Below are 57,671 nucleotides of genomic sequence, written 5' to 3'. Positions count from 1 at the left end.
GATCCGACTAGGTGCGGACGGAGTGGCGGGATCATCTTCAGATCCGGCGAACGCTTCGACGAAGGCGTTGATCATCGCTGCGCACGACGGCTCGGCCCAGTACTCGACGAATTTCTTTTGCGCGATCGGCGACGATCCCGCAGCCTCGATGGCATCTCCCTCCTTGTCCATACGTTCTGCCGCGCTGCGCAGCGACTCGGGCTTCGGCGCGAAGATCTGTTGCACGGCCGACTGCGCGGAAGTGTCGGAGCCTCGTTGTCCGAGCATCAGGCCGACGCCGGCGGAGATTGCCAATAGGAGAACCGTTGCGACACCTGCGAGGATCCAGATGAGTCGTCGTGAGGATCGCGCTGGCATCGACGACGTCGGGAAGTCATCGTGAATCGCCCCGGGTTTCGTGGAGGCTCGGTTAGTTGGATCCGACCTCGGTGAGGACCGGATTCTGACGGTAGTGCTTCGTGGGTTGTGATGCCCAGTGGTTGGCCTCGAATTCAGCTGGCGGGACGAGCCCGATCTCGCCGTGAAGCCGTCGGTGGTTGAACCAGTCGACGTATTCAGCGACCGCGATCTCGATGTCACCGACGTTCTTCCAGCCGCCCTTGGGCCGCATGACGGGGTTGCGGATGCACTCAGCCTTGAACAGCGAGTTGAGCGCCTCGGCCATGGCGTTGTCGTAGCTGTCGCCCTTCGACCCGACGGATGCGACGGCGTTGGCCTCGGCGAGCCGCTCGGTGTAGCGAATCGCTCGATACTGGACTCCTCTGTCGCTGTGGTGGATAAGGCCAGTGAGGTCCTGGTCGGCGCGCTGCCGGGCCCACAGCCCCATGTCGAGGGCGTCCAAAGCGAGGTCAGTGCGAAGCGAGGTCGACACCTGCCAGCCGACGATCATCCGGCTGAACACATCTAGGACGAACCCGACGTAGGCCCACCCGGCGTGTGTTCTGACGTAGGTCAGATCGGCCACCCACAGCTGGTTCGGTGCAGTGGCGACGAACTTCCTGTCGACGAGGTCTTCCGGACGTTCGGTCTCGGCGTCGGCGCCGATGGTGGTCTTGCGGGTCTTCTCCCGACCGATGCCACGTAGGCTCATCCTTCATCAGTCGCTCGACGGTGCACCTGGCGACCTTGAGGCCCTCGCGGTTGAGCTCGGCGTGAATCTTGCGGGCGCCATAGACGCCGAGGTTGGCCTTGTGAGCATGCCGGATATCGATGACCAGCTCAGCGTCTCGTACCGCACGTGCCGAGGGTGGCCGCTTCTTAGCGGCGTAGTAGGTGCTCGGGGCGATCTGCACGCCGGCGTCCTTCACCACAGCGCAGATCGGCTCGACCCCGAACCGGTCGCGGTGCTGATCGATATAGTCGACCAGCACCGCGGTGGGTACCTCTACTTGATCTTGCGGTCGAGCTCCGCTGCCGCGAAAAACGCCGCAGATGTCTTCAATATCTCGTTCGCCCGACGCAGTTCGCGGACCTCGCGCTCGAGCTCGGCCAGCCGCTGCGCGTCGTCGGTCGTGGTACCCGGCCGAACACCGCCGTCGATCTCGGCCTGACGGACCCAATTCCGAAGCGCTTCGGGATGAACCCCGAGCTGATCGGCGACCCGCTTGATCGCCCCACGAGCGGACTCGGGGTCCTTCCTGGCGTCCATCGCCATCCGCGTCGCCCGCTGCTGGAGCTCAACGCTGTACTTCCCCGGTCCTGCCATGACTCTCATCATCCTTCCCAGGATTGAGAGCCTCCATCAGACCCGGGGCGATTCAGTACGTCCTTCTCAGTTGTGCCAGGTCGCGGAGTCGGGGCCGGGCCAGATATCGGTGAGCCTGTCGACCAGCCACTGTCCGCGGTCGTCGATCGCTGCGGTGTCCCAGCTTTCCTGCTCGGCCAGCCAGGCGTTGAGCAGCAGCCGGCTGTGCCGGTTCAGGGCAGCACGCTTGGTGGCCCAGGGAGCGTTCGACATGGCCGAGTTCAGTGATCCGGCGACGATCGTGAGGTTCCCGAGCCGGTGGACGCGGGCGTCTCGGGCCGTGGTGATCGCCTCGTGGTCCGCGCTGCTCGTATCCGCGTCGACCGGCCAATGCTGGTCCCACTGCTGGGGCATCAGGTGTTCGAGGGAGAGGTCCGAAACCTGTGCCACGACATCGGTCTTGCGCGAGTCCAGGCTCGATTCGACTGCGGAGAACGCCATGATCAGACGCTTGCGGCTGATGTAGTCGTAGACGTCGCGGGTTCGCAGAAAGGTGGAGAACTCGCCGTCACCGGGCCAGCGGGTCGCGTATCCCTCGCCTGCTGCGAGGACGGCGAGGAGTGCGGTGTCGGCGTGGGCCGGGTCCGCCTTGATGGCCGCGATCATCCGGGGCACGATGCGGTTGTAGTTCTGGGTGGTCAACCGCATGAGTGCCCGCCGCGCGAGGAAGGACTCCAGGATGCGGAGCGCACGTCGACGAACATTCAGGGTGATCTCGGGGGTGCGAAACAGGAGCAGGACCACGGGTAACGCAGTTCCTGCTCCCAGCGGTTCGAGTCGCGCGATGAAGTCGCCTTCGACGGTTCCTGTTTGGAAGTCGTCGAAGGACCGCATGACGGCGGCGTCTTTGCAGAGCTCACGGAGCAGTGCCTCGGCGTCGATGCCGGGTTGCAAGATGCTCTGCCGGAACGTTGCGAAGAGTTCGGTGGCGGGGATGACGCGTTCGAGCTTCATCGCGAGCCAGTGCATCAGGAAGTGTTCTCCGACAGGGCGGTTCAAACGCCCCTGCCGGCGAACGGCACGCCAGTAGTCGTCCTCCAGGGCGGGCTTCCACAGGTTGTCGTACAGGTCGTCGGTGTCGCGGTGTTGACGCGACGCCTCCCGGAAGACGGCGTTCTTCACCAGGTCGAGGGCGAGGAGCGGCGTGCCGCGAGCATTGAGTGTCTCGAAGATGACCTGGGCGTTGTCGTTGGGCTCCAACGTGATCGAGACGACCTTGAGGAGGTCGCTTAAGGTGATCCGAAGACGTTCTGCGCGGTCGAACAGCGCGCCGTCCTCGGACGGAGTGTCGTCGTCAGCGCCGGCCAGGTACTCGGCAACCCGGTTGACGAAGTAGTCGTACGCCTCGTCGATCCGATTGTTCGGATCGTCCTCGCGGTCGTCGGTGGGGCCCGCTGGCGCCATGACCGCGGCGAACGAGTCGCGATTGGCGTTGGTCGGCCAGACCTTGAAGCGTTCGATCCCCTTGGACTTGCGCTCGTTGTTGGAGATCAGGTCGCGCAGGAGGGCGGCGTCGTCGTCGGCACCGGCATTGCTCATCGCATTGGCCGTGGCAGCGATGAGCAGCTGCATGGTGGTCAGTCGCTGCTGTCCGTCGATCACCGTGTACTGCGGGATCTTTCCCGGTGCCGTCGGTTCCTGGTCGAGGACGATCGCACCGAGGAAGTGGGTGGGGAAAGACGCGTCGCCGGACTCCTGGTGCGCGAGGAGCGCGCTCACGTCATCCCACAGCGGTGCCAGCTGCTCGTCTTCAGTCCACACGTACGGGCGCTGGTAGAGCGGGACGATGTAGCGGACGTCGCGCTCGAACAACTGTTGAACGGTGTGGGTTTCGGGCTTCACTGGCTCAGGCCTCCGTATCGTGTGGTGCTTCAGGTGAGTTTGCAGGACGCGACACCACGAACTCTCGGTTCGGACACGTTGGTCGCGGGCTTCCGGAGCGATTGACGGAGCCGGTGCCGGCGGTGACGAGCTCCAGCTGTGGACGCTGGTGGAACGTGCTGGAGAGGCGTTCGAACGCGGCGGCCTGGTGGCCGTAGGGGGTGAATCCCGTTGGCCACCAGTCCAGGTGCATCCTCCAGTTCCCACCCGCCGGGGCGAACGGCAGGCGAAGGCGCACGTAGCGGTCTTTGAACATGCCGATGTCGGGGTGTCCAACGAAGTCCGACAGGACGCCCTGGGCGTCGGGGTCGGTGAGGGCGAACGTGGTCGCGAGGTAGTCGGTCAGGCCTTCTCGGATGTGGTTGGCCTGGATTGTTGGAAGTAGGACCCCCACAGCTGTTGCCGCCCTTCTCTACGATGTCCCGCAAGTCGAGCATGCCCTATAGGAAGTGTCCGTCCGGCATTGGGATCAGCCACAGTTCCGGGACAGGTGCCAACTCAGACATTATTATTGACGACGAACGCTGCTCCACTTGTTGGCCCTCTGAACGAGCGCGTTCCGCATGACGGTCTCGTCAACGGCTAGATAGCGCTGGGTAGTTGCCAGCGAAGCGTGTCCGAGGATTACCTGTACGAGCCGCACGTCGTGAGTCTCGTTGTGGAGCTCAGTTGCGCACAGGTGGCGGAGCTGATGCATGGTTGTTCCGTCTCCGAGTGCGCGTGAGACAAGAGTCCCGACCCAGTGCGCTGAAAGGTGGCTGCCTGACGGGCCCGGAAAGAGGAACCCTTTATCCGCGCTCCGGAGTGCGGACGCCAGATCATCGGGCACAGGCAGGACCCGTTGCCTCATGCCTTTGCCGTGGACGATGAGCGACCACCCGTTCGCGCCGTCAGTTACGACAAGGACTCCGAATCACATTGGCTGTCGGTTCTGTATGCCTTGCTCGAGGGGGCATCGGAAGCTCTTGAGATCAGTAGGGATGACATCGACGGCACTCTCTCGTGGAGCAAAGACGGCAAACGCAGCATCGTTTTGTTCGATACGGTGCCCGGGGGAGCGGGCGCGTCGAAGAAGATCGCCGAGAACCTGCAGCGGGTCGTCAGGTTCGCGGTGGATCGCGTGAGTCGGTGCGACTGTGGTGAGGAGACATCGTGTTACGGCTGTCTGCGGTCGTACCGCAACGACCGGCATCACGATCGTCTTTCGCGCGCCGGAGCTCTGGCGATATTCAACGAGCTGAGGATTGAAGGCGTCCGAGACGCGGTTGACGGACCGTGGGGACAGACTCTCACGCACACGTCGAGTTCCGTGATTGAGCTGTTTGCTGAGCTTGCCACGCTTGGCGTCGCCAAGCCTCAGATCGGAATCGACATCGGTGAGTACTACTGGCCTGCCGAGGCCTTGTGGACGGAGTCGCGGGTCGTCCTCGTCGAGGGTGAAGATGATGATCGTGACGCGGCGTTGGCCGCCGACGGATACAAGGTGTATCGCGTGGCGGATACCGTCGCCGACCAATTAGCCGAAGCGGTTGGAAACACGGTCTGATCGCACGGCATCGGCCGGGCACGATGAGTGACAACGGGCGAGCCACGTGATGCCTTTGCTGTACTTGGACTTCGTGGCCAGACATTCGTGGCCTTCTTCCGGAAGATGGTATCGCTTCCGGAAGAAGGCCACGAGGGGACGAGTACTACCCCTTCAACCGATCCAGCGCCGCACTCAACCGCTCGACCGTCCCGTCCACGTCTGTCAGCTTGTCGACGCCGAACAGTCCGATGCGAAGCGACGAGTAGTTCTCGCCCTCGCCGCACTGCAGCGGGACGCCGGCGGCGATCTGCAGACCGACCTCCTTGAACGCGGCGCCGGTCTTGCGGGTGGCGTCGTCGGTGAAGGCGACGACGACGGTCGCGGCGTCGAAGCCTTCGGCGGCGACAGACGGCATGCCGTTCGCGGCGAGCAGCTTGCGAACCCGGCTGCCCAGGTCGAGCTGACGGCTGCGCAGTTCCTCAGCGCCGAGGTCGACGGTCTCGCGCATGAGCTCGACGTTGTGCGCGAGCGAATCGGTCGGCATCGTCGCGTGGTACGGGGCCTGGCCGTCGACGTACGAGTCACTGATCGAGAGCCACTTGCGCAAGTCCATCGCGAAGCTGGTGGACGTCGAATTGAGGACGGCGTCGCGGCCGCGTTCGCGCAGCATGACGTAGCCGGCACACGGGGTGCCGCTCCAGCCCTTCTGCGGCGCGGTGAGGAGGACGTCGACGTCGATGGTGGCCATGTCGACCCACAGCGCACCGGAGGCGACGCAGTCGAGGACGAACAGTCCGCCCACCTCGTGAACCGCCGCGGCGAGAGTCGTCAGGTAGTCGTCGGGCAGCAGAATGCCGGACGCGGTCTCCACGTGGGGAGCGAAGACCACCTCGGGGCGCTGTTCGCGCACCGCGGCCACCACTTCGTCGATCGGCGCCGGAGCCCACGCGGCTTGGTGGGCGTCGCTGACCGGACGCGCCTGGCACACCGTGACCTGATCGGTGATGCCACCGGTCTCAAGGATCTGCGACCACCGGTACGAGAACAGGCCGTTGCGCACGACGAGCACGCGGCGCCCGGTCGCGAGCTGACGCGCCACCGCCTCCATGCCATAGGTGCCGCCGCCGGGAACGACAGCGACGCTGCCAGCGTGGTAGGTGGTGCGCAGGATGCCGAGGAGATCCTGCATGACGCCGATGAACCGCTTGGACATGTGGTTCAGGGAACGGTCGGTGAACACGACCGAGTACTCGAGCAGGCCGTCTGGATCGATGTCGTCATGAGGAAGAGTCACCTGACCAGGTTCTCATGACGTGGTCGGTTCGGTGTGCCGGGCCTGCGGATACAGTGACGCGGCCGACACCGACAGTCGTGCGGCCCGCAGAGAAGTGGGCGAGTACGCTATCCGCAGGCTCTGACACCTCTCGGCAATCCGAGGGCGGCTGCGGCGGAACCGAACCGGAGGTTCCGTCCGGGAAGTCGGTGCCACGATCCTCCAGTTCGAGTGAGATGCCTTACTTGCCTTACTTAAGGGCTTAACTATAGGACTGGGGTCTGACATTCGTCCGTTCGATCGACAGGTCTGGGGAGCTGTCGTCCTGGTGTACCGCGGGTGGTGACACCCGTGCCCCGATCACTTCGCCGATCGCTCGGCCCAGTCGCTCGACCGACTCCGGGTTGACCGCGAAGTGTCTGTCGAGCAGGACGTCGTTGCGGATCGCCACCGTGATCGCCTGGACACGCTGGTCGTTTCCGTACTGTGTCTGGGGCACGTACCGCCGCGGCTGCGGTATGTCGGGTCCGGCGGAGACCAACTCACCGAACGCGATGACCGCCGCATCGAGAAGCGCCGCCGGAGTGTGTGAAAAGTCGATGCCGCGACAGGCCTCGGGGTGTGGCTGCTGCTGGTCGTCGACCGGAGTCGACTCGTTCGGGTACGAACAGATGTCGACGATCACCGCGCAGCCGGTCGCGGTCAACCGCTCTTCGATCAGATCGGTCACCAGCCAGGCGTAGGGCTGGATGTGGTCGATCGGGTCCGCATCACCGGGCGGACGTGGTGCTTCTGGTAGCGGCGAGAGGTCGTTCACGATCAGGTGCGGACGAACCGCCGCGTGCGTCCGCGCGCACTTGGCCACCGATTCGGTTGCGGCGTCCAGGGACTCGAGTGGGATCGACGGTGCGATGGAGTGCGGCCGTGCGAGCTGAGCACGGCGGGCGACATGAAGCAGGACCGGCGAGTCGGGGTTTCCGTTGAGAATCGTTGCGCGAGGGGGCATGTTGGTCCTTCACACGTAGTGGCGCCGACGAACGGCACGTCCCCGCCCATGCGGCAACGTGACAGACAAGCACGGGCCTACGACAATCCGGATCCTCGATCTACACATGGCGGTCCGCTCAGGGTTGGCGGAAGTTCTCGCGATCATTCATGTCAGACCCTCCGGATAACATCGAATGCAAGTTCGATTCGAACGGAGGGGGATCAATGAACATCAAGGTCAGAGGTGATTCGGGATCCGCGTCGGCGGTCTCGTCGGTGGTGGTCGACGAGAGTGCGATCGTGATTCGGATCGGTCGTCCGGGAGGTACGGGAGAGTCGGCGGACTGCACCTCGCGGGCCGATCGTTCTGCTCTGCTCGGGTTCGCGGCGCGAGCGGACTGCTATCAGGGGCTGGTGTTGTGGCACCGCTACGAAGCGGTGTACGCACTGCTGCTAGCGAAGCAGGCCGAGTCCGATGGCCCGGCCGGCGGTGTCGAGTCGGGTGCCGACGTGTACACACGGCTCTACGATCCGCTGTGCCAGGTCGCGGCGTCGTATGCGACGGCGGCAGGCGTGCGGCAGTGCACGGCTGAGCATTTCGTGGAGGCCGCGGTGGCGTGCATGGAGCGGATTCCGGCGGTGGGCCGGTTGATGCGTGACGGGCTGATCTGCCCGGCGTGGTTTCGTCGGGTGGTCGAGCAGACGGCGCTGGTCGACGATGCGGATCTGCTGGCGTTCATCGACGCCGAGATCGCGCACACGCTGTCCGTGGTGGGCAAGCTGTCGGCTGGCCGGGTGGAGGCTCTGGTGAGTTCGATTGTGGCTGAACATGATCCGGATGCGGTGACGCTGACCCGCGAGCAGGTGAAGCTCGCCAAGCAGGTGCGGGTGAACCCGCTCGGCGAGGGCGTGTCCGAGGTGATCGTGACGGCCTCGACCGAGGACGCGATGGTCGTGAAAGACGTGCTGGACGCGGTGATCGCCGGAGTGTGCTCGCACGATCCGCGGACTCGCGGTGAGCGTCGGTCGGCGGCAGCCGTCGCGCGTCTGGCGGGGACCGACTTCGTGTGCGAGTGCGGTCGGGACGATTGCACCGCCGAATTGTCGACGGAGGCGATTGCGTCGCGGTGCGCACGGGTGGTGCTGCACGTTGTGGTTCGCAAGGAGACTCTCGGAGGGGAGTCCGACACCCCGGCCCATCTGGACGGCTACGGCCCGATCTCGGCCGAGCACGTGCGGGAGCTGGCGGCTCGACCGGACGCGGTTCGGCGAGAGGTGGATCTCGGCGAGCTCGTCGATCACCAGGCGCAGCGAGGCAACGCCTATCGTCCGACGGCGGCGGTGGACGCGGCGGTGCGGGGTCTGTTCGGTACCTGCTCGTGGCCGGGATGCGAGAGGGCGGCGTGGAAGTCGGATCTGGATCACGTGTGCGAGTTCAACCACACCGATCCGAGTGCCGGCGGCCCGACGTGCGTGTGCAACCTGAATCCGAAGTGCCGCTTCCATCATGGTCTGAAGACCTTCGTCGGCGGATGGGTCGACGATCAGGTCGTGGACGCGAACGGTGTGATCTGGACAGAGGTCACCACGCCGGAGGGGTTCACGGTACGTCAGCGGGCGTTGAACATGCGGCTCCTGCCGGAGCTCGGCCACCTCACTTGCAGACACCCGGCGCCGACACGCCCAGGATCCGGACACGCCGGTGTTGCACCGGAACGACCGCGTACGCGAGTGGAGGCCAAGCATCAGTACCGGATGCGGCGGCGGGCGGCGAATCGTCGAGCTCGTGAGGTCGTGGAGGCTGTGGTGCCGACGGGGGCTTCGGTGACGGAGTGCGGGACGGTGTGGGGGACGGAGTGGGGTGAGCCCCAGTTCTGAGGGTGCGAGAACGCCGGCGGCGCCACCGAGCGGGCGGATGAACCGGTGTGTCATCGCGTTCGAGCTGATTGAGAATGCCGATCGTGGCGCCGGTCAGATCTGGGTGAGGGCACCGAGATGGCGGTCGACCGCCTCGATCGCGCCGGCCGCCGACAGCCCCCGCGGATCGCTCAACAGATTCAGCAGGAGTCCGTCGATCAGAGCGACGGTGGTCCAGGCGGCTTGATCGGCGTCGAAGACCGTCACGTCCTGGCCGCGTCGCTGCGCGAGCCGGAAGGCGTCGGCGCAGAGCCGATGCTGTTCGGTGATGAGGTCGTGGCGGATGGCAGCGAGGGTCGGCTCCACCACCGCTCGCGTGCTGAACGCGAGGTACACCGCCGCTTCGCGGCGGCGCACGTCGTCGAGGGGGAGGAACTCGAGGAGGGCGCGTCGCAACACGGCACCGACCGGCCCGTCGTACTCGATCGCGTCGACCCGGGCGGCGATCCGCCGGTTCACTTCGTCGAAGGCCATCGTCAGCATCTGTTCTTTGGAGTGGCAGTAGTACTGCACGGTGCCGATCGACACCGCGGCGGCGGAGGCGACTTCCCGCACGGTGACGCCCTCGGCGCCGCGTTCGGCGGCCAGCCGCAGCAGGGTGTCGAGGATGCGGTCGCGGACGGAGGCGTCGGACATGAGAACAGTGTAGCCGAGTATCTATACACTCGTATGATACGAGCGTATGATTCTAGTATGGCTGGCACGCGAGACCTGGTCCTCGACCGCCGCTCCGCATCACGGCGGAGGCGACGGCCCGGTCGCGCCGTCTGGCTCGCGGCTGCCGGATGGTTGGTGATCAACGCGGTGCTGATCGCGGTGGCCGGACGGCATCTGCCGCTGCACGCGAGCGAACTCGCCGAACCGCCCACCGCCCAGAAGGTGATCGGCACCGACCTGATGTATCTCGAGGTCTTCGCGCTGATGGTCGTCGTGCATCTGCTCACGCGCCATCGGAGGGTGCCCGACATCGCGACGCGGGCACCCGAGCGGACCAGGGCGCGCGCCGAGGTGGCCGCGACGCTCGGCTACGGCGTCGCGGGCATGGTCGGCGGCTTCCTGCTCGGGCGCGCCTTCGGCTGGCACGCCTTCAGCTTCCACCTCGACGGCATGGTGATCCGCACCGACCAGCCCGTGACGATTCCGGAGACGCTGAGCTGGGCGTTGTACAACCTCATCGTGTTCGCCGTGGTGCCGCTGATCGTCTTCCGGCGGCGGTACACCTCCGAGCAACTGAGTCTGACGTCGTCCGACCGCCGTGCCGACCTCCTGCTGATCGTCGTGGTCCTGCTCATCGAGTCGGCCGTGCAGTTGGCGGTGGCGGGATCGTCGTCGATCCTCGGACTGCCCGCGCATCAGGCACTGCTGGGCGCCCCGCTGACCCTCGTGCTGGGGTTGGCGGGCACAGCTCTGCCGACGATGGTCTTCATCTACTGCATCCTGACGCCGCGGTACCTGAAGCTGACCGGGTCGGTGCCCGCGACGGTGGTGCTCGGCGGTCTGACGTATGCGACCCTGCACTTCTTCGACGGATGGACCAACTTCGCCTCGCCGTCGGACGCACTCGTCTCAGTGCTGTACCTGTTCCTCTTCTACACCGGTCCGGGGATGTTCAAGACCTTCATCACCATCCGCAGCGCCAACGCGTGGACGCATCTGTGGGCCTACCACGCCATTGCACCGCACACCCTGCTCGATACGCCGATGTTCGTGAAGATCTTCGGGATCAGATGAGTTCGCGCTCGCGGCGATCGTTGCCGGTGGTACGGCAAGATGAACCCATGGACACTCGGCCGCCCCGGACAGCACCCGACGCCGGCCCGACCGGTCATCTCACGCTCGCCGGCGGGCCGGACGCCGTCGCGACGCTCGATGTGAAGCGCTCGAAGTTCCTCGCCGTGGTGCGCCGCGTGGACTCCGAAGCCGCGGCCCGCGAACTGATCGCCGAGCAGAGGCGCGCTCACCGCGACGCGCGGCACCACTGCTCGGCATTCGTGCTGGGAGCCAGAGGCGAGACGACCCGCACCAACGACGACGGCGAGCCGTCGGGCACCGCCGGCGGCCCGATGCTCGACGTGCTGGTGGGAGCCGGACTCAGCGATGTCTGCGCGGTGGTGGTGCGCTGGTTCGGCGGAACCCTCCTCGGCGCCGGCGGGCTCGTCCGCGCGTACGGCGACGCGGTGTCGCTGGCATTGCAGACGGCACCGCTGGTGCGCCGGGAGCCGCGCTCGCTGTGGCGGATCCGGCTGGCACACGCGGACGCGGGACGTGTCGAGGGGCTGCTCCGCTCGAAGGGCGCGCAGGTGATCGACACCGAGTACGGCGCCGACGTGACCCTGGTGGTCGCGGCCGAGGCCGACGACGTCGAGGCGGTGGTCGCGGCGGCGACCTCGGGTGCGGGGACGGCCGAGCCGGCGGGCCGGACATGGGTGGACGTGCCAGTTCCAGACGCCCAAACCCGCTGACGACCGAGCCGGAACTGATAGACAGGGGAGAGGCACCCCAATCGATAGGAGCGAGTCATGGGCGACAATGTCTACCGCGTGATCGAGGTCGTGGGTTCGTCGACCACCGGCACCGACGACGCCATCCGCAATGCGATCAGCCGGGCGGGTGAGACCGTCAAGAACCTCGACTGGTTCGAGGTGGTGTCGACCCGCGGCCACATCGAGGACGGCGCCATCGCGCACTTCCAGGTCACCGTCAAGATCGGGTTCGCACTGGAACCGCGCGATACCTGAGCAGGCTCCCGACTCAGGCCTCGTGCACCAACTCCCGCACCGCACGCTTCTCGCGGTACTGCTCGATGGTGAGGCACTGGAGCTGTGAGTAGCTGCCGCCGCGGTTCTCCACGTATCCGACCGCGGAGACGAAGGGTTCGATCGTGTAGATCTTCGTCAGCGGCGTGACGATCAGCAACTGCAGGCCGAGGCGCGCGAACAGCGACAGCGCGTAACGGGCCGAATCGTCCGAGCCCCGGCCGAAGGCCTCGTCGATCACCACGAAACGGAAATCGCGCGAGCGGGTGGCTCCCCACTTGAGGTCGAACTGATAGGCGAGCGATGCGGCCAGGATCGTGTACGCGAGCTTCTCCTTCTGGCCGCCGGACTTGCCGTCGGAGTCGGTGTAGTTCTCGTACTCCCCGTCGCCGTCGAGGTATCGCTCCGACGCCGCGAAGGTGACCCAGTTGCGCACGTCCGTGACCTGCTCGGTCCACTTGCGATCGAGGTCGGTGAAACCCTCGCGGCCGCGGAAGCGCTCCACCAGAGCCTTGACGAGGAGGAACTTCTCCTCGGCGTACTGATCGTCGCCGCCGGAATCGAAGGAACCGTCACTGCACTTGCGCAGATCGGCGCGGAACTCCCGAATGTCTTGCGCGGCCGTCGGATTCACGTCGAGCCGGATGTAGCGTCCCGGGTTGTACTCGATCCCGGCCAGCGACTCGTTGATCGTGTCGATCTTCGAGTGGATCTGGTGGACTTCTTTGTTGAGCTTGGCGGCGAAGATCGCGATGTCGCGGATCGCATTGGTGTTCAGATAGTTCTTGAACTCCGATTCGAAGCGGGGGAGATCGTCCTCCGCCAGCCGACGATGCAACTCGCGGTACTCGTCGGCCGATGCGATGTCCGCGTCGAACTCCGTGGTGAGAACCGGATGGTTGCGGTTGAACTCCGACATCCGGTTCACCACACGCGTCTCGTACGTTCCCGCACGGCTCGTGTGCTGCTCGGATTCGTCCGTGAGCTTCTCGGTCAGCGACGCCTCCAACTCTGCGCATTCGGCGACGGTGAGCACTTGGTCGGCACCGCCGTCGACCTTGGCTCGGTAGGCCTGGACCGCCTCGGCGATCGCTTCGAAGTAGGCTTCGGCCTCGGCGAACTCCGGTTCGGCGAGCACCGCCTGCGCCGCATTGCGCGCCTTCTCTCCTTGATCGCGCGCCATCTCCAGGCGGGAGACCTTGTCGCGCAATCCGTCTCGAGTCGCGTCGGCGGCCGACAGCTGTTCGCGCGTGGCGGCGACGGCGTCGGTGACTTCCGCGAGTTCGGTCGAGGAATGCTCGAGCTCGGTCTTGCGCTCGGTGATTTCGGCGATCCGGGCCGCCGAACTCATCCAGTCGATGACATCGAAGCTCGGGTAGGCGTCCAAACCGGTGAGCGCATTGCGGCGGTCCATCAGGGCTCGCCGCCGATCCTCGAGATCGGCGATCTCCTGATCGACCCGGTTGAGGTCGTCCTGCACCCGCTGGCCGGCGGTGAAGAGCGCGGTGATCTTCTGCTCGTTGCTCCAGCCGAGGACGAAGTTCCGACGGTCGTCGACCCGCTGGGAATCGTCCTTCTCGTGCCGCCCGCCGCCGGAGCGGACCTGCCCGTTGACCGTCACCGCGTAGTCCGCGGCGCGGAACTCCTCGAGCGTCTCGGCGCACACATGCCGGGCCCGCTCGAACAGCCGGCGTTCCAGCCAGGTCTCGAAGCGTCCCTCCTTGATGTCGATCTTGTGTGCGAGCGCGGTCGGCGGCGGCGTCGGCGCACCCTTCGACGAGACGTGATCGGACACCTTGAAGTAGACGACGCGCCCGCCCAGATGATTCGCGTCGATCCATGCCGAGACCTCGTCGTACAGGTCGGCGGCGACCAGCAGGGACAGGCCGAAGCCGCGCAGCACCCGTTCGGCGGCGCCCTCCCAGCGGCTCTCGTCCGCGCGGACGCCGATGAGTTCGCCGACGAACGGCAGCTCGTCGTGCGGAAGGCCGACGCCCTGGCAGATCAGCTCGCGGATCCGCAGATTGCGTTCGGGGATATTGCTGGTCCGCCCGCGCAGGCTGGCGATCTCGCCGGCGACGCGCCGCCCCTCGCCGTCCAACTGCCTGCGGCTGTACCGGACCTCGTTGAGCGCGTTGTCGACCTCCGCGGCCTCGGCGTCCAGCGCCTCGACGGCGTCCGCGACCTCGGTGCGGCGCTGTTCGAACTGTCCGCGGTCGGAGACCGGCGCCAGCCCGGCGTCCTCGATCATCCGGGTGTACCGCTCGTGTGCCGCGGCGCGTTCCTCGCGTTGGCGCGCAGCGTCGACGATCTGCTGTTCGAGCGCCGCGATGTCGGTGCCGCCGAGACCCGCCTGGCGCAGCTCCAGCTCCCGCAGGCCGATCCGCAGGTCGGCCAGATCACGGTCGACCGCTTCGAGCGCCGCGCGGGTGGCCGCGAGGTCACGGTTGTGGTTCTCCAGTTCACCGGCGAGAAGGTCGTGGCGCTGCTGGGCGAAGTAGTGGCGCAGGGCGCCGCGCCGGGCCTTGAGCTCGGCGGCCATCTCGACGTGACGGCGGTAGCGGTCGTCGTCGGCGAGCAGCGGTCCGAGTTCCTCGAGCTGAGTGCGTGCCAGGACCACCGCGTCGTGGGCGGCGGTCAGGTCCTCGAAATGCGAGACCATCGTGTCGACCCATCCGCTGGAGTCGAACGGCTCGAGCATGTGGTCGCGGACGAAGTCGTTGAGGTTGCCGACCGCCTTCATCGACACGGTCTGATGGAACAGTTCCATGGCCTGCTCGGAGCGGATGGCGAGCGCCCGCCGGTAATCGCGCCCGTACTCCGGGAAGTGCTCGTGGATGCGGGTGTCGCCGTCTTTGAGGCGCTTGCGGAGGGCGCGCAGGTCGGAGCCGAAGTCGGCGAAGTCGGTGGCGATGTCCAGGGCGCGGTCGGTGACGGTGAAGAACCGCTCGGGCTGGCCGCTGTCGTGCCGCATCGAGAACACCTGCGCCAGCGTGACCGTTTCGTCGTGGCCTTCGTTGTGGAAGACGCCGAGGATCACCGAATAGTTCGACATCCCGCGCAGTGCCACCGGACGCGACGCGCCGGTCACCTCGTTGCGCTCGGACTTGTAGTAGCCCAGAACGTATGAGCGCAGGTCGCGCTCGCGCGACTCGCCGCCCGCGGCCTTGTTGTAGGCCACCCGGTGGGCCGGCAGGAGCAGCGTGGTCAGGGCGTCGACCAGCGTCGACTTGCCGGACCCGATGTCGCCGGTGAGCAATCCGTTCTGGCCGTCGAGCACCAGCGTCCACACACGCTGGTCGAAGGTGCCCCAGTTGAGCACCTGGAAGCGCTGGAGCCGGAATCCCGACCGTGCCGAATCGGCGTTCTCGAGTTCGGTGGGCGCGAACAGTCCGGTCATCGTCGCTCCTCGGTGGCGATCTCGGCGTACTCGGCCAGGTGGGCGTCCAGATCCGACAGCCACTGGGCGTCGACGTAGGCCTTGATGACCCGCCGGACCTCGTACTCGCCGTCCTGGCCGGGCATGCGGCGCAGGAAGCCGAGTTCGACGACGCGCCGGATCGCGGTGTCCGCCTGGTCGGCGATCCGAGCTTCGTTGGTGGTGGCGGGGAAGAAGGGGCTGACCATTTCACGCAGCTGCGCACCGGTCACGATCAGACGGTTGCCCGCATCGGAGGTGTCGTGCTCGGCGAGCTTCTTGCGCAACAGGGCCAGCAGCAACGACGGATGCAGCGGCAGTTGGTGGCGGGCGACCAGACGCCCGATCCCGAGGTCGGCCAGCTCGTCGTCGCTCTTGGACCGCAGGAAGGCATATCCCTCGGCCTCGTCGATCACGACGGTGAGACCGAGCGTGGCGACGTAATCGCTCACCTGCGCGGCCAGGCCGAGGACGTGGCGCCAGGCGGTCTCGGCGGTGTCGCGGTAGACGACGCCCTTCATCAGCGAGGTGACCGCGAGCGAGAGGTTCAGCTCGTCGCGGGGGACGGGGCGGCTCATCGAGTCTCCTGGTCGGGGGCGGTGGGGTCGGCGGTCGGATTCACGGTGGGGCCCGCGGTGGGGCTCGCGGTAGGGGACGGCCGGGTGTAGATCACGCGCGGGACGCGAGCGACACGGCGGCCACCGCTCTCGTCAGTCCACGAGACCGTCTCGTCGGCGCTTTCGTCGAAGACCTTCCCGAAGCCGTCGTCGGTGAGAGACAGATAGGTGACCAGTTCGGCGAGCCCCTGTTCGAGGGGACGTTCGGCGAGGACTTCGGCGAGCGTGACCTGGCCGGAGCGGCGCAGCGCCCGTCGGACGCCGTCGATCAGCGGCGCGGGGTCGACGTGGATCTGCTCGAACAGCGCTTCCGAGGCCCCCTGAGCCTCGCCCTCCTCGATGCCCTCGCTGGCGACCTCGACCGCCGCGGCGGGACGGTACAGCGGACGCTCGAGGGGCAGATTCACGCTCGGTGCCGGGGAGTCGATCTCCTGGGCGAAGTCGTCGACGCGGCGGTCGCGGATGGCGTAGGCCGACGACTCGATGCTCCGCAGCAGGTCCATGACGCGGCGGTTCTCGAGCCACGCCTGGTCGTCGAGGAAGCGGCGCAGCTGCTCCGACAGCCGGCGGACCGTGTCCTGCGCGCGGGTTCCGGCGTCGAGCCAGTCGTGGTGGATGTTGGTGAGCCGGATGTCGGAGTCGGCGACCTCGTCGAGGCCCTGCGCATGCCGGACCAGTTCGTCGAGCTCGTCGAGTCGGTCGGCGGAGAGCAGGAGGTCGTAGAAGGCCTGGAAGCTGCGGCCCTGGTCGGAGTCGCTGATGACGTTTCGGCTGCCGACGATCTCGTCGAGCAGTTCGCCCTTGGTGCCGCGCCAGGTGGCGATGCGCTCCCGCATCTGGCGGTCGAGGGTGCGGAAGTTGGTCTCCACCTCACGGAAGTCGGAGAGCAGCGCGCGGGCGATGTCGGCGAACTGCTGGTAGCGCTCCCGTCGGCTGGTGGCGTCGAGGACCTGGAACTCGCCCCGCTCGGCGGCCTCGATCTCCGCGTCGAGTTCGGCGCGACGGCGGCGCAGTTCGGCGAGCCGGACCTCGGCGTCGGTGGTGGTGCCGTAGACGATCTGCCGCAGTAGTTCCAGCACGGTCTTGAGACGTGACTCGGTGCCCACGAAGTCGCGGTCGCGCAGCGACCGGACCCAGGCCACGGCGCGCTCGACCGCCGGGGTCGCGTCGTAGTGCGGCTCGTCGCTCTCGATCACGTAGTACTTGCGCAGCCACGCAGTATCGGCGGCCGACCACTCGTCGAGGTAGGCCTTCGGCGATCGCGGATAGGTTCCCTCGCCGAGCCGCTCGTTCAACGAGTACAACTCCTCGTCGAGCAGGCTGACCAGTGCCGACTCCGAGATCTCGCGGACGTTGTCGTCGACGAAGACCCGTCCCAGGAACGACAGCAGCAGCGGCGCGTTGTCGGCCCTCAGCAGTCGCCAGGCCGCATTGCTCCTCCGGACGGCGACGATCTCGTCGAATTGCACTGGGCCAGGGTAGCGGGGTCCGGAGCGTGGGCGGGCTCACGGTGGCGGCGCCGCCGGACCGATGATCGCCGAGCCCTGTCCGGAGCGCGGTGCTCGGACTACCCTCGGCGACATGGCACGCACCATCGCAACCAATACCTCTGTGACCCTGCCCGAAGTCCTCGACTTCGCCCGATCGCGGCATCACATGATCCTCTCGACGACGCGGCGGGACGGCACCGCGCAGATGTCACCGGTCACCGCGGGAGTGGACGATCAGGGCCGGATCGTCATCGCGACGTATCCGGGCCGGGCGAAGACCGCCAACGCGCGCAGGAACCCGACCGTCAGCGTTCTGGTGCTCTCGGAGAGCTTCAACGATGCGTGGGTGCAGATCGACGGGACGGCCGAGGTCCTGGACATGCCCGAGGCCGAGGACGCCCTCGTGGACTACTTCCGCAGCATCGCCGGTGAGCACTCGGACTGGGACGAGTACCGGGCGGCGATGCGGCTGCAGAACAAGTCCCTGATCCGGATCACGCCGCAGCGGTGGGGGCCCATCGCGACCGGTGGCTTCCCCCAGGAGGTCGCGGACCGGCTGGACGCCGCGGAGAACTGAGGACACGGGAACTGAGGACACTGAGGAGACGGAGGAGACGATGGCGAGCATCGACGTGGTGCGCGCGGACATCACCACCCTCGACGTGGACGCGATCGTCAACGCGGCCAACAACGCGATGCGGGGCGGCGGGGGTGTGGACGGCGCGATACATCGCGCCGGCGGTCCGGCGATCCTGCGTGACTGCATCGCACGGTTTCCGGACGGCCTCGCGACCGGCGATGCCGGACACACCACCGCGGGCGATCTCCCGGCGCGATGGGTGATCCACACCGTGGGGCCGAATTACGCAGCGGGACAGAGGGATCGGTCGCTGCTGGAGTCGTGCTACCGCAGGTCGCTGGAAGTGGCCGACACGCTGGGGGCGGCGACCGTCGCATTTCCGCTGATCAGTGCCGGTGTGTACGGGTGGCCCAAGGACGACGCCGCCGCGGCGGCGGTGCAGACGGTCCGTGCGACGCCGACCGGCGTGTCGTCGGTGCTGCTCGTGGCGTTCGACGGCGCGCTCGAACAACTGCTGCGCGAGGCCGTCGCTCACTGAGCATCCGCGGTTGCGGCGCTTCCGGGGTCCCGGTTCAGTCACGGTGCTGAACTATGTTCAGCACGGTTCCGTCGGGTGCACGGACGAAGAACCGGCGGACACCCCATTCCTCGGTGGTCAGCGGGTAGACGATCTCGTATCCGGCCGCCTGTGCCTCGGCGTAGGCGGCGTCGACGTCGTCGGCGTGCACAGACAGTGCCGAATCGACCGGGGCGGTCTTGTCGCGTGAGACGAGTTGGACGTGCGCGCCGGAATCGGGGTCGGTGCAGCGGGCGACCCAGCCCATGTTGAACTCTTCCTCGCGCAAGCCGAGGAAGTCGGTGTAGAACGACTTGGCGCGGTCGACGTCGTCGACCGGGATGTTGGTGCTGATCTTCATGGTGCGCACAGTCGGCTCCCTCGGTTCGGCGTCACCCTCGGCTTCGACGTTAGTACTCGCGCCCGCCGAGAAGGCGAGAGCGGACCGATCCGTGAGAATCGGTCCGCTCCGGCGGTGGGCTCCGGCGTCAGACTGTACGGAATCCCGCGCCGACGAGACCGCTGGCGTTGAGCGACCGCAGAATGTCGGTCATCTTCGTGGCCGCCATCGGCGTGTAGACCGGCAGTGCCGGATCGACGCACGCGATCGACGTGCCGGGGCCGGCCAGACGCAGCGAGCCGTTCAGCATCCCGACGACGCGTCCGCGTTCGATGATCGGCCCGCCCGAGTCGCCGGGTGCCGAACACACGTAGCTGTAGCTTCGCGAGCCGTTCACCAGCAGAGTGGGACCGCAGGTGAATCCGGTGGTGCGACCGGCCTTGCAGACATTGCTGAACGGCTGCGGATAGACGCCGACGCCGGTGATCCGGGCGTGCCCGACGGTGCGGACCGCGCGGACGCGTGCCGGATCGAGGCGGATGACGGCGACGTCCCAGCCCTTGCTCTTGGTGACGATCCGGCCGATGGTGCCGGCCCGGCGGTTGCGCTCGAGGCTGACCGCGTCGCCGACATCGCCGCAGTGGCCGGCGGTGAGGCCGACCAGCCTGCCGCCGCGGTCGTGACCGACCGCGGTCACCGTGCACAGCGACCGATTGTCGATGACGATGCCGCTCCCGCCTCCGACGGCGGCGGCCGGCGCGGCGTGCGCGACCGCGGCCGGGCTCAGCGCGACGGCGGCAGCGCCGATCGCGATCACCGCTGTACGAAGTCTCTTCATTCATCCTCCCCAGAATGTGCCGATCGGGTAGTCGACCGACGCCGCGACACGGCGCAGTGCCGGTACCGAAGGCCGACAGCCTTCCCCCGCAATGGAATTGCGACGATATGCCGAATCCGGAGTCAGTCCAGCACAGCAGCGGGCCGAACTCAAAACGCGGATCTGCCGGATTCGCCGAGAACAACGCCTCCGGCGCGCCGCTCGAGTTGCGGTGTCACGTGTAGCGACGCACAATGGTCGGGCAAGCACTTCGTTAGGCGAAGCTCCTGCACGAACACAGGCCACTGATCTCACGACGTCGAGAGACGCCCAAGGTTAGGACAGGTCCTCCCGGATTAAGGGTTGACCCGAAGTGGCTTCCGTCCGCTCCCGCGGACGGACACGTCGTGCAGTGCCGAAGCTCTTACGTGGAAGTCGTTCGTCGATCCATCTCCGTGGTTCCGGCCTCCTCGTGCGCGTCGTGCATGCCGAGCGTGAGGAGGTGATCGGCCGTGAGCGACGACGGAAGTAGTCGATTGCCGTACCCGCGCAGGCCGACCGGCCTCGGCTCTCGTAGCGACGGCCGCTGAGAACGGTCCTGCCCGGGTCACCGTCCCATTCCTTTCACCGCGCACTGGCGTGGAGAACCGCGCTGCCCCAGGCAGCGCGGGGCTCCGTCGTGCCCGAATCACCGGGGATTCCTCATGCAGAATTTCAGCACTCCATTGGACGTGCTCGGCCGACGCGCCGAGCACTCGCACGGCAGCCGGCCATCCGGCGCCGACGTGCGCCGGCAGGCCACGACCAGCACCATCGACTCCACGCGCGTGCAAGCGTTGCTCGACGCCGCCACCGGCACCGCAGACGCGGTGCTTTCCGCGCAGTCGACCTCGCTCGACGGCCTCGTCGACGAGGCGGTCGGTGCACGCCGACTCCGCTACGGCGCCAATGAACTCGATCATGACAGGCCCGCGCCGGTGGTCGTGCAATTCGCTCGCGCCTTCGTCAACCCCTTCATTGCGATCCTCGTATTCCTGGCCGTCGTGATGGTGTTCACCGATGTAGTCTTCGCCGATCCGGCCGGCGGCCGTGACTACACCGGCGTCGTCACTGTCGGTGCGATGGTCCTGGTCAGCGCGATCTTGCGGTTCTGGCAGGAGTACCGGTCGGGGAGGGCGGCCGAGAACCTCAAGGCGATGGTCCGGACGACGGCGGCGGTCACCCGGAACCGGCGGGGCGTCGCGGTGACCGAGGAACTCCCGGTCGAGCACCTGGTGCCGGGAGACATCGTCCGGCTCGCGGCGGGCGACATGATCCCGGCCGACGTGCGGCTGATCGCGGTCAACGACCTCCAGATCAACCAGGCCATGCTCACCGGCGAGGCATTGCCCGCCGAGAAGACCGCCGAACAGGTCGTCGAGGTGACGGCAGCAGACCTGCTCGATGCCCCCAACCTGGCCTTCATGGGCACTTCCGTGGTGTCGGGATCGGGCACCGCCGTCGTCCTCGGAACGGGAAGGAACAGCTATTTCGGCTCGATGTCGAAGGCTATCGTCGGTGAGCGACCGGAGACCGCTTTCGACGTCGGGATCAAGAAGGTCAGCTACACGCTGATCCAGTTCATGTTGGTGATGGTGCCGGTGGTGTTCGTGATCAACGGACTGACCAAGGATTGGACCACCGCATTCCTGTTCGGCGTCACGACCGCCGTCGGACTCACGCCGGAGATGCTTCCGCTGATCGTGACCGCGAACCTCGCCAAGGGCGCGAACTTCATGGCGCGGAGGAAGGTGATCGTCAAGCGGCTCGGCAGCATCCAGAACGTCGGCGCGATGGATGTGCTGGCCACCGACAAGACCGGAACGCTCACTGAAGACCGCATCGTTCTGGAGCGGCACATCGACGTCACGGCGAACGACAGTGACGATCCGCTGTGGTACGCGGCGGTCAACGCACACTTTCAGACGGGGCTGCGGAATCTGCTGGACGATGCGGTGCTCGATTCGGCCGGCTCGCGGATCGTGCGCCGCATCGAACGCGAGTACACCCTCGTCGATGAGATTCCGTTCGATTTCGAGCGCCGGCGGCTGTCGGTGGTGGTGGACGACGGACTGTCGCACCTGATCGTCACCAAGGGGGCCGTGGAAGAACTGCTCGACAGGTGCGTCGCCGAACGTCGCGACGGGACCGAACTGCCGCTGACCGTCCAGCGACGCACCGAACTCGACGATCTGGTAGCGGAACAGAATGCGCTCGGAATGCGCGTGCTCGCCGTCGCCGTCCGGTCGGTCGTCGCAGAACGCGGTGACCACCCCGAGGGCGGTCTCACCGAGAACGAGTACACCAAGGACGACGAGGCGAGCATGACGCTCGTCGGGTTCCTGCTGTTCCTCGACCCGCCGAAGGACTCGGCCGCGGCGGCGATCACCAGTCTGCGGCTACGCGGCGTGGCGGTGAAGGTGATCACCGGCGACAACCCGATGGTGGCCGCCACCGTCTGCCGGAAGGTCGGCGTCGACGCCCGGCGGGTGGTGAGCGGCGCCGAAATCGACGACCTGTCCCTGAAGGAGCTCGCCGAACTCGCCGAGCGCACCAGTGTGTTCGCGAAGGTGAACCCCACGCAGAAGGCGCGGATCGTCGAGGCGATGCGGACGCGGGGACACACCGTCGGGTTCCTGGGCGACGGCATCAACGATGCGCCCGCTCTGCGGACCGCGGATGTCGGAATCTCGGTGGACACGGCGGTCGACATCGCCAAGGAATCGGCCGACATCATTCTCCTGGAGAAGGACCTGACTGTTCTCGAATCGGGAGTGATCGAGGGCCGGCGGACCTTCGTGAACACCATGAAGTACATCAAGATGACGGCGTCGTCGAATTTCGGCAACATGTTCTCGGTGCTGGTCGCCAGCGCATTGCTCCCGTTCATCCCGATGATTCCGATCGTGGTGCTCGTGCAGAACCTGGCCTACGACCTCGCGATGCTCACTCTGCCGTGGGATCGCGCGGACTCGGAGGACCTGGCGCGTCCGCGCAAGTGGGAGAGCCGCGGACTGGGGAGGTTCATGGTGCGGATCGGTCCGTTGTCGTCGATCTTCGACATCACGACCTACGCGCTGATGTGGTTCGTCTTCGCGGCGAACTCACCGGTTCACGCGGCGCTGTTTCAGTCCGGCTGGTTCGTGGAGTCGATCATCTCGCAGACGCTCATCGTGCATCTGCTGCGGACCGGCCGAGTTCCGTTCGTCCAGTCCCGGGCCGGACTCCCGGTGGTGCTCGCCACTGCCGCAGTCTGCGTGTTCGGACTGGTCCTGCCTTTCACCGGCTTCGGTCAGGGCCTGGGTCTGGTGCCGCTGCCGTGGTCGTACTTCCCGTGGCTGATCGTCACGTTGGTCGGGTACTGCGTCGTGACGCAAGTGGCGAAGCGGATGTTCGTGCGCCGATACGGTGCGTGGATCTGACCGCGGCAGAAACTTTGGCTCCCGGAACGGTCTCTCACACCGTTCCGGGAGCCAAAGTTTTTACAGTTCTCAGTTCTCGATCCGGTCGAGGATGATCTCGGTCAGTTCGGCGGCGTTCTGTTCGGGGATCCAGTGGTTGGCGTGTTCGAGGATCCGGAGCCGGAAGTCGGCGTCGACGTAGTCTCCGGCCAGCTCGGCGCCGCGGCGCGCCAACGCGGTGTCGCCTGCGCCCCACACGTGAGTGGTCGGCACGGTGATGCGGCGCGCCAGAGCGCCGGGGCGGCCGAACGGAAGCGCGCGATACCAGTTCAGGCCGCCGGTCAGTGCCCCCGAGTCGATGATCTGCCGGTGGGTGTCGGCGATCATCTGATCGTCCATGCCGGTCGAGGCGAGCATGCGGTCGAAGAACTCGGGTTTCCGGGCGATCAGCAGCTCCGGCAGGCGGGGCGGTTGGAAGGCGGCCATGTACCAGGAGCGGCGGAGCTGGTCGCTGTGCAGCATCGATTTCAGGAAGGCCGCGGGATGCGGCACCGAGACGGTGGTGAGCGTGGCGACCAGGTCCGGTCGCGTGGCGGTCAGCATCCACGCCACCTGCGCTCCCCAGTCGTGGCCGACCAGATGCACCTGCCGCGCATCGGACTGGATGATGAGGGACTCGATGTCGGAGACGAGTTCGCCGATGCGGTACTCGACTCGCCTGCGCGGACGGGCGCGGGGAGAGTAGCCGCGCTGGTCCGGCGCGATGGTGCGGTAGCCCCGCTGATTCAATCGCTCCGACACTCCGGTCCACGACTGCGAGGTCTGCGGAAAGCCGTGCAGCAGAACGACTGTGCCGTTGTCGGCGGTGCCCGCGTCGGCGACGTCGAAGGTGAAGCCGGCTCGCGAAAAGGTTTCCATGACTGCTCCCGAGGCAAGCCGCGGAAATTTACGTAACCGCGGGTAACGGAAAAACTCTCTCTGCCGAACGCTATGTGGTGCCCGAGGCCCGGTCAAGGGTTCGTTCACCGGTCCGCACACTCCGGTGCTGCCTATCGTGGACCCATGACTGCACCGGACCTGACGTCGTTGATCGAGTCGCTGCCCCGCGGGATGGTGATCACCGACCCCGACGTGCTGAGCGCCTATCGATACGACCGCGCCAACGACCCGGACGCGGGGACACCGGCAGCGTTGGTGCGGCCGATGACGACCGAGCACGTGCAGACGGCGGTCAGATGGGCGGCGGCCCACGACGTGCCGATCATCACCCGGGGCGCTGGAACGAGCCTGTCGGGCGGATCGACCGCGGTCGACGGCGCGTTGACGATCTCGACCGAGAAGATGCGGCAGCTCACCGTCGACACCGCGACCCGCACCGCCGTCACCCAACCGGGAATGCTGAATGCCGAGGTGAAGGCGGCCGCGGCCGAGAAGGGTCTCTGGTATCCGCCGGATCCGTCGTCGTTCGAGATCTGCAGCATCGGCGGCAACGTCGCGACCAACGCCGGCGGGCTGTGCTGCGTGAAGTACGGGGTCACCACCGATTATGTGCTGGGCCTGGAAGTGGTCCTGGCCGACGGCCGGGCGCTCCGGCTCGGCGGCAAGCAGTTGAAGGACTCCGCGGGCCTGCCACTGACCAAGCTGTTCGTCGGCAGCGAGGGCCTGCTCGGCATCGTCACCGAGGTGACACTGCGACTGCTGCCGCCACAGGCTCCGGCCTGCACCGTCGTGGGCTCGTTCGGGTCGGTCCGGGCGGCCGTCGAGGCGGTGCTGACGGTGACGTCCCAGATCCGGCCGGCGATGCTCGAGTTCATGGACGGCGTCTCGATCAACGCCGTCGAAGACATGCTGAAGATGGGCCTCGATCGTGACGCGGGCGCCCTGCTGGTGGCGCAGTCGGACGCGCCGGGACCCGCCGGTGCGGCGGAGGTGGCGCTGATCGAGGAGGCCTTCGGCGCCTGCGGGGCCGCCGAGGTCTTCGCCACGTCGGATCCGGTCGAGTCGGAGGCGTTCACGGCCGCGCGGCGTGCGGCGATCCCCGCGGTGGAGCGGATCGGCGCGCTGCTGCTCGAGGACGTCGGCGTGCCGCTGCCCGCCCTGCCGGATCTGATCGACGGCGTCGGCGCCATCGCAGCCGAGAACGACGTGCTGATCTCGGTGATCGCCCACGCGGGTGACGGGAACACCCATCCGCTGATCGTTCACGACCCCGCCGACGCGGAGGAGACAGCTCGCGCCAACCGCGCCTTCGGCCAGATCATGGACCTCGCCATCTCGCTCGGCGGCACCATCACCGGCGAACACGGTGTGGGCCGGCTCAAGAAGGGATGGCTTCGCGACCAGGTGGGCGACGACGTCATGGACCTGATGGAGATGATCAAGTCGGCCGTCGATCCGAAGGGGCTCTTGAACCCCGGCGTGATGCTCTCGTAGCGCCATCAGTCGACTTACGGTGAGCGTGTCCGGGAGGCGTTCGTCAAGCCCGCGTGAACATGGACACAGACCTCGAAGCGGGTTCGGGGAAAGCTCTCGGCACCGGGTAATGTCCGTCTGTCTCGGTGGCCTCCCCAATTGATCGCCACCCATTGGTGCGGCCCTGCCCCGGGGTCGGTAGACGTTGCGAAAAGGTGTGGTGAGAACGCTCGAATGACCACTTCGGTGACTGATCGTGCGACCGGATTCGAAGCCGAGCTGCGGAACGCTTTCACCGCCGACGGGCTGGTACTGGACGCGGACCTCGACGCGCGACAGTATCGATGCGCCCGCGGCCAGATCGGTGCCCTGATGGGGGAGATCCCGCCGGGGGCGTACATCGCCCTGCTGATGCGGTTCCCCGCTCTGACCCTCGCCGGGCTGGTGGGTCACGCGGCGCTGCGGACCGACCCGAAGAGCGACTACTGGCCGGACTTCTGGGACGCCATCGGCCGCGATCGGGATCCGGCGTTCGAGACAGTGGTCGGACAGCTGATCGGCGACCTGCTGCGCGAATGCGGACTCCGCGACGTGCCGTCGCTGCGCGAGAGCTCGGTGGTGCCGCTGCTGAAGCTCCACGCGGGTCCGACCGTGCCGACGGTGGACGCGCTCGTGGGGGTGATCGAGGATCATGTGGCAGCCGGGCACGAGCCCACCGGCGTCGCCGTTCTCGAACGCCTCACCGAGCAGTGCTTCGAGCACCGGCGCCGCGCCCTGCCCGCCGACTATCGCGTGCTGCTGCAGCATGCCCCCGAGGCGGCCGTCGGTCTCCTCAATCGCCTGTGCGAACTTCTGCTCGCGACGGTCGTGCATCCGGACACCTGGACGCCGGACGCGATCACTCCGGGCACCGCGGATCTCCCGCGGGCGATGCTCGAATCGGTGCTCGACCGAGTGCGGCGCACTCCCTTCCTGAACGACGATGCCGCCGCGCGCGACCTGTGCCGCCATCGCGCGCCCGACCTCCGCTTCGACGCGATCGACGGCGAGGTGCGGATCGTGGTTCCCGCGCGGGACGACGCCGCGGTGTGGCGGGTGTGGACCGGCGACGCCCCGGAGGAACTCGCGGTCCCGGCCGGTGAGGCGATCGCACTTCCGATCGGCGTCGCGGTGCGCGAGAGCGTCCTGATCCGGCTCGACACCGGCGTGCGACGCTCGGTACCTCTGTTCGATCCCGCCGACCCGATCATCGTGTTCGCCGACGACGGCCGTCGCATCTCGCGGTTCGAGCCGCTGCCGGCGGGAGAGGTACTCGTCCTGGTGCCGCGCGACGCCGACCTGGTCTCGGGCACACGGAGGAAGATCGCCGTGACCGATACCGTGCCCGCCCCGTGGGAGGGCTGGGAACTGCGGACCGTCGACCTGGCCGGGCACACCGAACTGACCCTGAAACGCGATGGAAGAGCCGGGCGCACGCGCCGGATCCTGCCGGTGGAGTCGCCGGCCTACGCGCTCCCGGAGCCGATCGCGGGCGTCAGCACCACGGCCGACGGCGATCCCGTCTACGGCGAACGCCCGCTGGTGGATCTGCCCGCGCACGACGGAGACGACACCAAGGAGTGGCGGGTGCGCGTGCGGCGAGCGGGCGACCTGGACTGGCTGATCGACTATCCGTGGGCCGCTGCCGATTACGTGACCTCGGCCGACCCGTTCGACGGTCTCGAGGAACCCCTGGTGGGACGGTTCGAGATCGCCGCCGGCGACTCGTACGGACTCGATCGGCGACTGACGGTGGTGCTCGCCGAAGGGCTCGAGGTGACCCACGATCCCGTCGTCCGACTGCCGCAGGCCGACGGACTCGCGGAATCGGTGAGCGAACTCGTCGCCGAGACCGGACTCAAGATCGACGAGGGCGAACTGGCGTTCGGTCCCGGTGACACCGAACGCGTCGCGACCGTCCATGCGGGCGACGACGATCTGCCGCTGCTGATCCGTCCGCCGCACGCCGAGATCCGCTTCGAGCATCCGGGCCACCCATCGGCCTGGCAGACCTCACTGCCGACGATCGGCGTCGACGACGCCGGTGCCGGTCGTCTCACCGTCCGGGTGCCCGGCGCCGTGGACGTGTCGTTCGCGCTGCTGGACGGGGACGGCGACATCGTCCGCGAATGGGCGGCCGACTCCCGCGCGGGTACGGAGTTCACCCTCGCGGCCAGGTCGGTCGTCGACGCCGCTAAACGGCTTCTGCGGGGCAGCCTCGTCGCGTTGATCGAGGATGAGCACGGCGATTCCGAGGAGGCGGAGGTGGCCCGCGTGGCGCGCTCGGCGTCCACATCTCAGGCGCCGGTGGCGGACTCCGCAGCCGGCGCCGACGCCCTCACCGCCGAATGGCTGCGTCTGGACACCGTCCGGGCCGCGGAGGTGGCGGCGCCCGCCCCCGATGCGGCACCGATCGAGGCGGTCGGGGCTCCGGCCGATGAGTTGTTGACCGCGGACCCCACCGCCTCGCTCATCGCCCTCGGCGACAGCCCGGTGGCGCCCTCGCGCATCCCGGCGCTGCTGATCCGGTCGGGACTGGCCGAGCGCGTGTTCACCGCACCCGAGCCGTACGACGGCGCCCACCCGAACCCGTACGTCAGCTGCCTCCTCGCGACCTCGGCCATCGTCGACCCGGCCAGTCCGCAGCGCGACGAGTTGCAGTCCTACCTGGCCACACGCGGCGGCGACGATCTGCTCCGGGTGATCGCGACCGGCCGCATGGAGGACCCGCGGACCGGTGTCTTCGACCGGAACGTGCTGGCCGTCGACGCGATGGCACGGGCGCAGGTCGAGTCGCTGTTCGAACGTTTCCGCATCGTTCCCGGCCCGCTGGTCGATCTCGACATGCGGACCGCGGCGACCATCGAGGCCTTCCATCGCCGCGCCGAGTGGATGACCGATCCGGTCAGCCTGGAGGCGCCGCGGTACGTGAACAAGACGCTGCGCGATGTACGCCGCGCCTCGCCCGAACTGTACGACCTGATCGCCGCGCGCAACGAGGCGCTCGACGGCGTCGACACGATCAGCAATCCCTGGATGCTGCTCTCGATGCAATCGCTGGCGTTCGCGGCCATCGGGCGCCTGCAGGCGTACGGCCGGCTCAAGCAGCCGGTGCTGACCGACGAAGGTCGCGCGATGTGGGCCACGCTGGCCGACTACTGTCCGGCTATGGTGGCCGCCGACCTGCTGATCGCGAATGCGGTGGCGGTGCGTTCGGACGCGCTCGACCGGGTGCGCGCTAAGAAGTGAGTCGTGTGCGGCGAACGGATCGAATCGATTCGGCGTCCACGCCGGCCTCACGCCGCAGCGCCTTCTGCAGGCCCGACGCGGTCTCGTAGCCGGCCGCGAGCGCTGCGCGGCGGACGGAGGAGCCCGCGCGCAGGCGGTCGATCGCCACGTTGAGCCGGGCGCGGACTCGCCACTGCCGGAACGGGGTCCCGGTCTCTGACACGAACAGGCGTTGGACGTGCCGGACGCTCGTTCCGTGCCGGTCGGCGAGTTCGTCGAGCGGCCGTGCCGACAGCGGTGCCTCCACGGCGATCGCGGCCGCCACCGGATGTCGCGGCATCGGCAGGGCGAAGTACGGGCCGCTCAATCCGGCAAGGACCTCCTCGATCGCCTCGCGGAACACCGCGACCTGTTCTGCGGTCGAGGGCGCTGCCCCGAGCACACCGGTCATCACGGCGGTGAGAGCGGGCACCGAGCCGAGCCGATGCACCGGCTCGGGTGGGGTGGTCGTCGGCGACAGCAGCGGGCCCAGGACCAGACTGCCGGGGGAGTAGCGCGCCGAATGCGGAAGGTCGGCCGCCAGCCACACGGCCTCCTGGTCCGCGAGCAATACCTGCTCACCGGCGACGTCGAGTGTCGCCGAACCGGCCGCGACGTAGATGAGGTGCGGGAGGTGGTGGCTGTGCGTTCCGTGCCCCAGGAACTTCGGAGCGGCGTCGGGGACCAGGGTCGCGAGGCGGCTCGGTACGCGTTCGGCCATCGTTCACACCTCTCATCGTGTCGGCGACCGGCATGTCAGGTTGGTCGGCAGATCGTGTCACGTCCGGACCGAATCCGGTCGTTCGGTCCATTAGCTTAGTCTTGCCTAATAAGATGTGCGCGCTGGGCCGTCTCCCGCGCGCCGAACCGAGATGGTGGAAGTGATGCTCAGATCTCGTGCACTGCCTGCGACGATGCTGGCCGTGGTCGCCGTGCTGACCCTGGCGCTCGGGGGCTGTTCGACGTCCGGGGGCGATGCGTCTGGACAGACTCGTGCGGTCAAGACGTCCCAGGGCGAGGTGGACGTCCCGGTGGCACCGAAGCGGGTGGTGCTGCTCAACTACGCCCTGGCCGGCTATCTCTTCGATATGGACGTCCCGGTGGTTGCGACGACCCCCGAGGTGACCGACGGCAAGCACGAGTTCAACGCCGCGTGGGCCGAGAAGGCGCAGAAGGCGGGCACGACCTTCCTCCCCTGGAGCAACGACGGATTCGACATGGAGTCGATCCTGGAGGCCGAACCCGATCTCATCGTCGCAGGTGGTCTCGGATTTCCGCTCAAGCACGCCACCGCGGCGTATCCGGAACTCAGCAAGATCGCGCCGACCGTCGTGGTGAGCGGAGATCTGACCGAGTGGCGCGACCAATACGAGTTCCTCGCCGACGACGTCTTCAACCGGCCGGAGAAGTTCGCCGAGGCCTCGGCGGCCTACGACAAGCGAGTCGCCGAAGTCCGCGACGAGATCACCGTCCCCGAGGGTGAGATCACCTTCCTGTCGCTCACCGCGGCGGGAGACGTGTACGTGCCCATCGAGACGCGCGGGCTGCCCGCCGAGTTCGCGAAGCTCGGCTTCCGTCCCGCACCGCTGTTCGCGACGGGCCGGTTCCAGCCGTACACCCCGGGCGGCGACAGCTTCGCGCTCTCGACCGAACAGGTGGGCCAGTGGATCAATCAGGACACGGTGTTCGTCCTGGGCTTCAACGCCGACGTCACCTCCGTCGCCGAACTCGCCAAGCAGCCGATCTACGCGGCACTGCCGGCCTTCCAGAAGAAGCAGGCACACGACCTTCCGTACTGGGTGCAACGCAGCGACTACCACGAGGCGATGGCGATGCTCGACATCGTCGAGGGTATGTTCGGCGGAGCGGGTCCGGGACAGGAGCACTGATGACTCAGTCGCGGCTCACACCGCTGCCGATCATCCTGCGACGGCTGGTCGTGGAGTCCAACGAGCTCGTCAACCCGCGGCTGCGGCGCGTGCGGCTCGGCGGCGAGGAACTGGGGGCCTTCGAGCGTGACGGTGTCCTCTTTCCGGCCTTCGCCAGCCCCGGGTTCGACGACCATGTGAAGCTGATCTTCGCACCGGGCGGCGACATCGCCGACGCGCTGCCGGTGCAGCGCGCGCACGGTATCGAGTGGACGGCGTCGCCGGTGCGCGAGTCGCGCGACTACACGCCGGTCGAGGTGGACGCGGACGCGGGCACCATCGCATTCGATCTCGTCGTTCACAGCGATTCGGGGGACCGATCGGCGGTGGGGCCCGCCGAGGCCTGGGCGGCCGCCGCGCGACCCGGTGACGACCTGTGGATCGTGGGGCCCAAGTCGTCCACGGTGGTGCCGCCGAATGCGACATGGACGCTGATGGTCGCAGACGAGACCGGTTTGCCCGCAGTACGCCGATTCCTCACGGAACGACCGGTGCCGGGGCCGGTCCGAGCCGTCCTCGCCGTCGCCGACCCCGTCGCACAGCAGGTCCTTCCCGTCGGCCCGGACGACGAGATCACCTGGGTGTGCGCTGAACCGGGCGATGGCGCCGCTCTGGCCGATGCCGTCGCGGGGATCGTGCCGCTCGACGGTGCCCCCTACATCTGGGGTGCCGGGGAGAGCCGCAGCCTGCTGCCGATCCGCAAGTACGTCAAGCGAGAGCTCGCGGTGCCCAAACGGGACGTCGACATCACCGGATACTGGCATCTGCGCGAGCTCGTCCCGGAGCAGGCCGCCGCGGACGACGGCGCGCCGACCGCCGGACCGGCGGTTGTGGAATCGCCGGTGACCTGGTTCGCGGTCCGAGCGGCCCTGCGACTGGGACTCATCGAGGCGGTGGACGCCGGTCGCATCGGTCGCGCAGGGCTCGCGCGACGTCTCGGCATTCCGGATGAGCGGCTCGCCCCGCTCGTCGACCTGCTCATCGCGTGCCGGGTGCTGAGCGCCGACGGGACGGCGCTGACAGTCGGGGAGAGAGGCGACGTTCTCCTCACCGACGATCATGCGCGCGAGCAGTTCGACGGCGTACGCGCCGAGCAGATCCTGGCGCTGACCGAGCTGGCTGAGTGTCTGCCGGCGGCTGAGCCGGCGTGGCGCCGCCGCACCGGCACGAGTTTCGCTCGGTTCGCCGCGTCGGACGCGGCTGTGTACGCCGAACTCATCGAGGACGCCGAGCGCCTGCAGTTCCTGATCCCTGCGCTTGCGGCGCTGTCCGCGCTGTGGACCGGATCGCCGGTCTTCTTCGGGCCCGGCGCCGTCACCCTCGCGCAGGGATTGCGGACGGCGGGCGCGATCGGACCCGGTGCGGTGCCCACCGTCGTCGCTCAGGGCGCGCCACGCGCCGTCCTCGAGGAGGCCGCGGGTGCCGGGGACATCCTGTTCACCGACGACTGGCCGAGGGCTCAGACGGCGATTGCGGCGTGCGCGCTGGCGCACTGCGAGGACGAGGAGGCGGTGGCGCTGCTAGCGGCTCCGCGGCCCGCGGTGCGCAGGCTGGTGATCGTCGAATCCACTTCTCCGGACGCGCTGAGTCCGCGCGTCGCCGAGGACGCAGTTCTCTCGCTGGCCCTCGTCGGACGAGCACCGCGCGACCGCGAGCAACTCGGTCGCCTCGCGCGCGATGCGGGCTGGCGGGTCGTCGACGAGGCCGCGCTGGGGTGGGGAGTCTCGGCGCTCGTGTGTGAGCCCGCGGAGTGAACAGCGGCACCGAGACGGCCGTGCGGCCGGATCAGGGCCGGCGGCAACCCGCGGAGCGCCGGATCGGCGGACGCATGGCGGCGCTGATCGCAGTGGCCGCCGTGCTGGTCTTCATCTGCGGTCTCAGTCTCGCCGTCGGTTCAGCGGCACTGCCGCTCTCGACCGTGTGGGCAGCGCTGACCGACCGCGATCAGTCCATCGACCACATCACCGTCATGGACGTGCGCCTGCCGCGCACACTGCTCGGACTGCTCGTCGGAGCGGCGCTGGGAGTGGCGGGCGCATTGATGCAGGCAGTCGGCCGTAACCCGCTCGCCGATCCCGGGATTCTCGGCGTCAACGCCGGCGCGGGCCTCGCGGTCGCCGTCGGCGTGGCGTACCTCGGATTGACGACCATCTCCGAGTTCGTGTGGCTCGGCATGGTCGGCGCCGTGGTGGCGGCGGTTCTGGTGGCCGCGATCGCCGCGCGCGGTCCCGGCGGAGCCACGCCACTGCGGCTGACGCTCGTCGGGGTCGCGTTGACCGCGGTCCTCAACGGACTGAGTCTGAGCCTCTCGCTGGTGAATCCCAGCCGCTTCGAGCGCATGCGGTTCTGGGGTGTCGGCAGTATCACCGACCGGCCGCCAGGCACGGTGGCGTTCGTCGCGCCGTTCATCGTCGCCGGGCTCGTCCTTGCCCTCGCTGCGTCACGTTCGCTGAACGTGCTGGCTCTCGGCGATGACGTGGCGCGGTCGGTCGGCGCCCGGCTCGGGCTCACGCGGGCCGCGGCGGTGGTCTCGCTGGTCCTCCTGTGCGGCGCGGCCACGGCGGCGGCCGGACCGATCGCGTTCGTCGGACTCATGGTGCCGCATGCGGTCCGGATGCTGGTCGGTGCCGACCAACGGTGGGTGATCGCATTCTCTGCGCTGGCGGGGCCGGTGCTCGTGCTGGCGGCGGACCTGTTCGGCCGAGTGGTGGTGCGGCCTGAAGAACTGGAGGTCGGGATCGTCACGCCCCTGTTCGGCGCACCGGTTCTGATCTGGCTCGTCCGACGGACGCGACGTCTATGAGCGCGCACCGGACGGTGGAGGTGCTCGCCGGGCCGATCGGTCTGCGCGTGACCCGGCGCGCCGTCGTGGTCAACTCGGCACTTCTGATCCTCATCGGGGCCCTGCTGGTCGGCGCCCTGGTTCTCGGGCGCAGCGGCCTCGGCTTCGACGACCTGCTCGCGCTCATGCGCGGCGAGGGGTCGAGGAAGCAGGAACTCGTGTTCTCCTGGCGGGCGCCGAGAGCTCTGGCGTCGGTTCTCTTCGGCGCCTGTCTGGGGATCAGCGGCGCGATGTTCCAGGCCATCACCCGCAACGCGCTCGGCAGTCCGGATGTGATCGGCATCAACTCAGGTGCCTACACCGGAGTGATCGTGGTGTTGATGGCCGGCGGCTCCGGATATGCGGCCACCGCGGCCGGGGCGGTCGTCGGATGCACACTGGCCGCACTGACAGTCTTCGTCCTCGCGTACAGGCAGGGAATGGCCGGATTCCGGTTGATCGTGGTCGGCATCGCCGTCAGTGCGGTGCTCACCTCGGTCAATCACTGGTTCAGCGTGCGCGCCGACCTCGACGAGGCGCTGCAGGCGGCGATCTGGGGTGCGGGAAGTCTGGGCGGGATCACGTGGACTCCGCTCGTCGCGACACTGTGCGCGGTCGCGCTCATGCTTCCGGTTCTGCCGGTGATCGCGCACCGCATGCGGGAACTGGAACTGGGTGACGACGTGGCCGCCGCGCAGGGAGTGGATGTCGAACGCACCAAGCTCCTGATGGTTCTGGTCGGGGTGTTCAGCACCGCGATCGTCACTGCGGTCGCCGGGCCGATCGCCTTCATCGCACTCGCCGCTCCGCAGATCGCGCGCCGGCTGTGCCGCGCACCGTCGCTCAGTCTGACCGGATCGGCGCTGGTCGGCGCCGTGGTGCTCGCGGCATCCGATCTGATCGCGCAGTATCTGCTCGCCGGCGCGCGTCCGCCGGTCGGCGTGGTCACCGTCACCGTCGGCGGCTTGTACCTCATCTGGCTGCTGCTGCGCGAGTCGGCGCGCTGAGACGGTGACTGCGCTGATCGTGTCGAGGTCTTGTCGGTACGCTGACCGAGTGCCTGACGACGACCGCGCCGGGAGCGCGCCGACCGTGATCGGTGTGCTCGGACCGGTGACGATCGACGGCCGTGAGGTGCCCGGCCAACGTGCCCGGCGGTTGCTCGTGGCCCTGACGCTGGCCGAGGGCCGAGCGGTGCCGGCCGCCCGCCTGATCGACGAGGTGTGGGGCGATCAGCCGCCCAAATCGCCGGGTCCGGCTCTGCACACGCAGGTCTCCCGCCTGCGCGGGCTGCTCGGCGGCGCGAGTCTGGACGGCACCGGAAGCCGGTACCGGCTCACCGGCGTGGTCACCGATCTGGAGCGGGCCCGGCGACTGGCCGCGGCCGGTCGGCCGGATGCCGCGCTCGCTCTCTGGCGCGGCACGCCCGGCGACGACCTCGGCGGGGGCGACCTCGCGCGCGAACTCGCCGACCTGGCCGACGGGGTGCGCCGGCGGATCGACGAGGCGGCGGCGGAGGCCGCACTCGCGACCGGTGACTACGCCGTCGCCGAAGAACTCGCCAGAGAACGGGTGAACGCCGATCGGCTCGACGAACCCGGCTATCTGCTGCTGATGCGTGCGCTGGCCGGCCGCGGACGCCGGAACGAGGCGCTCGCGGTGTTCGCCCGGCTCCGGCGCACCCTGGCCGAAGAACTGGGCGTCGACCCCGGACCGGAGGCGACGGCACTGAACGCGGACCTGCTGGCCGCGCAGCCGCCGACCGTGGCCGTGCCGCGGCGCAGGCCGACCGGCGCGCGGGTGGGACTGCGCGAGGACGGCAACGTGCTGATCGGGCGGGCCGACGACCTCGCCGCGCTGGAGAGCCTGCTGTCCGATCGGAGGGTGGTGACCGTGCAGGGGCCGGGCGGCGTCGGGAAGACGAGGATCGCCAATGCGGTCGGCCGTCGCCTGAGCGAGCGCGGGACCGCCGTGTACTTCGTCCCGCTCGCCGCCGTCCGCAACGGTGACGACGTGGTCGCGGCGGTGGCCGCGACCCTCGGCGTCGGTGAGTCGGAGCTCGGCAGCAATGCCCGGCCGCGCGTCGTGTCCGGCAGTTTGTCGGACCGGTTGACCGACGCGCTGCGCGGTGGTGAGTCGGTCCTGATCCTGGACAACTGTGAGCAGGTGATCGACGCGTGCGCGGCACTGGTCGACTCGCTGATCGCCGCGGAGCCGGGTGTGCGTGTGCTCACCACGAGCCGGTCTCCGCTGCTGATTCCGGCCGAGCAGGTGTATCAGCTCCCCGTGCTCGGCGTCGCCGGCGATCGTTCTCCGGCCGCCGAACTGTTCGCCCTGCGCGCTCGTGCGGTACGCCCCGACGTGGAGCTCGAACCCTCGACCGTCGCGGCACTCTGCGAACATCTCGACGGGCTGCCGCTCGCGATCGAGCTCGCCGCGGCGCGTGTGCGGACCATGAGCGTGGAGGACATCGCCGAGCGCATCGCCGAACGGTTCGAGCTGCTCCGCTCCACCGACCGGACGGCACCGGACCGCCACCGCACGCTGTATGCCGTCATCGACTGGAGCTGGGAACTGCTGGACCCGGGCGCCCGTGCGGCTCTGGCGCGGCTGTGCCTGTTCCCCGGCGGATTCTCACGCGAGGCCGCGGCAGTGGTCACCGGGACCAGCGGCATCGCGCTCGACGACGCATTGGCCTCGCTCGCCGACCAGTCACTTCTGCAGGTGGACGACGCCGGCGGTCGCGCCCGGTTCCGGATGCTCGAGATGGTCCGTGAGTTCGGTGAGCAGCGACTCACCGAGACGGGAGCGACGGGCGAGGTGGTCGACGCGATGCAGCGGTGGGCCCGCGAGCTCTGCCGCGACATCCGCGCCCGATACGACGTCGAGGCCGATCGCGACCTGGCGGCCGAAGTGGACCGCGAGGCCGACAATCTCGTCTGGGTGCTGCGGCGGGCCGTGGAACTCGGCGCGCCCGCGTGGCCGACGATCGTCACGGTGTTCCCGGTGCTGAGCGCATTCTGGTCGAGCCGCGGGCTGCATCAGGAGGTGCAGTCGTGGGGTGAGCGGATCGTCGACGCGTTGCCTGTGCCGCCGTTCGATCTCGACGACGCCGAGCGCGAAGCATGGCAGGTGACGCTGATCGCCGCGGCCCTGCACTTCATTCCGCGCCGGCGTCAGCGGTCGACGGCCCGAGTCCGCACTCGGCTGCGTCGGCTGCATCGCCCGGAGCACACATTCGACGATCCCGCGGAGTTCCTCTCGGCGCTGCTGATGAGCCGCACCATGATCGAGGTGTACCGGACGATCGTGCGCGGCTCTGCTCCCGGCCACGCGGCGGTGGTGCGCGCCATCGCCCTGACCCTGCTGCTCAATATGAAGGAGAACGGCGGAGACCTGGTCGGTGCGCTGCGGATCAGCGCTCAGCTCACGGAGTTCCCCGCTCGGCCGGACTCGTTCGCCGCGGCGATGGTGGACATGAGCACTGCGAGTCTCTACAGCCAGCAGGGTCTGTGGCGCGAGGGTCTGCGCCTGTACGAAGGCAGTCTCAGACGCTTCCGCGAACTCGGAGCCCAGGACGACGCCCAGCAGGTGGGCGCGTACGTCGTCGCGGCGTTACTGCAGCTCGGGGAGTTCGATCGGGCGCGCGGGCAACTCGACGCCATCGCGCACGGCTGGGAGCCGGGCGCCCCGACGCCGCAGGGCGACCCCGAGGCCGTCGCGGTGATGATGCTCGCGACTGCCGAGTACCGGCGGATGACGGGCGACCGATCGCGGTCGGCATATGAGGAGGCGGGTGATGTGCTGCTCGCGGGGCACCCGCTGGCCACCCGCGATCCCGGTGCGGTGATGACGCTCAGCGCGGTGGCCGCGGGATTGATAGAGATCGGAGCCTGCGAGGCCGCAGAACGCTACGTCGCGCCCCTCGCGGACTCGCTCGGCGCCACCATCGCCGAACTCGGATGGTACGACCTTCCGCAGACAGGAAACGTGGCGCTGGTGAGCGGCGCACTGCGGTGCGCACTGCGGCCCGGCGACGAACGCGGGGTGGCACTGCTGGTGCTCGCCGAGCGGCTGCACGCACGACGCGACTATCCCGCGATGCAGGAGTTGATGGAACGCCGGCGCGAGGTGTCGGGCGCCGCCGACGAGGTGTGGGATCGTGCCCGGGCGCGATTAGGCGGTCTGGGACGCCAAGCGGCCCTCGCCGAGACCGTGAAGATCCTCGGCGAGGGCCGCGACTGACGGCTGTTCGATCGGCTCAGCGCGCGTTGCGGATGTATGCCCGCACGGCCAGCGGGGCGAACACCGCGGTGATGACCGCGGCACCGATCAGGCTCCACAGCACATGCGAACCGACGTGCCCGTCGTTGCACATCTCGCGGACCGCCGTCACCAGGTGGCTCACTGGATTGACATTGACGAATCCCTGCAGCCAGCCCGGCATGGTCTCCACCGGCACGAACGCGTTCGACATGAAGGTCAGCGGGAACATGATCAGCATCGACACGCCCTGCACGGCCGACGCCTTCTTCACCAGGCAGCCCATCAAGGCGAAGATCCACGACACCGCGAAGCTGCACACCAGAACCAGCAGGGTGGAGCCGAGGACGCCGAGGGCGTCGGGTCGCCAGCCCATCGCGATGCCTACCGCGAACGTGATGACGGTGGCGATGAGATACCGGACGACGTCGGCGAGCAGTGCGCCGGCGAGGGGACTGATCCGCGCGATCGGCAGCGATCGGAAGCGGTCGAAGACGCCCTTGTTCATGTCTTCGCGGAGCTGCGTGCCGGTGACGATCGACGTCACGATCACAGTCTGCACCAGGATTCCCGGAATGATGACCGGGAGGTAGCTCTTGGTGTCGCCGCTGATCGCGCCGCCGAATATGTAGGTGAACATCAACGTGAAGATGATCGGTTGCAGCACCACGTCGAAGAACTGCTCCGGATTGCGGAGCATCTTGATGATGCTGCGGCGGGCCAGGGAGAACGACTGGCTCACGGTCTCGCCGAAGCCGATGGAGCGCTTCGCCTGCGTCCGGACCTGTTCGATGCTGATCGCGGTCCGGGGAGAGGGAGGGGTCAGGGTGGTGGTCATCGGAGTGCCTCCTCGGCGTCGGTTTCGGTGCGCGGGTCGGACTCATCGGATTCGGAGTGCCCGGTGATCGTGAGGAAGACCTCGTCGAGGGTGGGCTTGGAGACGGTGATCTCGTCGATCTCGATCTGCTCGTCGCGCAGGGCGAGCAGGACGTCGGGCACGCGGTCGGGATGGTGCAGTGACACGGTGATGCGACCGGCCTCGGGGCTGAGGGTCGCGGACTCGCCGAGGACCCGCTCGGCGAGTCGGGCCACGTGCGCGGCGTCGTCACGATCGGCCGGCGTGAGCATCAGGGTGCTCGAGCCGATGGACTGCTTGAGTTCGTCCGCGGTTCCGTCGGCGATCACCAGACCGCGGTCGATGACGGCGATCCGATCGGCGAGCTGATCGGCCTCGTCGAGGTACTGCGTGGTGAGCAGGACCGTGGAACCCTGTGCGACGAGCTTGCGGATGGTCTCCCACATCTGCGCGCGCGTGCGCGGATCCAGTCCGGTGGTCGGCTCGTCCAGGAACAGCAGCGGTGGAGTGTCGATCAGGGACGCCGCGAGGTCCAGACGCCGGCGCATGCCGCCGGAGAAGTCGCTCAGCGGACGGTTCGCGGCCTCCTCCAGTGAGAAGTCGGCGAGCAGTTCCTCGGCACGGCTGCGCGCCTGAGCCTTCGACTTGCCGAGAAGCCGGGCGAACAGCGTAAGGTTCTGCGCTGCGGTCAGGTCTTCGTCGACCGACGCGTATTGACCGGTGACGCCGATCAGCGACCGCACCGCGACCGGATCCTCGACCACGTCGTAGCCGAAGATCCGGCCGTATCCGGCGTCGGGCTTCAGGAGGGTCGCCAGCATGCTGACGGTGGTGGTCTTGCCCGCACCGTTGGGACCGAGGACCCCGTAGACCGTGCCTGCGGGCACCGCGAGGTCGACGCCGTTGACGGCTTTCGTCGACCCGAAGTGCTTGACCAGACCTCGGGCGTCGATGGCGAGATCGGAGTCACGCCCGGTTGAAGCGCTCGACCGGGGGAGCGTTGAGGAGTATGTGTTCATGCCGGAAACCATGCGCCCGTGCGCTTTCACGGCGCTGTCGTCGGCTTACACCGATCGCGCGCCGCTTACGCGGCCTCCGATTCGGGCACGCCGAGCAGCGGTTGCACCCGTGCCGGGATGGAGTACCCGGACTGCCACGGGTACCGGCCGTCGTCGTCGGGCCAGACGAGTTGTATCGCATCGAACCGGGCGCCGTAGACGACCCGCGTGAGCCGCAGAGCTCCGGCGTCGATGACGTCGATCGCACGGAACCGGACCGGGCGGCGCAACCGCGCGGGTACGTCGGACCCCGGGCCGAAGCCAGGGTCGGCGACCACCGCCCGTGCCGCGTGGTCGAGCAGGATCCCGGCGAGATCCGGCGGGAGCCCGGTCATCACCAGTTCCGGGCGTCCGTGCTCGGTCAGCCCGGTGGTGTAGGTCAGGGGCGGGTTGGCGGCGTCACCGAGCACGCCGGTCACCGACCAGCGTCCCTCCGCGATGAGCGCGAGGGCGTCGCCGACCAGATCGTCCGCGCCGTCGCACCGTGGGTCGAACTCACACATGACATCCTCCTGACCGATTCGATCATTTGTTCGATTGGTGGTGTCACTGTACGACGCGGGTCCGACAGAAGTCGGCTTCAAGAGAAAGCGGCGAGGTGCGCCGGGCGAGTCGCGCCCGGCCGACCCCGTTCGGGCGCGGCGCCTAGACTGGGTGCGTGCCAGGCCGAATCCCCGATCGCGACATCGCCGCGATCCGTGAGCAGACGCGCATCGAAGACGTGGTCGGAGACTATGTCACGCTGCGCAGGGCCGGCGCGGACCGCATGACCGGGTTGTGCCCGTTCCACGATGAGAAGACACCGTCGTTCCACGTCCGGCCTCATCACGGGCACTTCCACTGCTTCGGGTGCGGCGAGGGCGGCGACGTCTACACGTTCCTGCAGAAGCAGGAGCACGTCAGTTTCGTCGAAGCCGTCGAACAGCTGGCGGACCGGATCGGTTACACCATCAACTACGAGGGCGGCGGCACCGCGATCAAGCGCGACCGCGGCACGCGCGCCCGGCTCGTGGCCGCCAACGCGGCGGCGCAGCAGTTCTACGCCGAACAGCTCGCGACGCCCGAGGCGCAGGTGGCGCGCGACTTCCTCACCGAACGCGGCTTCGACGGCACTGCGGCGGCGCATTTCGGCTGCGGGTACGCCCCCGCCGGGTGGGACACGATGACGAAGGCCCTGCTGAAGCTCGGCTTCCAGTTCTCCGAGCTGGAAGCCGCCGGGCTGTCGAAGCAGGGCCGCAAAGGGCCCATCGATCGGTTCCATCGGCGTCTGCTGTGGCCCATCCGCAATCTCGGCGGCGATGTCATCGGGTTCGGCGCGCGCAAGCTCTTCGACGACGACAACCTCGGCAAGTACATGAACACGCCCGAGACCATGCTGTACAAGAAGTCGCAGGTGCTGTTCGGACTCGACCTGGCCAAGCGTGACATCGCCAAGGGCCACCAGGTCGTGATCGTCGAGGGCTACACCGACGTCATGGCGATGCACATGGCCGGTGTCACCACGGCCGTGGCCTCTTGCGGCACGGCGTTCGGAGAGGACCATCTGGCACTGATCCGCCGGCTGATGATGGACGACTCGTACTTCCGCGGCGAGGTGATCTACACCTTCGACGGCGACGACGCCGGTCAGGCCGCGGCGCTGAAGGCCTTCGAGGGGGAGCAGTCCATCGCCGGTCAGACCTTCGTGGCCGTCGCGCCCGACGGTATGGATCCGTGCGAGCTCCGACAGTCTGCCGGCGATCCGGCGTTGCGTGATCTCATCGCCCGGCGCATCCCGATGTTCCAGTTCGCGATCAAGTCGTTGATCGCCCAGCAGAACCTCGACACCGCGGAGGGCCGCGTGGCGGCCCTGCGGGAGACGGTGCCGGTGGTGGCGAGGATCCGCGACGTCGCGCTGCGGGACGAATACGCGCGCCAGCTCGCCGGGTGGGTCGGCTGGGACGATGTGGCCCAGGTTCTCTCGCGCGTGCGCGCCGAGGCCAAGCGACACGGTGGCCGGCGCGGCGCGAACGCGCGGCAGCGGAACTCGCGCACCCGGCCCGAGGCGATGTCGCCGCCGCCGACCGCGCGACCGCTGCCGAACGACCCGCGGCTCTGGCACCAGCGCGAAGCGCTCAAGGCGGCGCTTCAGTATCCCGCCATCGCGGGCACGGTCTTCGATTCCCTGCCCGGCGAGTGCTTCACCGATCCCTCGTACCTGGCTGTCCGCGAGGCGATCGCGGCGGCCGGGGGAGCGGCGAGCGGTCTCGGCGGCGCCGCCTGGGTGGACGCCGTCCATCACGGCGTGATCGACGACCCCGCGGTGGCTCCGCTCGTCACCGAGCTGGCGGTGGAGCCGCTCCCGGTCGAGGACGACCGTGTGCCGCAGTACATCTCGAGCGTCCTGGCGCGGTCGCAGGAGATCTGGGTCGGCTCTCAGATCGCCGACATCAAATCGAAGCTGCGCCGGATGTCGCCCGCCGGGGACCCCGACGGCTACAACGCGCTCTTCGGCGACCTCGTGGCGCTCGAAGCGTACCGGCGCAGTCTGCTCGAGCAGGCCTTCGACGCCGGAGCGGACGCGGTCTGAGCGGTTCGGCGGCGGTGTCCATCGGCGGGTTCTCCCCAGCATCGTCTGCGGTGCGTCGTAAGGTGATTCTCTGCTGACGGACGCCCTCGTCCCGGCGGAAAGGGTAAGCGCATGACGCAGGTGATGAGGAGCTCGGTGCGCGAGCTGACGACTCGCGGCGTGATCCTCGGTGGTCTCATCACCCTGGTCTTCACCGCGGCCAACGTCTACCTCGGACTCAAGGTCGGTCTCACGTTCGCCACAGCGATTCCGGCGGCGGTCATCTCGATGTCGGTACTGCGCTATTTCCGCGATCACACGATCGTGGAGAACAACATCGTGCAGACCATCGCGTCGGCGGCGGGCACGCTCTCGGCCATCATCTTCGTCCTGCCCGGCCTCATCATGATCGGCTGGTGGACCGGCTTTCCGTACTGGATGACCGTCGCGGTCTGCGCGATCGGCGGCATCCTCGGCGTCATGTACTCGATCCCGCTGCGGCGCGCGCTCGTCACCGGCTCTGATCTGCCGTATCCCGAGGGAGTGGCGGCCGCGGAGGTCCTGAAGGTCGGCGACTCGTCCGGGCGCGACCCCGACGCCGTCGACCCCAACCGCGGCGGTATGCGAGCGATCGTTCTCGGTGCGGTGGGCGCCGCGTTCTTCTCCCTGCTCGGTTCGCTGAAGCTGATCGCCTCCGAGGTCGCGGTCGCGTTCCGTGTCGGCTCGGGCGCGACGATGGTGGGTGCCAGCCTGTCGATGGCGCTGATCGGCGTCGGCCACCTGGTCGGCATCGGGGTCGGTATCGCGATGCTCGTCGGCCTGGTGATCTCTTTCTTCGTCATCCTTCCGACGCGGACATGGGACGCCATTCCCTCCGGCGATCTGCTCGACGGTGTGAACAGCGTCTTCAGCGCCGACGTGCGGATGGTGGGAGCCGGCGCGATCGCGGTCGCGGCCGTGTGGACGCTGCTGACCGTCATCGGCCCGATCCTGCGCGGCATCGTGGCGGCCGCGGCCAGCGCACGCAAGCGCAGGTCGGGCGAGAGCGTCGACGTGACCGAACGCGACATCCCGATCCAGTACGTCGGCCTGACGATCATCGTCGCGCTCATCCCGATCGGATGGCTGCTCTGGGACTTCATGAAGGGGACCGCGCTGGTCGGGAGTGCCACCGGCATCCTGATCGTCACGATCATCTTCGTCTTCGTGATCGGCCTCGTCGTGGCCGCCGTGTGCGGATACATGGCGGGCCTGATCGGATCGTCGAACAGCCCGATCTCCGGTGTCGGCGTGCTGGTGGTCCTGTGCGCGGCACTGCTGATCAAGGTGACGCACGGCCCCGCCGACAGCACGAGTCAGACCGAGGCGCTCATCGCGTACACGCTGTTCACCTCGTCGGTGGTGTTCGGTGTCGCGACCATCTCCAACGACAACCTGCAGGATCTCAAGACCGGTCAACTCGTCGGCGCCACGCCGTGGAAGCAGCAGGTCGCGCTCATCATCGGCGTGCTCTTCGGATCCGCCGTGATCCCGCCGATCCTGGGACTGATGAACAACGCCTTCGGTTTCCAGGGCGCCCCGAACGCCACGGAGAACGCCCTGGCCGCCCCGCAGGCCGCACTGCTCTCGACACTGGCGAAGGGCGTCTTCGGCGGCGACCTCAACTGGGCCCTGATCGGCCTCGGCGCGGCGATCGGCGCCGGCGTCATCGTGGTCGACGAGGTGCTCAAGAGGACCACCTCGAACCTCAAGCTGCCACCGCTGGCCGTCGGTATGGGCATGTACCTGCCGATGTCGCTCACGCTCATCATTCCGATCGGTGCCTTCATCGGTCTGGCGTACGACAAGTGGGCGCTGCGCGACCCGATCGGCGGCGAACGGAAGAAGCGGCTCGGCGTGCTCCTCGCGACCGGCCTGATCGTCGGCGAGAGCCTCTACGGCGTCGTCTTCGCCGGCATCGTCGCCGGCACCGGAGACGACTCGCCGCTGGCGATCGTCGGCGACGGACTCGGCAACTGGATGCAGGTGATCGGCGTCGTGGTATTCGCCGTGATGCTCACGGCGATGTACAGCTACGTGAAGCGGATCGGTTCCGACGACGGGCCCGCCGCCACTGCGGTGCAGACCAAGAAGTAGGCGGAGGGTAATCTCTGTCCTCGGGCCGATTCGGCTCAGGGGCGATAGCTCAGTCGGTTAGAGCCGCTGACTCATAATCAGCTGGTCGCGGGTTCGAGCCCCGCTCGCCCCACGAATAGACGCAGGTCAAGGCGCTTTTTTGACGATCTGGCCTGCGTCTTTGATTCTAGGCAATCACAGGCAGTCACATCTTCTCCGAAACTCGTCCCGTGAGCATCGCTCCGGCGGCCTTCAGCGCTTCATCTTGTGAGTGCGTGTAGGTCGCCATCGTGAACGCCGCCGACGAGTGCCCGAGCCAGGCCGCGATTACCGTGATCGGGACACCGCGCAGGTGCATCAGGGTCCCGCAGGTGTGGCGCGCGTCGTGCAATCGCACGCGTCCGATGTCGAGGTCGGCGAGCATGGCGCGCCAGTCACGGCTCAACTTGTCCGGGTGATAGGCGGCCCCGAGCTCATCGCACGCGACGTAAGCGCCGCTCTCGTACTTCGCGCCCGCAGCGAGCCGTTCGGCGCGCTGGTTTCGCCGTGCTCGTTTCAGCACGGCGACGACGTCGTCGGGGAGAGGGAGCGTGCGCCGTGACTGCTTGGACTTTGGCGTTGACACTTGTACGTCCTTACCCACGGCGACACGGGTCTCGACGATGCTGATGGTCTTGCCGTCCAGGTCGACGTTCTCCCATCGCAGACCTGCTATCTCGCCCCGCCTCAGACCGTGCAGCGCCAGTGTCCACAGGTGCTGATCGCGGCACTTGTGATCGAGGACAGTCAGCATCTGTGCGTGCGTGAGGGTCTTAGCGGTCTGCGCGTCCTTCTCCATCGGTCGGATATCGGCGGCAACGTTCCGGACGACCCTGCCCTGTCGTTTCTCCGATTCGAGGACGGCCTTCGTGAGCGTCAGCAGCAAGTTGCAGCTGCGTGCCTTCCACACCTTACGTCCGGGCGATTCCCCGGCCCGTAGTCGTCGCACAGTGCGGACGACGTCCGCTTCGCTGAGCTTTTGCAGGGGCACGTCGCCGCGTTCGTCGGCTAGGGCTTGGAGCACGACCGTGTACGAGGCGAGGGTCGTCGGCTGGACTTGTCGAGTATCGAGCCAATCCGTGACTGCCTGTCGGACTGTGGTTGACGATGCCGCGACATAGGTACCTTTGGCTACCTCAGCTTGGGTCTCCGCGAGGAAGGTGCGGGCGTCGCGTTCGGTATGGAAGGTCTTGCGCACCTGCTTACGGGGCACGCCGGGAGGTGCGGTGTCGACGACGACCACGTAGCGGCGTACCTGCTTGTTGGTCCGTCGATCTTTGACGTACTTCAGTGTGATCTGGGGTGGGAGTTGCTGTCTTGCCATGTGCCGAGTGTTGCACCGATTGACGACATCGTTCGTGTAGAGCTGCCGGGCAGTGCCGGGCTACAGCGGCGAACAACTCCTCAGGCCACCAGCAAGTGCATCACGATTAGATAACGATAGGACTTCGTATAACGGACTTAGAGGCCGCAAAAGGTGTGTGAACTTATGTTCGATTCTAATCGTTTTGGACGTCGGAACCCGCCCCACTGCGATGTCCAAAACCTGAGTCTGAGAAAGAACTCTTGGGCATGCGTCAGGGACGTAACACGCTGTGTGTCAGGCGGATTCGATGCCTTTGGTTCGTCGGCCGAGGTGCCGCGTCGTGGCGTTGGCCTGCGATTTCAACTCCTTGACGGACGCTATCCGAGCCCGGAGTGTTGTTCACATGACCTCGCTAGACGCCCCGCCGATCCTCCTTGGAACACAGGCAGCCGCTGCAGCGCTTTCGATTCACGAACGCACTCTGCGACGGCTCGTCCGCGACGGCGTGATCCCGGTTGTCCGTGTTGGACGACGGGTGCTGTACCGACCCGCAGACCTTGAGCAGTGGGCGGCGTCAGCCGCCCAATGAAAGAAAACCCCGGCGCGCCAACGCCGGGGCCAACCGAATTTCGTTCCCACCAAAGGAAAAATTTCGATGATCTCGATGATAGCCGCGCAGCGGCCCGCATACCACCCCGGTTAGCCCGGAGTTGGTCGTTCTGGCGGGCCGCCCGACCGTAACCAGCGGCCCCACCACGCACCACCCACAGCGCCCGTACAGCGTCGCACGGTGGTTCCCAAGACGCTCCCCCGCGGACCGGTCCGGTACCCGCGGCGATGAAGCGTGGGCCCGGACAGGCGAAATCCGGGGCGAATTCGCCGGGCACTTTGGGGGGTCGGCCCACCGCCGCCACCCAAATCACACCGCATAGTTAGGAAACCCTAATGAGTTCTGAATCTGCTCTGATCGACCGAGCACGATCGCGGGGATTGCATGACCGTACCGCGACGTTCGTGCACCGCACCCACCCCCTGACCCTCCGGGCGTGGGTGTCCGGTGCCGCCGTCGTGCCGGACACCGAACGGCGAGGGCGACGGCATGTTGACCCGAGGCCGCCGAGCGGGTTCCGTGCCAAGTTTTGGACCGACGGCCGGTGCCGACTGTGTGGTGCGCCGACTGCGCCGGGACAGCGGCTGGTCGCCGTGGCGGACAGCGGACCCGCGGCGGACCGATACGCACACGCCCTGTGCGCGCGGGCGAAGCGTGCGGCCGATGGTGAGCGGCGTGATGCCGACGCCGAGGCAGCGCGGCTGCGACGCGACCGCCGTCGAGCCGGGCGGAGGCGGTCGTGACCGCCGTGCGGGTCCGACCGTCGGTCGGATGGTCGGCGCGGCGGCACTCCCTATTCGGTCGGCCGCTGGGCGGCCTCCCTCACCCGACCGGGGTTATGCCGTGCGAGCGTCGGCGGCCGGCCACTCCGCTGGCGCTCCGTGGACGGGCCGCCGACGCTGCACGGCATAACCGACCGGTCGGAACGCTCCCGCCCCGCAGCGGCACCACCCCGGCCATCGTCAGGATTTCATCTGACGCTCGGGCTGGGGCGGGACGGGAGAGCGAGCAATGCCCTACAGACGCCTCTCGCCACATCGCTCCGCTCGTGGCTCGACGCGCCTTCCGGGCTGCTCGCCCTCCGGTCGCCTCCACTCGCTGCGCTCGCTCCGACTCCCTACGGGGGGTGCGACGTGGACGCTAAGCGCGCCCACGCCGGGGCCGACGCTGCCGCGTCGGTGCGTCGGACGCGTCGCTTCCAGCTCCGCGTCACCGACGCCGAGCACGCCGCTCTTCGTGCGGCGATGGCGGGCGCGGGCCGTGCTGAACTGGCGACGTGGGCGCGCCTTGTACTGCTCCGTGAAGCACGATCGCCGCGTGATGCGTGCACCGAAGCCGCCACACCCGCACACGCTACTGACTCAGTCGAGGTCTTCGAACTGCGCCGCGCGGTGCGTGAACTGGTCCGCGTCGGCGTCAACCTGAACCAATGCACCCGCGCCCTGAACACCCCTGGTGGTGATCCGCAAGGTGAGTGGGCGAGATGGCTTGAACGTCATGCCGACACCATTGACGCGCACGCGGACGCTGTTCGAAACGCCGTCGAGGCACTGACGAACGCGGAGCGAGCGTGATCGCTAAGGCCAGTCGCGGCAGCAGTGCACGAGGTCTCGCACGGTACCTTCACGGGCCCGGACGGCGAAACGAACACACCTACAAGCGGAGGGGTAAGACATTCGCGGGCGGTGTCGTCATCGGGGGCTCAGTGACCGTGGAGCGCAGCGAATCCGGCGAGTGGGGACCAGCGCTCGACCGCGTCATCCGGCAGCGAGATAAGCTTGAGAAGGGTGTCTACCACCTGCCGATTCGCGCCGACGTCAACGACCGGACGCTCTCCGATGGAGAGTGGAGAGTCATCGCCGAACGCGTCATGGGCACGCTCGGCATCGGCGAAGACTACCCGTGGGTAGCTGTCAGGCACGCCGACGACCACATCCACATCGCGCTGTCGCGGGTGACTTTCGACGGCGCGCACGTCGCAAAACTGTCTTGGGACTACGCCAAGATCATGAAGGCGCTGCGGTCGATCGAGGTCGATCACGGACTCGCGACTGTTCCGATGCCCGGCCACAATCCCGACCGGCCGTCGATGCACGAGCGCGTCACCACGGCGGATTCGGCGCGCGCAATGCGCACGGGGGAGACTCCTCCGCGTACGAAGATCGCCGCGCTCGTGCGGGCCGCGCGCGACGCGTCAGCAGGCCTTGGCCGCGCAGCATTCGAGGCCGAACTCGACAGTCTCGGCGTCCAATACCGAGCCAACGAAGCCAAGACCGGCCGGATGAACGGGTACAGCATCGCGGCCGGAGTCGACGCAGATGGCGAACCGATCTGGCACGCCGCATCCAAACTCGCGCGCGACCTGTCGTGGTCGAAACTCGGGAAGACCCTGGAGCAGGGCACAGCTATCCAGGCTGATCAAGCCCGTGCGGCAGCCGATGCCCACGTAGATGAGACCGCTGCGGCCTGGCGGGCAGCTGCCGCACACGCCACCGAAACCAAACGCCAGCAAGCACTGCACGTCCACCCATCACCATCGACAACGGAGAAGGACACAACCATGACCGCACCCGACTCACACGACTTCCTCCAGGGCGTCCTCAACGAAATGACCAAGACCAAGGGCGAATCCCTCACGGGTGCCGTCACGGACGCATTCGCGCCGGACATTGAGGCGATCGACCAGACGGTCTCCGATGTACTCGGCGTCGAGTCGGCAAGAGAAGCGCGCGACCGCGACGCCGCCGACCGCGTGGCCGACGCCGCAGCTGAAGGCCGCAAGGGCGACGGACAGACCGTCGAAGCACCCGACACACCAGCCGAGTCCAAGGAGCACAGCTGGTTGAACGACCTCCGACGCGAGCAGCACGCCGCCCGCGAGGACATCGTCGGACACGAGTTGGACCAACCCGACGACGGCCTCAGCCTATAGCCGTCAACACCCTCACTCTGGGGCTGCGCCCAGACCCGCACCTCAAGGAAGTCCGCTGGGACCGGTCCACAGGTGCGGACCCAGCGTGGTCGGTGCGGTGGTGTGGTGGTCGCCTCCCATCGACAAACCCACGGCTACCACCTGCACGCGGGCGCCTACAAGGACGGCCAAGGCCGCCGCTACGCGGTCGCTCCGCGATCCCCTCCGGCACCCACGCCCAGGCGGTCGAGACGCCGCCGCCGACGGGAAGCGACCACCACACCACCACCCCTCATGAAGGCCAAGCATTCGACCCAGCCTGGCACCAAGCCAGCAACCAAGCCAGCAACCAAGCATCCAAACAAGCCGAGATGCCAGGAACGATCGGCGAGGAAGAACCGCAGATAAGGTCCCTGACCTGCAGTTATCCCTTGACGCAGCGAAGTTGAATAGTTACAATTAGTAACAAGAAAGAAACGCGAAACGTTACTTTACGAACTGAGAGGTTGACGCCATGCCGAAGCCGCCTACCAACACCGCGTCGATCGCCTCGGCGTTCGCAGAGTTGTCCGCGGAGGGTGTCGCCATCAGCGTCCGCGCCCTCCGCGAGCGCGCCCACGTCAGCACCAAAGCAGCCAGCGACTGGCTCGCCGCCAACCGGCCGAGCCGCGAAACGCCCCCAGCCCCGACCGAGGTGTTCAGTGGCATGGTCGACACCCTATGGAGCGCCGCCCTCATCGCCGCTCGCGACGAAGACGCCGACGCCCGCAACACCGAGCGCGCCGAACTCCTCGCCGCCGAGCGTGCCGCTCTTGACGACGCCGACACGGCGACCACCGAACGCGACGCCGCCGCCGCCCGCGCCGACCACGCAGAAGCTGAAGTCGCGACCCTCCGCGCCCAAGTCGACGACCTCCGCCGCCAGCTCGACGTCGAGGCCGGCCGCGCGCGTGCTGCCCTCGACGAAGCCGCCGCCGCCCGCCAGGCCGCGCACGCCTCCGAGCTCGCCCTCGCCGAAGCCCAAGCCACCGCGAGAGCTTTCCGCGAGGTCATCGCCGACCGCGACAAGGCCACCGCCCAAGCCAAGGCAGATGCCGAGGCCGCCGACAAGTAGGAGGAACCCGTGTTTAGCCACCCGACGCACCCGAATCTCGGCGATCGTCGCAAAGCTGGGGTGCAATTCCGTCGAGAGGCCAAGGCGCGCGGTGAAACTGAGAACACCCGCCTGCACGACTCAGCGACTGTCTGGTTCGGCCAGAAGCTGGACGTTCTTCGGCAGCACCCAGCACGCTGGTGGGTCAATGATGATGGCCGCGGCCTGTCCCGTTTCGTTGATGTGCAGTTGCACGCGGAGGCTGTTCACCGTGCGCTCGCCTCATGGGCCTTCGAATTCGCCGCCTACGCAATTGCCGATGACCACGACCACCCGGTCCCGGAATTCGTCCCCTTCGTTCTGGACCCGGCCGTTCTGCGGGTGACGTGGGAGATCGACGCAGTGACCGACAATGTGGTCCTGGTCGCTGCGACCGCCGGAACTGGGGAGATCGCCCGCGTCCCGATCATCGGCACTCTTGCCGCCACCGAGGCGCTGATGGCCGAGCAGATTGACCAGCCGTTCACCATCGACGAGCACGAAGACAGCGAGTACGAACCTCAACGAAAACTGCGCAGCTCGACTGGGCGCCCGGACCTAACCAGGCACAGAGCTGCCGAAGCATGAAGGGCTGGAACCTGCGAGCAGTTCCAGCCCTTCTGTCTGGGCCCACATAGAAGGCAGGACCGAAGTATGTCGCACCGTGCCATTGGTGGTGCCGCCTGATCGCTTGAGTGTGGAATCGAGCGATCAGGCGGCACGGTGCGTAGGGGAGCGGGTGTGTTGGGTGCCGTTCCGCGCCTACGCGGTCCGGGTGTCAGCGATGCGGTCGACGACTGCTTCGCTTAGTGCAGGATCAGTTAGGAGCTGGGTATAGAGCGCCGTCGTGAGGTCTTGCGTCGATACTCGCGAGACGCCGAGCGTTTCGGCGGCCTCGGCCGCCCAATGTTTCAGCGCGGCGTTCAGATGCTGATCGACGCGCACAGTGTACGCAGCGGGTCTGGTGGTCATGCGGCGATGATGTCACGGCGTCAGATCGCGGCCTGCGTCTCGGCAAGCCACGCAGCCGTGCGGCCCCATCCGTTCGGTCGGTCCGCCTCGCCTCCCACGAACCCGAAGAGATCGAAAGCCCACCGTGCACACACCGACTCAGCATCTTCACCGAGGTCATCCATGACGTGCGTGTCGCGAAGCAGATAGGCGACCACAACGACGTAGCCCGTCGACCAGGCGGCGATGAACGATCCCCATCCCCGTTCGCGGACGAGGTGGCACCGTGCGATCAAATCCTCCCGCAATTCGACGAGATCCCCTGGCGATTTCGCGGGGATTCGCTGAGCCATGAATTCATCGAAAGTCACACATCGATGGTGAATGATGTGACGTCATGACGTCAATGGAAGAAATTGGAAATAGTGTGAGTTGGGCCACAATTGACACTTTAACTGCAAATTGCTTTCGGTCGAAATGGTGGAGTGGCGGGGAATTACGGCTGGTTCGATGACGACAAGGTTTACCTCACTCTTCGGATGTCAGCGGCGCTGCCTGCGTCTTCGCATTTCTTGATGCGCGAAATTCGAATGCTGTATTCATACCCACATATTAAATAGTGGGTGATTGATCGATCGATGAAGCCGATTCGCTGCTCCTTTACATGTGCCACCGTGGAACCTCTAATCGACGTTATGAAGGCGAATCACTTTGAACGCGAGCGTGCGGCAGCGCTCCGCGACACCACCAGCCGACACGACACGCTGCGCGGCCGATGGTCGGCGTGGGTGCGGTGGGCGCTCGAAGACCGTGTGCGTCGAGCGGACCTGGCTGCAGGCTTCGGCGGCTCGTCAGCGACACCGTCCAAGCCGCCGCCACGCCCGTGGCGGTCCAAGCCGCTCCGTGACGATCCCAAGCATCAAAACCGTCAAGCCGACCCGGACGGCATCGGCTGGGCTGCCGCTGCTGTGGCGCGGGGCGTCGGAAGAACTGTATTGACAGTGCTGCTGGTGCCAGGCCTGCTGATCGTCGGTTCCTGGTGGATTGTGGTGCCGCGTGTCGGTCCGGTGCGGCCCCGAATTCTCGCACTGGCAGGCATCGGACTCGCGATGGTTGCCGCTACCGCAGTAGCGCTCCTGAAGCCACTAGACGCGGTCGAGGCGGCCGCCACGCTGCCGTGGCTGTGGCTAGGCGTGTCGATGATCGCAGCGGCCTCGATCGCGCATGACGTCCTCGGTTGGCGGCCGCCGATCACCGGCAACACCGCGACGACGACGCCCGATAGCGCAGACGGCCCGCTGATCACCCTCGACGACCCTGACACTGACCACCCCGAGGCCGCATGAACAGCAGTGTGGGCGTGCGTCTCGACGACGCAGCTGCTGACCAGATCGACGCCCTGGCAACACGATTTGACCTCACGGCGGCGGCAACGGTCCGCGCCATCGTCGTCGGCGCACTCGCCGACCACACGCCGCCCGAATGGTTCACCAGCGAACGCGACCGCATCCGCCACACGCTCGCCGACCGTGGTCGCCGCGTCGCCGCCCACCGATGGAAGGACCGCACATGACCGCTGTCACAGACGCGCCGTACTGCGGGTTCCGGGCCGGCAAATACGCCGAAGCCGGGCCCCACGTGATCGTCAGCGGACCGACCGGCGTCGGCAAAACCTTTCGAGTGCTCGGACCGGCCGCCGGGCTCTGGCCCGGTCCCGCGATCGTCGTCAGTTCGAAGACCGATATAGCCGAGCTGACGATCCCGGCACGCCGGAAACGCGGTGCGCAACGCGTCCTCGACCTCGGCGGTCACGCTCACCTGCCGCGTGACGTGCAGCGCGTCCGCTACGACCCGACGACTGCCCTGGAGACCGCCGACGACGCCCTCGACCTCGCCGCGCTCCTGCTCAAGGTAGGGGGCATCGGCGCAGGCAGTGGCGGTGCTGACGCGTTCTGGTCGACACTCGCGACCCCGCCTCTGGCGGGCCTGCTGTGGGCGTGCAACGGCGCGGGTGGCATCGCCCGGGTCGCCGATGTCGTAGGGAACCTGGCCGCATGGGGCCCACTCGTCAAATCCCTTGCCGAAGATACCGAGCCGGGTGCATCCCGCCTCGGCGCCCAACTCAAAGCCGTCGCAGCGATGGAGGGTCGCATGCAATCGAGCGTCATCGCAACGATGACGCCTGCCGTTGCCGCGTGGATGCGGTCGAGCATCGCGCCCACGGACGCCGAGCCGCCGCTGGACCTCGACGCACTGACGGCCGGGACACTGCACGTCATCGCCCCTGGTGAGGGTGTCGCCGCGCCCGCTGCATGCGCGTTGCTGGCGCAGGTGGTGTGGAAGCATCGTCGGGCCGTCGAGGAGGGCGCGCCGCGTCCGGTGGTGCTCATCGTCGCGGACGAACTGGCGAACACCGCGCCGCTGCCGCACTTGCCGAAGTGGGTGACGGAGGCGCGTGGCCTCGGGGTGCGGATCATTGCGGCTGTGCAAGCGTTCTCCCAGCTCACCGCCAGATGGGGGCCCGATGAAGGTCGAGTCCTCCGTGAAGTATTCCCAACCGCGCTGGTTCTCACCGGGTCACCCGACACGGAACTGCTGGACCGTGCCGCAACGTACGCAGGGACTGTCGAGCGCGGCGAGGTCGCGATCCACGACGGTGGGCGCCAGCGCACACACACGGTCACAGAAGCCCAGGCCATCCGCCCCGAAGCCCTCGCAGCACCGGACTCCACCAAAGGGAGACTGCTCAACGGCGGTCGCGACGCTGGACTCGTGGACCTACCCACATGGACCCAACTCACTCAGAAAGGTACCTAGATCAACCATGAGCTGCCATCGCTGCACTCAGTACTACCCGGGCACGTACTGCGGTTTCTGCGGAAGCCGCAACAACGGCCCAGAGCCACGATTCGACCGAGACTGTCAGCGTTCGGATGCCGTCGCAGTCTGGGCTGATTGGTGCGGGCCTGGCGAAACTATTGGCCGCCAGGACCTTCCTATCCCGCGCGTTGCGCAAGTTCTAGGTGACCGTCGTTTTGTGAAGGCGATTCATGCGGTGCAGGAAGTCGAGGACGACGAGGCCCACCGCCTACTGTGCGACCTGATCCGGGCAGCAGCGCGGCCCCGGTGGTGGCAGTTCGGCCGACGCACAATCCGCTATTGATGTGGCACATGCTCCGCAGAGTGACTGTGGCAACGAATGACCTTGGCATTGGCCACGGCCAGTGGCCAAGCATTGGGATCCAGCTAGTGGCCAAGCATTGGGACCCAGCTAGTGGCCAAGCATTGGGACCCAGCTAGTGGCCAAGCATTGGGACCCAGCTAGTGGCCAAGCATTGGGACCCAGCCGGTGGCCAAGCATCGCACCCGGGCGGCGACCAAGCATCGCACCCGGCCGGTGACCACGTCACGAGCAACGGCGCAGCCGAGTGGGCTAGGCGTTCAATCTGATCAGCGGCTGAGCGCACCTGCGAGGGGACACTCCGCCCGACCGGCGGAGCGCTCGCTGCCGCAGGTCGCCCGCCACCGTTATTCGACGGTGTTCAGACGGTCCACGATCTTCATGGTTTCGACGGCGACCGTCGTGACGCGCTTGATGAGGTCGACGATGTATCGAGGATCTTCGTGTTCGTCGCACCAGTCGTTCGGATCATTGACGATGCCTGAAGCTTTGTCGGTCTTGACTTGGTAGCGGTCGATGATCCAGGCAAGCGCAGACCGCGACCCGAGCATGTAGCGCTCTGCGTCCTCTGGGATGCCAGTGATAGTGACGTTCTTGTTGTAGACGATGGTGGTGCGGTCCTCGACGCGCTTGCCTGTGTCGGGGGCCTTCTGCTTTCCCCAGCCGAGTTTGGCAACCCGCCAGGTTTTCGGGTCGTCGAGCGATGTACCTGCCTTTACTTCTACGTCGAGCGGGTACGGATCGACAGTCTCGTATCCAGTGTGTAGATCGGTGAGCTGTCGCCCCGCGGTGGAGATCCGGCCGAAGTGTTCACGACTGTCTGGCGTGGGGATGTGCGGAAGCATCTTCCGTAGGTCCGCGGCGTACGTCTGTCGATATGACGGGTCGTGGAGGAGCCCGTACACGTAGTAAAAGATGTCGTCCTTGGTCACGGTGTCGCCGAGCGCGTTGGCGTAGAGCGTCTGGATGGCGTCGGTGATGTTGTCGACACGCCGGTAGCCCCACTCGTCAACTGCGTCAGCGTCGGCATCGAAGTCAAGTTCCCCGTCGCGTGCCGCGACTGCTTCGTAGGTCCATCGCGAGAAGAACTGAGCCGTGTACGTGAAGAATGAAAGGTCCGGGAGGAAGTTCACTGCTGGCGCTGCGAACTCTGTGCCCTCCCGTGGTGCCATGACCAAGATTCCGGTGTTGGTGTGGTGCGGGGTTGGGAACATTGAGGCGAGTTGGTAGATCATGTCGTTAACGCGACGGTCGAAGTACACCCACTGCGGTGCAAATGGGCGATACATGCTCCGGTAGACGTATTTGTCACCCCAGCTGATCAGCGTGCTACGTGCTGCTTGATTGACCTGTTCCAGCTAACCTTCCCGACGCCCGTGCGTTCTGGGTGGGCGGCCAGGTACCGGGTGACATCCGGTTCCTTTGGGGTGGCAATGCCCTCTCTGGCGGCGTAATCGGAAAATTCGCGCTGTAATGTTGCGTATTGATCCAGCATAACCTCGACATTGGATGCGAGACTTTCGTGGTCCCACGCGTAACACCACGCATCACGACCAGTTTTCAGTCCCGATGAGAATGTGCGGAACACAGTGGTCTGGCCTGGTTGGGGTCGTTTGTCGCCGATCGCAGGCCAGGTGGAGAACTCTTCATTGCGCTGGTCGTCCCAGTCGCCGTGGGCGTTGGGGGTGATGGGGGTCCAGTCAATGGTGTCAAGATGTCCGTCGTTGATGATGGCGAGCTTCTCGTCACGGCTGAGGTAGTCGCCGATGTCCCGGTAGAGGAGTTCGAAGCTACCTGCGTGGGAGGGATTCTTGACGCCAATCCAGATCGCGATTGTGCTCCGGCTTCCGGAACCGAATACCTTCCCGCCCTCACGGTGCGAGAGTTCACCGGCTGTCCTTTGGTTTCCGCGCAGGTTGTAGACGTAGATGCGTGAGTACTCATCGGCGAGGCTGAGTCGGACTCCTGCTGCGGTGTTGCCGTTGATCCAGCCGCCGTTGGAGACGAAGGCGACGATGCCGGTGTCGCCGATGCGGTCGGTGGCCCAGCGGAAGGCGCGCAGGTAGGAGTCGTAGAGGCTGTTCTTGCTTCGTCCGATGGAGCGTTCAGCGTAGGTGGCTTTGATGCGCCCGTCGAGGGTCGGGTAGGAGACGTTGGCATTGAGGTCGTTCGCGCTGTCCTGGCCGACGGAGTAGGGCGGTTCCGTAGATGGTTTGAATGTGTTGTCGAGCGGAGGTTCTGAGGCTGCCAGCGCGCTGGACCGTCCACGGACTGTCAGTCGTTGCCGTACTCGGGTTCCCAGTAGTCTCCGACGTCCGTCGTTGCTTCGAAATCTGCTGGCAACCCCAGCGCCTCGATGAGTTCGTATGAGTCGAGAATGAGGTGACACTCGGTGCAACTGAAGTAGGCCGCACCAATGGTCAGGTCGACCCAGGCGTCGTAGTCGTCTTTCGAGACCTGCTCGTAGTGTGTTTCGGCATTGTCAACGTCCTTGCCCTCCACGAGTCCTGTTCCGTCACATGCCGGGCAACTCGCCGAGGCTGAGTATTGCAGCCTCGCGGGCAAATACTTCGTCTGTCGAACCCATTCATCGAGTTCCGCTGCTCGCATCTGGCCAGACTTGAACTGCCCGAGCCTCTGACGTGCGCGCTCGACGAGCATCTCCGCTCGGTGCTCGATGTTCTTCTTGTTCCGAATCAGATGACTCTCAACCTTGGACTCGTACTCGGAGCCGACGAAATCATCCAGGTCCTTGTCGCAAGCGTGGACGAGGATCCGCGCCTGTGCCCAATATCGCGGCCACCAGGCATCTGGCGGGATAGGCGCGAAGGAGGCCGCCGCACCGTGCAGGTACTCGTTGCGCGCATTGGCGATCGTTTGGGCCTCCTTT

At 67.2% G+C, this 57,671-nt stretch carries 45 protein-coding genes, 1 tRNA gene, 2 pseudogenes, 1 riboswitch and 1 other annotated feature (1 of these 50 running past the window's edge); of the genes and pseudogenes, 26 read left to right on the top strand and 22 right to left on the bottom strand.

From position 1 onward, the window contains the following. The 4 genes and pseudogenes from GSI01S_RS20360 to GSI01S_RS20715 all read right to left on the bottom strand — a co-directional run. Positions 1-294, bottom strand: the start of a protein-coding gene (locus GSI01S_RS20360; protein WP_006897847.1) for a hypothetical protein. The gene continues 417 nt to the left of window position 1, outside the view; 294 of the gene's 711 nt are visible here — the first part of the coding sequence; it begins with the start codon at positions 292-294; its stop codon lies off the left edge, out of view. A gap of 115 nt (positions 295-409) precedes the next feature. Then, positions 410-1,705 (bottom strand): annotated as a pseudogene (locus tag GSI01S_RS16910) (IS3 family transposase). After that, positions 1,278-1,427: a sequence feature (AL1L pseudoknot), on the bottom strand. Its footprint overlaps the pseudogene before it by 150 nt. A gap of 66 nt (positions 1,706-1,771) precedes the next feature. After that, a complete protein-coding gene (locus GSI01S_RS16900) occupies positions 1,772-3,586 on the bottom strand; it encodes a DUF262 domain-containing protein (RefSeq protein ID WP_006897844.1) in 1,815 nt (604 codons plus the stop codon). Positions 3,587-4,133: 547 nt separating this feature from the next. Then, positions 4,134-4,475 carry a tyrosine-type recombinase/integrase gene (locus GSI01S_RS20715; protein ID WP_081598150.1) on the bottom strand — a complete coding sequence of 114 codons (342 nt, stop codon included), beginning with the start codon at positions 4,473-4,475 and terminating at the stop codon, positions 4,134-4,136. Positions 4,476-4,484: 9 nt separating this feature from the next. Here GSI01S_RS20715 and GSI01S_RS16890 point away from each other — a divergent pair, with 9 nt between their 5' ends. Continuing rightward, positions 4,485-5,171 (top strand): DUF1998 domain-containing protein, encoded by a 687-nt coding sequence (locus GSI01S_RS16890; protein WP_006897841.1) that lies wholly within the window; start codon positions 4,485-4,487, stop codon positions 5,169-5,171. A 145-nt stretch (positions 5,172-5,316) separates the two neighbouring features. Here the strand turns inward: GSI01S_RS16890 and GSI01S_RS16885 are convergent, their stop codons facing one another. Together GSI01S_RS16885 and GSI01S_RS19635 are read right to left on the bottom strand one after the other, a co-directional pair. Then, positions 5,317-6,447, bottom strand: coding sequence for a pyridoxal-phosphate-dependent aminotransferase family protein (locus GSI01S_RS16885; RefSeq protein WP_006897840.1), 1,131 nt, complete (start codon positions 6,445-6,447; stop codon positions 5,317-5,319). A gap of 241 nt (positions 6,448-6,688) precedes the next feature. After that, complete coding sequence (locus GSI01S_RS19635) at positions 6,689-7,432, bottom strand: N-formylglutamate amidohydrolase (RefSeq protein WP_006897839.1); 744 nt, start codon at positions 7,430-7,432, stop codon at positions 6,689-6,691. Positions 7,433-7,638: 206 nt separating this feature from the next. Between GSI01S_RS19635 and GSI01S_RS16875 the strand changes: the two genes are divergently transcribed. Further along, the gene (locus tag GSI01S_RS16875) at positions 7,639-9,291 is read left to right on the top strand and encodes a DUF222 domain-containing protein (protein ID WP_006897838.1); all 1,653 of its coding nucleotides are present in this window, start codon (positions 7,639-7,641) and stop codon (positions 9,289-9,291) included. Positions 9,292-9,384: 93 nt separating this feature from the next. Here the strand turns inward: GSI01S_RS16875 and GSI01S_RS16870 are convergent, their stop codons facing one another. Next, positions 9,385-9,966 carry a TetR/AcrR family transcriptional regulator gene (locus GSI01S_RS16870; RefSeq protein WP_006897837.1) on the bottom strand — a complete coding sequence of 194 codons (582 nt, stop codon included), beginning with the start codon at positions 9,964-9,966 and terminating at the stop codon, positions 9,385-9,387. Positions 9,967-10,023: 57 nt separating this feature from the next. Between GSI01S_RS16870 and GSI01S_RS16865 the strand changes: the two genes are divergently transcribed. From GSI01S_RS16865 to GSI01S_RS16855, 3 genes are read left to right on the top strand one after another with little or no spacing between them, the layout of a single operon-like run. Continuing rightward, positions 10,024-11,061 carry a hypothetical protein gene (locus tag GSI01S_RS16865; RefSeq protein WP_081598149.1) on the top strand — a complete coding sequence of 346 codons (1,038 nt, stop codon included), beginning with the start codon at positions 10,024-10,026 and terminating at the stop codon, positions 11,059-11,061. 47 nt (positions 11,062-11,108) lie between these two features. Then, the gene (locus GSI01S_RS16860; protein WP_006897835.1) at positions 11,109-11,792 is read left to right on the top strand and encodes an IMPACT family protein; all 684 of its coding nucleotides are present in this window, start codon (positions 11,109-11,111) and stop codon (positions 11,790-11,792) included. A 57-nt stretch (positions 11,793-11,849) separates the two neighbouring features. Further along, complete coding sequence (locus GSI01S_RS16855; RefSeq protein ID WP_006897834.1) at positions 11,850-12,068, top strand: dodecin; 219 nt, start codon at positions 11,850-11,852, stop codon at positions 12,066-12,068. A 13-nt stretch (positions 12,069-12,081) separates the two neighbouring features. Here GSI01S_RS16855 and GSI01S_RS16850 read toward each other — a convergent pair whose 3' ends face one another. The 3 genes from GSI01S_RS16850 to GSI01S_RS16840 are packed head-to-tail and all read right to left on the bottom strand — an operon-like array spanning position 12,082 to position 17,590. Further along, the gene (locus GSI01S_RS16850; protein WP_006897833.1) at positions 12,082-15,486 is read right to left on the bottom strand and encodes an ATP-binding protein; all 3,405 of its coding nucleotides are present in this window, start codon (positions 15,484-15,486) and stop codon (positions 12,082-12,084) included. Continuing rightward, positions 15,483-16,082, bottom strand: coding sequence for a DUF4194 domain-containing protein (locus GSI01S_RS16845; protein WP_006897832.1), 600 nt, complete (start codon positions 16,080-16,082; stop codon positions 15,483-15,485). The genes GSI01S_RS16850 and GSI01S_RS16845 overlap by 4 nt, the downstream gene beginning before the upstream one ends. Then, the gene (locus tag GSI01S_RS16840) at positions 16,079-17,590 is read right to left on the bottom strand and encodes a DUF3375 domain-containing protein (protein WP_006897831.1); all 1,512 of its coding nucleotides are present in this window, start codon (positions 17,588-17,590) and stop codon (positions 16,079-16,081) included. The genes GSI01S_RS16845 and GSI01S_RS16840 overlap by 4 nt, the downstream gene beginning before the upstream one ends. A 112-nt stretch (positions 17,591-17,702) precedes the next feature. On the opposite strand from GSI01S_RS16840, the gene GSI01S_RS16835 reads away from it, so the two are divergent. Together GSI01S_RS16835 and GSI01S_RS16830 are read left to right on the top strand one after the other, a co-directional pair. Next, on the top strand, positions 17,703-18,188 hold the full coding sequence (locus GSI01S_RS16835; protein ID WP_039868008.1) for a PPOX class F420-dependent oxidoreductase: 486 nt from the start codon (positions 17,703-17,705) through the stop codon (positions 18,186-18,188). A gap of 40 nt (positions 18,189-18,228) precedes the next feature. Then, positions 18,229-18,729: an O-acetyl-ADP-ribose deacetylase gene (locus tag GSI01S_RS16830; protein ID WP_006897829.1), complete on the top strand. Its 501-nt coding sequence runs from the start codon at positions 18,229-18,231 to the stop codon at positions 18,727-18,729. Positions 18,730-18,763: 34 nt separating this feature from the next. Here GSI01S_RS16830 and GSI01S_RS16825 read toward each other — a convergent pair whose 3' ends face one another. Together GSI01S_RS16825 and GSI01S_RS16820 are read right to left on the bottom strand one after the other, a co-directional pair. After that, entirely contained in the window at positions 18,764-19,108 is a 345-nt protein-coding gene (locus GSI01S_RS16825) for a VOC family protein (protein WP_039868005.1), read from the bottom strand. A gap of 127 nt (positions 19,109-19,235) precedes the next feature. Then, positions 19,236-19,925: a S1 family peptidase gene (locus tag GSI01S_RS16820; protein ID WP_039867996.1), complete on the bottom strand. Its 690-nt coding sequence runs from the start codon at positions 19,923-19,925 to the stop codon at positions 19,236-19,238. Between the two features lie 242 nt (positions 19,926-20,167). Then, positions 20,168-20,345, top strand: a riboswitch (M-box (ykoK) riboswitch). A gap of 263 nt (positions 20,346-20,608) precedes the next feature. Here GSI01S_RS16820 and mgtA point away from each other — a divergent pair. Beyond that, on the top strand, positions 20,609-23,365 hold the full coding sequence (mgtA, locus tag GSI01S_RS16815) for a magnesium-translocating P-type ATPase (RefSeq protein WP_006897826.1): 2,757 nt from the start codon (positions 20,609-20,611) through the stop codon (positions 23,363-23,365). A 69-nt stretch (positions 23,366-23,434) separates the two neighbouring features. Here mgtA and GSI01S_RS16810 read toward each other — a convergent pair whose 3' ends face one another. Next, a complete protein-coding gene (locus GSI01S_RS16810; protein ID WP_006897825.1) occupies positions 23,435-24,262 on the bottom strand; it encodes an alpha/beta fold hydrolase in 828 nt (275 codons plus the stop codon). Positions 24,263-24,406: 144 nt separating this feature from the next. On the opposite strand from GSI01S_RS16810, the gene GSI01S_RS16805 reads away from it, so the two are divergent. Both GSI01S_RS16805 and GSI01S_RS16800 read left to right on the top strand, forming a co-directional pair. After that, positions 24,407-25,777, top strand: a complete 1,371-nt coding sequence (locus GSI01S_RS16805; protein WP_006897824.1) for an FAD-binding oxidoreductase — start codon at positions 24,407-24,409, stop codon at positions 25,775-25,777. 225 nt (positions 25,778-26,002) lie between these two features. Further along, on the top strand, positions 26,003-29,044 hold the full coding sequence (locus tag GSI01S_RS16800) for a hypothetical protein (RefSeq protein WP_233500063.1): 3,042 nt from the start codon (positions 26,003-26,005) through the stop codon (positions 29,042-29,044). On the opposite strand, the gene GSI01S_RS16795 is transcribed toward GSI01S_RS16800, so the two are convergent. After that, positions 29,034-29,783 carry a helix-turn-helix domain-containing protein gene (locus GSI01S_RS16795; RefSeq protein ID WP_006897822.1) on the bottom strand — a complete coding sequence of 250 codons (750 nt, stop codon included), beginning with the start codon at positions 29,781-29,783 and terminating at the stop codon, positions 29,034-29,036. The two genes, GSI01S_RS16800 and GSI01S_RS16795, sit on opposite strands and share 11 nt — an antisense overlap. Before the next feature lie 163 nt (positions 29,784-29,946). On the opposite strand from GSI01S_RS16795, the gene GSI01S_RS16790 reads away from it, so the two are divergent. Genes GSI01S_RS16790 through GSI01S_RS16770 form a run of 5 tightly spaced genes read left to right on the top strand, consistent with a single transcriptional unit; the run spans position 29,947 to position 38,056 of the window. Then, a complete protein-coding gene (locus GSI01S_RS16790) occupies positions 29,947-30,951 on the top strand; it encodes an ABC transporter substrate-binding protein (protein ID WP_006897821.1) in 1,005 nt (334 codons plus the stop codon). Continuing rightward, positions 30,951-32,744: a siderophore-interacting protein gene (locus GSI01S_RS16785; protein WP_006897820.1), complete on the top strand. Its 1,794-nt coding sequence runs from the start codon at positions 30,951-30,953 to the stop codon at positions 32,742-32,744. Before GSI01S_RS16790 ends, GSI01S_RS16785 begins: the two co-directional genes overlap by 1 nt. Next, positions 32,741-33,793: an iron chelate uptake ABC transporter family permease subunit gene (locus GSI01S_RS16780; protein WP_006897819.1), complete on the top strand. Its 1,053-nt coding sequence runs from the start codon at positions 32,741-32,743 to the stop codon at positions 33,791-33,793. The genes GSI01S_RS16785 and GSI01S_RS16780 overlap by 4 nt, the downstream gene beginning before the upstream one ends. Further along, positions 33,790-34,818: a FecCD family ABC transporter permease gene (locus GSI01S_RS16775; RefSeq protein ID WP_006897818.1), complete on the top strand. Its 1,029-nt coding sequence runs from the start codon at positions 33,790-33,792 to the stop codon at positions 34,816-34,818. Before GSI01S_RS16780 ends, GSI01S_RS16775 begins: the two co-directional genes overlap by 4 nt. Positions 34,819-34,867: 49 nt before the next feature. After that, positions 34,868-38,056: an ATP-binding protein gene (locus tag GSI01S_RS16770; RefSeq protein WP_006897817.1), complete on the top strand. Its 3,189-nt coding sequence runs from the start codon at positions 34,868-34,870 to the stop codon at positions 38,054-38,056. Between the two features lie 16 nt (positions 38,057-38,072). Here the strand turns inward: GSI01S_RS16770 and GSI01S_RS16765 are convergent, their stop codons facing one another. The 3 genes from GSI01S_RS16765 to GSI01S_RS16755 form a co-directional block, all read right to left on the bottom strand. Continuing rightward, the gene (locus GSI01S_RS16765; protein WP_006897816.1) at positions 38,073-38,912 is read right to left on the bottom strand and encodes an ABC transporter permease; all 840 of its coding nucleotides are present in this window, start codon (positions 38,910-38,912) and stop codon (positions 38,073-38,075) included. Beyond that, positions 38,909-39,949 carry an ATP-binding cassette domain-containing protein gene (locus GSI01S_RS16760; protein WP_051999696.1) on the bottom strand — a complete coding sequence of 347 codons (1,041 nt, stop codon included), beginning with the start codon at positions 39,947-39,949 and terminating at the stop codon, positions 38,909-38,911. Before GSI01S_RS16760 ends, GSI01S_RS16765 begins: the two co-directional genes overlap by 4 nt. Positions 39,950-40,014: 65 nt before the next feature. Next, positions 40,015-40,491, bottom strand: a complete 477-nt coding sequence (locus GSI01S_RS16755; protein ID WP_006897814.1) for a DUF4262 domain-containing protein — start codon at positions 40,489-40,491, stop codon at positions 40,015-40,017. Between the two features lie 155 nt (positions 40,492-40,646). Between GSI01S_RS16755 and dnaG the strand changes: the two genes are divergently transcribed. The 3 genes from dnaG to GSI01S_RS16740 all read left to right on the top strand — a co-directional run bounded on the left by dnaG (position 40,647) and on the right by GSI01S_RS16740 (position 44,784). Further along, the gene (gene dnaG, locus GSI01S_RS16750) at positions 40,647-42,557 is read left to right on the top strand and encodes a DNA primase (protein ID WP_006897813.1); all 1,911 of its coding nucleotides are present in this window, start codon (positions 40,647-40,649) and stop codon (positions 42,555-42,557) included. Positions 42,558-42,668: 111 nt separating this feature from the next. Beyond that, positions 42,669-44,672: an OPT family oligopeptide transporter gene (locus GSI01S_RS16745; RefSeq protein ID WP_006897812.1), complete on the top strand. Its 2,004-nt coding sequence runs from the start codon at positions 42,669-42,671 to the stop codon at positions 44,670-44,672. Between the two features lie 38 nt (positions 44,673-44,710). Further along, positions 44,711-44,784 (top strand) — tRNA-Ile (locus GSI01S_RS16740). Positions 44,785-44,856: 72 nt separating this feature from the next. Here GSI01S_RS16740 and GSI01S_RS16735 read toward each other — a convergent pair. Then, positions 44,857-45,933, bottom strand: coding sequence for a site-specific integrase (locus GSI01S_RS16735; protein ID WP_157225341.1), 1,077 nt, complete (start codon positions 45,931-45,933; stop codon positions 44,857-44,859). 370 nt (positions 45,934-46,303) lie between these two features. Between GSI01S_RS16735 and GSI01S_RS20710 the strand changes: the two genes are divergently transcribed. The 5 genes from GSI01S_RS20710 (at position 46,304) to GSI01S_RS16720 (ending at position 51,237) form a co-directional block, all read left to right on the top strand. Next, entirely contained in the window at positions 46,304-46,585 is a 282-nt protein-coding gene (locus GSI01S_RS20710; RefSeq protein WP_081598148.1) for a helix-turn-helix domain-containing protein, read from the top strand. Between the two features lie 1,265 nt (positions 46,586-47,850). Then, complete coding sequence (gene mobC, locus GSI01S_RS20815; RefSeq protein ID WP_157225339.1) at positions 47,851-48,180, top strand: plasmid mobilization relaxosome protein MobC; 330 nt, start codon at positions 47,851-47,853, stop codon at positions 48,178-48,180. A 137-nt stretch (positions 48,181-48,317) separates the two neighbouring features. Continuing rightward, a complete protein-coding gene (locus GSI01S_RS16730) occupies positions 48,318-49,538 on the top strand; it encodes a relaxase/mobilization nuclease domain-containing protein (protein WP_157225338.1) in 1,221 nt (406 codons plus the stop codon). A 493-nt stretch (positions 49,539-50,031) separates the two neighbouring features. Next, a complete protein-coding gene (locus GSI01S_RS16725; RefSeq protein WP_006897808.1) occupies positions 50,032-50,631 on the top strand; it encodes a hypothetical protein in 600 nt (199 codons plus the stop codon). Between the two features lie 9 nt (positions 50,632-50,640). Next, a complete protein-coding gene (locus GSI01S_RS16720) occupies positions 50,641-51,237 on the top strand; it encodes a hypothetical protein (protein WP_006897807.1) in 597 nt (198 codons plus the stop codon). A gap of 174 nt (positions 51,238-51,411) precedes the next feature. Here the strand turns inward: GSI01S_RS16720 and GSI01S_RS16715 are convergent, their stop codons facing one another. Together GSI01S_RS16715 and GSI01S_RS16710 are read right to left on the bottom strand one after the other, a co-directional pair. Then, positions 51,412-51,621 carry a hypothetical protein gene (locus tag GSI01S_RS16715; RefSeq protein WP_006897806.1) on the bottom strand — a complete coding sequence of 70 codons (210 nt, stop codon included), beginning with the start codon at positions 51,619-51,621 and terminating at the stop codon, positions 51,412-51,414. A gap of 20 nt (positions 51,622-51,641) precedes the next feature. Next, positions 51,642-51,953 carry a hypothetical protein gene (locus GSI01S_RS16710; RefSeq protein ID WP_006897805.1) on the bottom strand — a complete coding sequence of 104 codons (312 nt, stop codon included), beginning with the start codon at positions 51,951-51,953 and terminating at the stop codon, positions 51,642-51,644. Positions 51,954-52,238: 285 nt separating this feature from the next. Here GSI01S_RS16710 and GSI01S_RS16705 point away from each other — a divergent pair, with 285 nt between their 5' ends. The 3 genes from GSI01S_RS16705 to GSI01S_RS16695 are packed head-to-tail and all read left to right on the top strand — an operon-like array spanning position 52,239 to position 54,417. Beyond that, on the top strand, positions 52,239-52,946 hold the full coding sequence (locus GSI01S_RS16705) for a hypothetical protein (protein WP_006897804.1): 708 nt from the start codon (positions 52,239-52,241) through the stop codon (positions 52,944-52,946). Between the two features lie 8 nt (positions 52,947-52,954). After that, a complete protein-coding gene (locus tag GSI01S_RS20230) occupies positions 52,955-53,173 on the top strand; it encodes a hypothetical protein (protein ID WP_157225337.1) in 219 nt (72 codons plus the stop codon). After that, positions 53,170-54,417, top strand: coding sequence for a type IV secretory system conjugative DNA transfer family protein (locus GSI01S_RS16695; RefSeq protein ID WP_006897802.1), 1,248 nt, complete (start codon positions 53,170-53,172; stop codon positions 54,415-54,417). The genes GSI01S_RS20230 and GSI01S_RS16695 overlap by 4 nt, the downstream gene beginning before the upstream one ends. Before the next feature lie 711 nt (positions 54,418-55,128). Here the strand turns inward: GSI01S_RS16695 and GSI01S_RS20580 are convergent. Together GSI01S_RS20580 and GSI01S_RS20575 are read right to left on the bottom strand one after the other, a co-directional pair. Then, positions 55,129-56,369, bottom strand: a pseudogene (locus GSI01S_RS20580) (type ISP restriction/modification enzyme). Positions 56,370-57,055: 686 nt separating this feature from the next. Then, positions 57,056-57,671 (bottom strand): hypothetical protein (locus GSI01S_RS20575; protein WP_006897796.1); only part of this gene is annotated, 616 nt, incomplete at its 5' end.

The organism is Gordonia sihwensis NBRC 108236 (assembly GCF_000333035.1).
Lineage (GTDB): Bacteria > Actinomycetota > Actinomycetes > Mycobacteriales > Mycobacteriaceae > Gordonia > Gordonia sihwensis.
The sequence above is the reverse complement of the archived record's forward strand: the minus strand, read 5'-3'. Positions and strand labels throughout refer to the sequence as shown.

Coding starts and splice junctions, on each gene's coding strand:
- GSI01S_RS20715 (WP_081598150.1), bottom strand. CDS start 4,475: ATGAGGCAACGGGTCCTGCCTGTGCCCGATGATCTGGCGTCCGCACTC.
- GSI01S_RS19635 (WP_006897839.1), bottom strand. CDS start 7,432: ATGCCCCCTCGCGCAACGATTCTCAACGGAAACCCCGACTCGCCGGTC.
- GSI01S_RS16875 (WP_006897838.1), top strand. CDS start 7,639: ATGAACATCAAGGTCAGAGGTGATTCGGGATCCGCGTCGGCGGTCTCG.
- GSI01S_RS16870 (WP_006897837.1), bottom strand. CDS start 9,966: ATGTCCGACGCCTCCGTCCGCGACCGCATCCTCGACACCCTGCTGCGG.
- GSI01S_RS16865 (WP_081598149.1), top strand. CDS start 10,024: ATGGCTGGCACGCGAGACCTGGTCCTCGACCGCCGCTCCGCATCACGG.
- GSI01S_RS16860 (WP_006897835.1), top strand. CDS start 11,109: ATGGACACTCGGCCGCCCCGGACAGCACCCGACGCCGGCCCGACCGGT.
- GSI01S_RS16855 (WP_006897834.1), top strand. CDS start 11,850: ATGGGCGACAATGTCTACCGCGTGATCGAGGTCGTGGGTTCGTCGACC.
- GSI01S_RS16850 (WP_006897833.1), bottom strand. CDS start 15,486: ATGACCGGACTGTTCGCGCCCACCGAACTCGAGAACGCCGATTCGGCA.
- GSI01S_RS16845 (WP_006897832.1), bottom strand. CDS start 16,082: ATGAGCCGCCCCGTCCCCCGCGACGAGCTGAACCTCTCGCTCGCGGTC.
- GSI01S_RS16835 (WP_039868008.1), top strand. CDS start 17,703: ATGGCACGCACCATCGCAACCAATACCTCTGTGACCCTGCCCGAAGTC.
- GSI01S_RS16830 (WP_006897829.1), top strand. CDS start 18,229: ATGGCGAGCATCGACGTGGTGCGCGCGGACATCACCACCCTCGACGTG.
- GSI01S_RS16825 (WP_039868005.1), bottom strand. CDS start 19,108: ATGAAGATCAGCACCAACATCCCGGTCGACGACGTCGACCGCGCCAAG.
- GSI01S_RS16820 (WP_039867996.1), bottom strand. CDS start 19,925: ATGAAGAGACTTCGTACAGCGGTGATCGCGATCGGCGCTGCCGCCGTC.
- mgtA (WP_006897826.1), top strand. CDS start 20,609: ATGCAGAATTTCAGCACTCCATTGGACGTGCTCGGCCGACGCGCCGAG.
- GSI01S_RS16810 (WP_006897825.1), bottom strand. CDS start 24,262: ATGGAAACCTTTTCGCGAGCCGGCTTCACCTTCGACGTCGCCGACGCG.
- GSI01S_RS16805 (WP_006897824.1), top strand. CDS start 24,407: ATGACTGCACCGGACCTGACGTCGTTGATCGAGTCGCTGCCCCGCGGG.
- GSI01S_RS16795 (WP_006897822.1), bottom strand. CDS start 29,783: ATGGCCGAACGCGTACCGAGCCGCCTCGCGACCCTGGTCCCCGACGCC.
- GSI01S_RS16790 (WP_006897821.1), top strand. CDS start 29,947: ATGCTCAGATCTCGTGCACTGCCTGCGACGATGCTGGCCGTGGTCGCC.
- GSI01S_RS16785 (WP_006897820.1), top strand. CDS start 30,951: ATGACTCAGTCGCGGCTCACACCGCTGCCGATCATCCTGCGACGGCTG.
- GSI01S_RS16775 (WP_006897818.1), top strand. CDS start 33,790: ATGAGCGCGCACCGGACGGTGGAGGTGCTCGCCGGGCCGATCGGTCTG.
- GSI01S_RS16765 (WP_006897816.1), bottom strand. CDS start 38,912: ATGACCACCACCCTGACCCCTCCCTCTCCCCGGACCGCGATCAGCATC.
- GSI01S_RS16760 (WP_051999696.1), bottom strand. CDS start 39,949: ATGAACACATACTCCTCAACGCTCCCCCGGTCGAGCGCTTCAACCGGG.
- GSI01S_RS16755 (WP_006897814.1), bottom strand. CDS start 40,491: ATGTGTGAGTTCGACCCACGGTGCGACGGCGCGGACGATCTGGTCGGC.
- GSI01S_RS16745 (WP_006897812.1), top strand. CDS start 42,669: ATGACGCAGGTGATGAGGAGCTCGGTGCGCGAGCTGACGACTCGCGGC.
- GSI01S_RS20710 (WP_081598148.1), top strand. CDS start 46,304: ATGCCTTTGGTTCGTCGGCCGAGGTGCCGCGTCGTGGCGTTGGCCTGC.
- mobC (WP_157225339.1), top strand. CDS start 47,851: ATGGCGGGCGCGGGCCGTGCTGAACTGGCGACGTGGGCGCGCCTTGTA.
- GSI01S_RS16725 (WP_006897808.1), top strand. CDS start 50,032: ATGCCGAAGCCGCCTACCAACACCGCGTCGATCGCCTCGGCGTTCGCA.
- GSI01S_RS16715 (WP_006897806.1), bottom strand. CDS start 51,621: ATGACCACCAGACCCGCTGCGTACACTGTGCGCGTCGATCAGCATCTG.
- GSI01S_RS16710 (WP_006897805.1), bottom strand. CDS start 51,953: ATGGCTCAGCGAATCCCCGCGAAATCGCCAGGGGATCTCGTCGAATTG.
- GSI01S_RS16705 (WP_006897804.1), top strand. CDS start 52,239: ATGAAGCCGATTCGCTGCTCCTTTACATGTGCCACCGTGGAACCTCTA.
- GSI01S_RS16695 (WP_006897802.1), top strand. CDS start 53,170: ATGACCGCTGTCACAGACGCGCCGTACTGCGGGTTCCGGGCCGGCAAA.